Genomic DNA, 57,671 nt, shown 5'->3' with positions numbered 1-57,671 from the left:
GGAGGATGTACCAGCGGACATGCTATTATGGGGCTTTCCAATTTGCAGTGGCCTTCTTTGGTCGCAACAATTTGCTTTATGATAGGAGGTTTTTTAATGGCCAACTTTATTCTGCCTGTTATTCTTTCGCTGTAAGTTTAATGTTTAAAGAGAATTTGAAATCATGATAAAAGAAAATGAACAGGACATGCATGATCAGGATACTGTTTGTGTGAATGAAAGCAAATGGTATCACAACCTGAAGTACCTTGCTGCAGGGATTATATTTGGAATTATATTTGTGAAAGCAGAAGTGATCAGCTGGTTCAGAATACAGGAAATGTTCCGTCTGCAGTCTTTCCATATGTATGGAATTATTGGAAGTGCCGTGTTGGTGGGAATGATTTCAGTAGGGCTGATTAAAAAGTTCAAGATAAAAACAATATATGGTGAACCCATTACACTGACTCCTAAAAAGTTCAATAAAGGCCAGATTTATGGCGGATTGATATTTGGTTTTGGCTGGGCCATTACCGGAGCCTGTCCCGGGCCTCTCTTTGCGCAGATCGGAACAGGTGCTTTAGCAGTATCTGTTACCCTTCTAAGTGCAATCGCAGGAACTTGGGTATATGGATATTTTCGGGATCAATTACCACACTAAAGAATCGTAAATTTTTCCAAATATTCCATCAAAGGTACTTATATTCCTCTCCTTTGCAGGGGTGGTTTAAAATGATAAAAACGCATACAGAATTTTAAAAGCAAAAAGACTGTAGAAAAAAATCAGCAGTCTTTTTTAAAGTATAAAATTATGAGTAAATGAAGTTCTCTGCCCCTAAAGCCATATAAAGATTAATGCGCTCTATTCTGTACTGAAGTTCAAGATTGATGAGGTTCATTTCATTTTTCAATAGATCCCTTTGCTTACGGATCAATACAAAACTGTTGTTGATGCCTACCTTTATTTGCTTCTCGGTGAGAGTAATATTATTTTTCAGTTCATTGACGGCTTTAGTCGTATAAATAACCTGTTTTTCAATTGAATGGAGATTGGCTAAAGAAGATTCCACTTCGTTCAAAGCATTCAGAACTGCTTTTGAATACTCTTCAACGACCTGTTTCTGCTGGGAGGTTTTTATTTCTACATTCTTTTTTAGCTTTCCGCTGTTGAATATCTGAGAAACTAATCCACCACCCACTTTTAATAAAGGATTGGAAAACAAAGAATTGATAGACTCTGCATTACTTCCGGCAGAGCCCAGAGATGAACTGATGCTCAATGAAGGAAGCCTTGCGGCTTTTGCCTGCTGTACTTCATAAAAAGCCCTTTCAATCTGAAAATGACTAGCCTGTATATCCGATCTGTTCTCTAAAAGCTGAAGGGGAAAAGATTCAGGAATACTATTAGTGGCAGGATTAAAAAAATTCTGGGTCGCCAGCTTCCCTTCCGGATACTTTCCGGTAAGCAGTTCCAGTGATCTTCTGGATTGTACATTTGCATTTTTTACCTTTTCCAGATAGCCCTGCAGGGAAATAATCTCTGCTGTTATATTGGAGATATCCAACGCATTGGCCGTTCCTATTTTCTTTTGAATGACATACAGCTTTTCCAGATCTCTAGATTTCTGAATGTAACTTTCAATCTTATCTTCCTGAATATTTCCTGCGATATTCAGAAAGTAGGCTTTTGCAATCATCCCTGCAATAGATTGGTGCAGCAGGGTATTCTGATGTTTTGCAGAAAAATAATTGCTGGTGCTTGCCATCTGTGAAGATTTATTTTTGCCCCAAAGATCAATTTCCCAATTGGCTTTTAACGCAAGACGTCTGATTTGAGTATCACTCACTAAATTATTGGAAGTATTGGCTACTGCGCTTACACTCGGATAAAGATCACCTCCTGCAATTTCCATTGCCAGCTCAATCTGATTCAGCTTTTCCTTAGCAATAATAAGATCGACATTATAAAGCATTCCTTCATTGATCAGGGTTTCCAGTTGAGGTGTTTTAAGATCATCGATCCAGTCATAGGAAATTGATCTTGAATTTGCTTTTCTATCAAAGATCCATTCGTCCGGAATTTCTATATGAGAAGCTACTTCACTCTTTTTTTTAAGCTGATTCATATTTTCCTGCGTAGGTTCTTTATAACCGATACACGAGCTTAAACTTATGGAAAGTATACTCAGTAAAACTATTTTTTTGTACATGTTAATGAAGTTTAGGAATCAGATAGTTGATTTTACTGTTGACACGCACCATTACTTTTCGGATAAGATGGAGGGGTTTAATATGATCAGAATAGATAACTGCTGTTCCTCTTGCCCCAACGGTGAGCTGTTTCTGACTGTCTTCCAATACAAACTTGGCAATAAGTTTTCCATCAGTTTCGGGTAATTGTCTGGCGGTATCAGGCAGTCCGGCCGTAGAACCGTTCCCTCCCAGCATCCCTCCTGCATTATTCATGATTCCCTGACTGGTAGCGTCAATGACATATTCGAGTCGGGCTTTCACTACTTTTCCCGGTTCTGTTTTAAGAGCCAGCTCTACTTCATTTCCGTTTTTTACTGTCTCCAGTTCGTTCTGTGCAAAAAATCCAATCACAGACTGTTGCTTTTGAATCAGAACAAATGCAGATTTGAAAGGGGCCATGATCGCTCCTTCATTCAGCTGAACATTGGGAATTATTCCATCTGTAGGAGCCAGAACAACCGTTTGGGAAAGATTCCACTTTGCCTGGTCCAGCTTTGCCTGAATTTCAGATACTGATGAATTCTCTCCACCATAAGAAGCATTGGACTTGGTTTCCAAAGATTGCTGCTGTGATTGTGCAGCACTGATTCGGGATTGAAGATCCTGTACATTGGTGATCGCCTGCTCAAGATCAAATTTATTGGCCGCTCCTGCTTCCACCAGTTCTTTGTACTGAGCGGCTCTTTTGTTTGCAAGATCCAGCTGTGACTGTAAACCTGTAATGTTTTTTCTGGAAGCTGAGATGTCTGTATCATAAGCACTTACAGTAGCCTTTATATTACTTAGCTTGGCTTCCAGAGACTTTATTTCCTGTACATAAGGTTCTCTGTCCAGTACAAATAAGGTATCTCCTTTTTTTACTTCCTGATTGGTCGTTACATATACTTTTTTCACCTTTCCCAAAACCTGGGTAGTAATATCCACACTTCTGTTTCCTACCTTTACATCAGAGGTGATAGGGCAGTAGTAATTTAAGCTTAAGATTAAAGCAATAGATCCGAAGATGGGCAATGAATATACTACCACCTGTGTAGTAAATGTCCAGGGGATCAGTTTTAATTTTTTAATAAGAAGCCAGCATATTCCGGCATATATTGCGACGAGTAATTCCAGCATATTTTTTAATTTTCGAGAGTTTTAAATTCTTCTTCAGTAGGATCTGTGTTTTCCGCTATTGAAGGATCTTGAATTCCATATTCATAGTTGGCCCAGATCAAGGCAACCGGCCATAAAAGGCCTCCAAAAACAAGGGAAAGGAGGCACATACTTTTTATGGCTTTTAGCTGAGGATGGTTCTTTTTCTCAGCTACCTTTTCCGGATAAATGTGAACTTTCCAGAAAAGATAAATTCCTGCAAGAGGTAAAACAAGTAGAATTAACCATGAAGCAGCATTCGCTATATTGTCTTCTAAATTGCCTGTTGATGCCTGAACAAAATTGCATGATAACAGCAGACAAAGAAGTAGGGATGTTCTTTGCATAAAATAATTGTATAGGGTAATAATGAAATGTAAACAAGGGAGTAACCCGGCTGTCAGTATTTATCCGCCTGGTTACTATGAATCTTAAGAAAGATTAAAGGTGATTCAATAGATAAAGTGTTTTTTAGGTGATATTTTTCTCATTTTGCTTTTAATTATCTGTGTAATAGTATTTTGATTAAGCAAAAATAGAATGAATAAAGTGAGAAAAAGTATTCCTAAGTTATTTTTTTCTTTCGTTCCTTTTTTTATGGATACGGGCTGTCATCCTTGAAAGAGAGTTGGGAGTAATGCCCAGAAAATTGGCAATATACTTTCTGTTGGCGTTCTGAGAAGTAAAAGGGCGGGTCTCCAGAAACTCTTCATACCGGGAATGCGGAGAAGTAGAACAAAACTGTTCCGTACGTATTTTTAAGATACTGATGATCTGTTTTAATGATTTGAGATATACATTATAAATACCCCTGTGCTGAAATGCTGCCTCCTCAAATTCACTCTTGTTGAACAGGAAAATTTGGCTTTCTAATACGGCTTCTATCGTATATTTTCCCTCGTTCTCATTGGAATAAGACTCTGGGCTTTCCATAATAGCCGCTTCCTTTTCAGAAGGGAGAAAAAGATTGCTTTCAACCCCGTCTTCATCATCAAAGAAAAACCTTAATAACCCATGAGAAAGAATGAATAATTGATTGAAAGGCTTACCGGGTTCTACCAGCTTTTCCTTTTTTCGAAGCCGTTTTGGGGTACTGATATTGACCAAAATAGTAATTTCCTCATCAGAGAGTTCCTGAAAAAAAGAGATATTCCTGAAAGTTTTAAATGAGTCCATTACAGCAGTAAAGATAAATAAAAATAATACACGGATATTCGTTGATTTGCCATGAGGATTTCATAGAAGTTTTTTTTAGATTTGTGGGTATTATACAATTTGAGATACCATGAACAATAACCGAAGAAGTTTTATAAAAAAACTGGGAATTGCAACAGCCGCACTTGCCGTAAACCCGTTGGATCTAATGGCTGCCGAATTACCTGAACCTACTGTCACAGCTGTAAACAAACCGATTGTCCTCTCTACCTGGAATTTTGGATTAAAAGCCAACGAAGAAGCATGGACGATCCTTGGAAAAGGAGGAAAGGCTTTGGATGCGGTTGAAAAAGGAGTTCGTCTTGTAGAATTAGATCCTAAAGAAAGGAGTGTCGGGTATGGAGGCCGCCCGGACAGAGATGGGAGAGTAACGCTGGATGCCTGTATCATGGATGAAAATTATAATATTGGTTCAGTAGCATGTCTTGAGCATGTGAAGAACCCAATTTCCGTTGCCAGAGCTGTAATGGAAAAAACGCCTCACGTTATGCTGGTAGGAGACGGAGCTTTGCAATTTGCCCTTTCACAAGGATTTAAAAAAGAAAATCTTCTTACTTCGGAATCCGAAAAAGAATGGAAAGAATGGTTGAAAACCAGTCAGTATAAACCTATTGCCAATATTGAAAATCACGATACCATAGGAATGATTGCGTTGGATGCACAGGGAAATCTTTCCGGAGCCTGTACTACCAGTGGAATGGCTTTTAAAATGCATGGCAGAGTAGGAGATTCCCCGATCATCGGGGCAGGTCTGTTTGTAGATAACGAAGTAGGAGCGGCTACCGCAACAGGTCATGGTGAAGAAGTGATAAGAACAGTAGGAACTCATCTTGTCGTGGAGTTGATGAGACAAGGCAGAAACCCGCAGGAAGCGTGTAAAGAAGCTGTAGATAGGATTGTAAAGATCACTCAGCGCAGAAACAAAAATCTGAAGGATATTCAGGTTGGTTTTATCGCGATCAATAAAAAAGGAGAATATGGTTCTTACTGTATTCAGGACGGATTCAATTTTGCCGTGTATGATCAGAAAGGAAATCGCCTTGAAACACCGGAATTTGCTTTAAAGTAACTGCATGATAGGAGCCACATTACAAAGAATTACAAATATATTTTATCGAAAATAAAATCGTTGCACCTTAAAAATACTTTAGGGAAAATCTTTGTGCTTTTGTGTTATTCTAACAAAAAATAATTAAAAATTCAATAGGAATGGGCCTTAGCCCCATTTAATCAAATCGATGACAGCCTATGGGCTTTAGCCAAAACATAGAAAAATATGAAAAGAACGATTATCGCTTCCCTATTTCTGATTATTGCATGCAAGGAAGAAAAGAAGGAGACTAAAAATGTTGTAGAACCACAGCAGATAAAAGAAAAGGTAGTGTTGAACAATGACGCCAATGAAGGAGAAGAAGCCCAAAAATGGTTGAAGACAAGTATTGTAGACTACTTTAAAGCTGATCTCGGAAGTGAAGAAAAGAATAGGCAGAAGATGACAACGAAAGACTATTTCGAGTATAAAACGGATGCTGCAAATGTAGATATGGATGTCGATGGAAGCCTTACTGAAAAAGAATTTGAGGATAAATGGAAATCCAAGTTTGATACCCAAAAAGCAGGAATTGGAGTTGGTTTTTTAATCACAGCACAAGATTGGAACAAGATTGAAGTTGGAAGCTGTGAATTAAAATCCTCTTCAAAAGATGAATATATTTTCAATGTCGTGTTGAGAGATGATGGTTTTAAAGCCCAATACCCATCAGTAATAAAAGTAGTAAAAGAAAACGGTTCCTTTTTGATTGCAGATGTATTGCAGGATGAGCCGAAGTAGAATTAAACAGATACATACCATGTCAAAAATAGAAATAGCGTGTTTTAATCCTCAATCAGCGGTTATCGCTTTTGAAAATGGGGCAGATAGAATAGAATTATGTGATGGACTCAGTGAAGGAGGAACGACTCCAGATTTTGAAACCATGAAGCAGCTTCGCGAAAAAATTACAATCCCGATTTTTGTAATGATCCGTCCGAGAGGTGGAGATTTTACCTATTCCGATTCAGAATTTGAACAGATGAAAAATGACCTTGTTCACTTGAAATCTTTACATGCTGACGGTTTTGTATTCGGTATTCTGGATGAAAATGATGAGGTTAATATTGAACAGAATAAAGCTTTAGTAGAATTGGCATCACCACTTCCGTGTACATTTCACCGGGCGTTTGACCGCGCTGCAAGTCTGGAAGAATCTTTAGAAAAAGTAATAGAATGTGGCTTTACAACCATTCTTACTTCCGGCCAGAAACCCAATGTGTCTGAAGGAAAAGAAAATCTGAAAAAACTGGTTGAGCTTTCCAATGGAAGAATTGAAATTCTTGTAGGAGGCGGGTTACGTTCATCCAATATCGAAGAAACAAGAGCTGTTACAAAAGCTGGTTACTTCCACTCTTCGGCCATTACTGATGGTGGAGCTTTTGCCAGCTCGGATGAGGTGGCGGCACTGAAGAGTAAATAATATGAATCATATTTTTAAACGCAAAGTTTAAAATAGATCTACATTATATTAGAGGGGGCAAAGGATTGCAGCAATGCCGCTGATGAAGCGAAAGGATAGCCAGCATGCTTAGAAGAATCAATGAAATTGATTCCATCTTTGCTTACTTAGAATTAAAAAAAGAGATAGTAAAACTTTGCGTTTAAAAACCACGCAATTAGTATAAAAAATACACAAATGAATGACAGAAAACGAATTATCCTACAAAATAATAGGTGCTGCTATAGAAGTACATAAAAACTTAGGAGTTGGCCTTTTAGAAAATGCATATGAAATGGCTTTAGCTTATGAATTAAAGATGTTGGGACTGAATGTAAAGCAACAGCTATCTTTACCTTTAAAGTACAAAGAAGTATATATAGAAAATGCTTACAGAATTGACTTGATTGTAGAAGAGAAAGTCATTGTAGAAGTGAAATCTGTAGTGGAATTACATCCCATTTTTCATTCACAGGTATTGACGTATCTGAAACAGACTAATATAAAATTGGGGTTGCTTATTAATTTTAATAATGAACTTATTAAATATGGAATCCATAGAATTGTAAACAAAATTATTGATGAATAGAACGATCCTTTTTACTTTCCTTTTCATACAGAATATACTTTTTGGACAGTTTTCCCAAAGAAGCTTGTCTTCCGAAAACTGGCGGTTCAAAAACTCTAAAGATCAAAACTGGCTTCCTGCAAAAGTTCCGGGAACCGTTCATCTGGATTTAATGGATAACAAGATGATTCCGGATCCTTTTAAAGATGAAAATGAAAAGAAAGTACAGTGGGTAGAAAATGAAGACTGGGATTATCAGACTGCGTTTACGGTTTCATCTCAGGAATTGAAGAATGAAAATATTGATCTCGTTTTTAACGGACTGGATACGTTTTCAGAAATTTATCTTAATGGTAAGTTACTAAAGAAAACGGACAATATGTTCAGAAAATGGAATATTCCCGTAAAGCAATATCTGAAAGCAGGTAACAATACATTGCAGATTAACTTTAAATCTGCTGTAAATACCGGAAAGGAATTAGCCCAAAAAGTACCTTTTACCATGCCGGAATCCCCAAGAAGTTTTGTCAGAAAAGCTCAATATCAATTCGGTTGGGACTGGGGACCGAGACTGGTTACTGCAGGAATTTGGAAAGACATTCAGCTTGAATTCTGGAATAATGCCAAAATTATTACTGTTAAAAATATTCAGAACAAGTCTGCCGAAGATGTACGTTTTGAAGTAAAAATTGAAGTTCAAAATGCTGGAGATTATACATTGGATCTCAATAAAATCCGCAAAAAAATCTCTTTGAAAAAAGGGACCCATACAATAACGATTCCTTATAATACAAGCGGGATGGAACTTTGGCAGCCTAACGGACGTGGTAAAGCAAATCTCTATAATTTTGAAGTAAAACTTTCAAGAGATCAGAAAAATATTGATGCTAAAAATATCAGGATAGGAGTAAGAACTGTTGAGTTGGTACAGGAGAAAGACGAAAAAGGAAAATCATTCTATTTTAAAGTGAATGGACATCCTTTATACATCAAAGGAACCAATTGGATTCCTGGTGATAGTTTTTCACCTAGAATGGACAAAGAAAAATACCGGAAACTAATCAAAGATACCAAAGATGCGAATATGAATATGATCCGTATCTGGGGTGGAGGTATTTATGAAGATGATGAGTTCTACAAAGCCTGTGATGAAAACGGAATCTTAGTCTGGCAGGATTTTATGTTTGCGGGGAGTTTTTACCCTGCAGATGAAGCATTCTTAAACAATGTAAAAGAAGAAGTAAAAGATCAGGTGAACAGACTTCAGAATCACCCGTCTATTGCTATATGGTGTGGAAATAACGAAATTGATGAAGCCATTGTCAACTGGGGGTATCAAAAACAGTTCAAATATTCAAAAACCGATTCGCTGCAGGTTTGGAAAGACTATAAGAAGTTGTTCCATGATGTTATTCCAAATGCATTGGCAGAAAACCTGAAATCTGATAAAAATATATACTGGCCAAGTTCCCCGTCCATCGGCTGGGGACATAAAGAAAGTCTTACGGAAGGAGATTCCCATTATTGGGGAGTTTGGTGGGGTGAACAGCCATTTGAGATTTATAACGAAAAAGTGGGACGTTTCATGTCTGAATATGGTTTTCAGGGGACGCCCAGTCTTGAAACGACAAAATCAATGTTTTCCGGAACTCCGGATTTAAGTCTTCAGAATCCAACAATAAAAGCGCATGAAAAGCATGCCAGAGGCTGGGACATCATTAACGAATACCTAAAACGTGATTATAAAATTCCTACAGACTTTGTACAATACAACTATGTTTCACAACTGTTGCAGGCAAGAGGAATGCAGATCGCTATTGAAGCTCACCGCCGGGCAAAACCTTACAATAGGGGAACACTCTATTGGCAGCTTAATGACTGCTGGCCCGTGGTTTCATGGTCTTCTATTGATTATCTTGGAAACTGGAAAGCGTTTCATTATCAGGCAAGAAGAAGTTTTGAACCGGTACTTATATCAGTTGCTGAAACAGATAAAAATTATGATGTTTATCTGATAAGTGACTTATTGACTGAGCTGAAGCTCGATACAAAATTTGAACTCATTGATTTCAAAGGAAAAATACTCTGGAAAGCCAGTCAGTCAGACGATGTAAAAGCTGATGCCAGTAAGAAGGTACGAACTATCAGTAAGTCAGAGCTAGCTCAATTTGACTTGTCGAAAGCTGTTTTAAAGATCAGTTCCGGAAAGAATACAAAATTTGAAAAGCTTTTCTTTTTTAATAAACCTAAAGATATAAAGCTCCCAAAACCTGAGATTAAAATCAGAAAAATCTCACCTACTGAAATTGAAATATCAACAGATGTCCTGGCGAAAGATGTTTACCTGATTGGAGATACCCATTTCAGTGATAATTTCTTTGACTTGTTACCGGGAACTTCCAAAACAATTACCCTTTCAAAACCTTTGGACAAAGTTGAAGTAATGAGTCTATGGGATGTAATGGAAAACTAGAAAAAATACTTAACTGAATATTCAACTTAAAAGGATTGGCTAATAGCCAGTCCTTTTTTTGTGGCCAGATCGGAAAAGTGGATTACGGGAACCCGTAAAAATTCACAGTGGCTTTTTTATAACATTGTAAAAAATTACTAATATCTATCGTATGTATAACGAAAAATTGGAAAGGCTTATCGAGTTTGCTTTAGCCGACGGAGAATTAACCGAAAAAGAAAAACAGGTGCTTTTTAAAAATGCCGAAGCCGAAGGAATAGATCTGGATGAATTTGAAATTGTTTTGGAAGCAAGGCTTTTTGAAAAAACAAATGATAAAAACTCAGAATCGGCAGCTCCCCATTCTGATAAACTGGGAGACATTAGGAAATGTCCGGCCTGTGGGGCCATTGCTGAAAGTTTCGCTACTAAATGTTCAGATTGTGGAACAGAATTCAGAAACATAGAAGTTTCGAGCAGTGTTATCAGGTTTTTTGAAAAACTTGATGAAATAGAAGCCACCAGAGATGGTAATTTCTATACACAGAACGCTTCCCCTAATATTAATCTTGTTACTATTGTACTCTGGTTATTTTTCTGGCCCTTTCTTATATTCTTCAAAGGATTGCAGTTTATTATCAATAAATCTAAACCCGCCAAATGGTCTACTACTGATGCCAGAAAAGAAGAATTGGTTCTGAATTACCCTGTTCCGGTTTCTAAGGAGGGGATTCTTGAATTTCTGACATTATCAGCAAGTAAGATCAATACCGCTTCTTATTTCTCTTTGTTTTCTGAACAGACTAAGTATAAAAATACATGGAATAAAATATGGCTGAAGAAAATAGAGCAGATCAATTCCAAAGCTTCTATTTCAATGAAAAGCGATACTGAAACCTATGGTGAGGTGCTTAGTATTGTAGAAAATGCCAAGAATATTACTAAAGAGAACAACAGGAAAGTTTTCAAAGTGTTAGGGTCAATGGTTGCTCTATTCATTATCGTTTGTATAGGGGGTGGTATTTCCAGTAAAATGGATAGCTATAAAAGTAACAGTTATGTTTCCACTGTTAAATCTGCCGAAAAATTAATAGAAAACAAGAATTACGATGAAGCTGAAAAGCTTGCTGCCAATATTGATGATAAGCACAGCGTTGAGATCAGAAGTAAGATACAGCTGGCAAAACTTAGTGAAAAGCTTGATACGTTGGAACCTTTAATTCAGGAAAAACAATATTCCAAAATCAAATTAGAGTTGGAAAAACTCAGATGGACAAAAATCAGTGATACATATGATTACGACATTAAAGATATCGAAGAAGTTTCCTACAGAATTTTTTTAGCTAAGAAAGAAGCTATTAACAATCAGTTGCCGGAAAAGAAAAGAGCTGAAATTGAAAGCATATACCTATAAAATTTAAAGAAAAATAAATGAGACTATTTGGAAATAAAAAAGAGGGCGGTATGATGGATGTGATCCGTTGTGATGAACCGGAATATCTGGTTTGGAAATGGAGACCTTCCGGATCTTCCGACTCTACTCATAAAGAAAACAGTATCCGCTATGGAAGCAGTTTGAGGGTAAAGGAAGGCGAACTTGCTGTATTTTTTTACAAGCAAAATGACGGAACCATTCAGGATTTCATACAGGGACCTCATGATCAGACCATTCAGACTGCGAATTTTCCTGTTCTCACAAATATTGTGGGAACCGCATTTGGGGGAGGTTCGCCATTTCAGGCAGAGATCTATTTTATCAACCTTTCCGGAAATATACAGATCAAATTTGGAATTCCTTATTTCGATATGTATGATCCGAGGTTTATGGATCTGGGTGTTCCTTGTGCTGTACGCGGAACACTGACTTTTAACCTGACTGATTATAAGAACTTTATTAAATTAAACCGTTTAATCAATTTTAATCTGGATGATTTTAAGGCACAGATTAAAGATTTTTTTCAAAGAAAAATTAAGTCAGTACTCATCAGCGCTCCACAGGATTATAATATTCCTGTCATGCAGATTGAAAGAAAAATTGATGAGGTAAGTGATATCATAAAGAATAAGTTAAAAGCTGAATTGGAAGAATATTTTGGTGTTCATTTGAAACGCTTGGATATTGGAACTATAGAACTTGATAAAGAACACCCCCATTACAAACAGCTTAAAAGAGCAACAGCTGACCAGCAAACGAAATTTACAGAAGCCAAAACAAATATTGAAATTGAAAACCTTTCTGAAGTAACCAGAATCCAGCGAAAAGATGTAGAGCTGGGGGTAGAAGGGAAACATTTTGCGGTTCATCAGCTGAATCAGCACGCCGATGTCCTGAAAACAGCTGCTGCCAGCCTTGGAGGAATGGGCCACGTAGATCTAGGACATGGAGATGGATTAAATGCTGCAGGACTCATGGTAGGAATGGGCGTAGGCGCTTCTATGAGAACTCAGCTTGGAGGTCTCATGGATAATATGACAAATACACCACCACCTGTTCATCCTGATCCGATGTTTCATATTGCTATAAACGGACAGCAATCCGGTCCATACAATTCTGAATCTCTTAGACAGCTTGTACAGTCGGGACAGTTTTCAATGAATCATCATGTCTGGAAAGAAGGAATGCCAGGCTGGGAATTAGCGGGGAATGTCCCTGAAACTGCCAGATTATTTAATATAACACCACCACCGCCACCAATTATTTAGAACTGATGAAATTAGATTTTATAAAAACCACGATTGCCATTGCCGTCAGCTGTTTGATGGCTTATGGATTCTACTCATTCAACACGGCTCATAACAAAGAATTATTAGCTGCTGGCAGTTTGATTTTTCTAATCCCTACTTTAATTCTGGCAATTGGAGTTCGGTTTAATCTGCCCAGAACAACTTCGCTGGTCAAAACTGTTTCTGCCGTATTTTTCGGATTGGCCATTGTGAGTAACCTTGCTTTTTCATTGATAGGCTTCAGTGATCCGGCATTGTATATTATTATAAGTGGAATTCTGTTCTTAGTGTATATTTTGATTGCTTATTCGATCTCTAAAGCTAAACAATAGGATTGGAGTAGGTTATAAAAAAAATGAATCAACCTTATAGGTTTCAAAAGCCTATAAGGTTTGAAAATAAAAAAAGAAATTTCTTCATTCCAATACTTTGATATTTAGTAGCAATTCTACTCAAAAAAATATAAATTTTACCCTTCCAACTCAAAAATCAGCCGTAAATTTGCTGCATATTTCTTTATAGTTATGGTAAATTTTGTTCTGATTGCAGTGTGCATTATTGCAGGAATGATATTCAAAGCAACAAAATCTATCCACCCCGATGCCCACAAAGGTATCAATACATGGATTCTTTATCTTGCTCTTCCGGCAGTTTCGTTTAAATATCTGCCTAAAGTAAAATGGACAGCTGAAATGTTATTTCCAATTGTGGCCACATTTTTAGTGGCAGTGTTTTGCTTCTTTTTTATGATGTTTTACAGTAAAAGTAAGGGATATTCAAGGCGGTCCAGAAGTACCTTAGAATTGGCAAGCGGTTACAGCAACACTTCTTTCATCGGATTTCCCTTAGTCAGTGCCTTTTATGGAGAAGGGCTTCTAAGCATTGCCGTTATTTGTGATCAGACCATGTTTTTCTCTCTTTCTACACTAGGAATTATTGCCGCAGTGAAAGGAGGAAGTAAATCCGGAACAGTAAGTGCCTTATTTATTTTAAAAAGACTTGTCACATTTCCTCCATTAATTGGTTGTATTTCTGCTTTGGTATTGTCACAATTCATTGATTTTACTGCCGCAGAGCCATTCTTTGATAAATTAGCCTCAACAGTAAGTCCTTTGGCTCTATTTTCAGTAGGATTGCAATTGAAGTTTAACGGTTGGAAAAAACTGATCCCACAAATGTCTATGTCAATGCTTTATAAGCTTATTCTGGCACCGGCCATTGTTTTGGGAATGGCTTTATTATTAGGAATAAAAGGAGATGTTGCAAAGATTACCATATTTGAAGCCGCAATGCCAACATTAGTGACGTCAAGCATTATTGCAGAACAGTTCAAACTGAATACAAAACTGACGAATCTCATCATTGGAGTCAGTATTATTGTGGGATTTTTTACGTCCGCGTTTTGGTATCAGATCACGGAACTTCTTTTTTAAGGACAAATTAATACTATTCTTCTATACCGTTGAGGTTTGCAGTGATTTTACATCTGCCAAAGGGCAGGAAAGAATCTCTGCAAAGTTGCAATTCTCTAAAGAAAAATCTAATTTTACACTTTAAATATTTCCCTTGCAATACGCTCAAATTGTTTTACCCCTGAACCTGAAAGGATCTTTTACGTATAAAGTTCCTGAAGAAATGATGTCTGAAATCCAGCCTGGAATGAGAGTTTTGGTCCCATTTGGCGGAAAGAAGATCTATACGGGAATTGTATTTGAGCTTCATGATAATACACCGGAAAACTTTACAGCAAAGGAAGTCATCAGCATGCTGGATGACAAACCGATCATGCCCGAGGAACAGATCAATTTCTGGAACTGGCTTTCGGAGTATTATCTGTGCAGTCTCGGAGAAATTTACAGGTTTTCATTTCCTTCTTCACTAAAACTGGAAAGTGAAACCTATTTAAAACTAAAACCAGGTGCTGTTGTTGATTTTGAAAATCTGGACGTCAATGAAATGTACCTGATTCAGGCACTTGAAGTGCGACAGCTGATCAATCTGACAGATATTGAAGCATTTATTCCCAAAAAAGATATTATCAAAACCATCAACTCATTGATTGACCTTCAGTATATTGAGATTGATGAAAAAATTGCTGAAAAATATAAAGCTAAAGAAGTAGCCTATGTAAGAATTAATGATGAAATTTTAGTCAATCAGAATCTTACAGAAATTCTTTTAAAACTGAATAAAGCACCCAAGCAGAAAGAACTCTTCCTTCTTATTTTGGAAAAGCAGACAGAAAACCCTGATATCCCTATCAAAAAGGCTGAGCTGTTTGAAGATGGTTATTTCGGGAGCTCTCATTTCAAACCTTTGGCAGATAAAGGTCTTGTTGAAGAGTATTACATGCAGAAAGACAGGATTGAAAGTTATGAAGGCGAAATTGAAGAGCTTGAAGAACTTTCCGAACAGCAAAAATTGGCTAAAGCTGAGATTGATGAAGCTTTTGAAGAAGGGAAAAATGTTCTCCTTCACGGTGTTACATCGTCTGGGAAAACCCATATTTATTTGGAGAAAATTGATGAATGCATCAAAGAAGGAAAAAATGTATTGTTTTTGCTTCCTGAAATTTCTCTTACCAAGCAGATTACCCAGAGGTTAGAAAAAAAATATGGACGACAGCTAGGCTTCTATCATCAGAAACTCACAGATTTTGAAAGGGTAGAAGTATGGAGAAGAGTGAAGCAAAATGATATCCATATTTTGATAGGGACTCGTAATGCATTGTTTTTACCTTACCAGAACCTAGGGCTTATTATTGTAGACGAAGAGCATGATTCGGCATATAGGCCACGGGAAGTATCTCCTTATTTTAATGCTAAAGATGCATCTTTGGTATTGGGAGGTTTTTATAAAGCAGGGGTGATCTTAGGATCGGCAACCCCTTCCGTTGAAAGCTATTACCGGGCCAGAAAAGATAAAATGAAATATGTCTTTCTGACTGAAAGATTCGGGAATGTTAATCTGCCGGAATATGAGCTGATTAATTTCAAAGAAGCCCAGGAATCTAAAAAGGTTTCAGGAAACTTCTCGCTGAAACTCATTGAGGAGATCAAAAAGACCATAGATGAGAAGAATCAGGCAATTGTTCTTCACAACCGCAGAGGATATTCCAATGTGATAGAATGTGAGAGTTGCGGATATGTAAATTACTGCTCCAATTGCGATGTGGTCATGACGTATCACAAAGCAGCCAACGAAATGAAATGCCATTATTGCGGACAGAAAGCTTCAAAACCGAAAACGTGTCCGAAATGTCATTCCGAAAACCTGAACGAAAGAGGAGTAGGAGTAGAGCAGATTCATGAGGAAGTTTCCAAACTGTTCCCGGAAAATGAAGTTGATAGAATGGATGTAGATTCCATGCGTAAGAAATTCGCTTACGAAAAGCTGTATGAGAAGATTGAAGACGGAGAAACAGATATTGTGGTAGGAACACAAATGATTTCCAAAGGGCTTGATTTTGATCATATTGAGTTGGTGGCTATTCCAAAAGCCGATTCCTTATTATATGTACAGGATTTCAGAGCGGAAGAAAGGGCTTATCAGCTTATCACACAGGTCTCAGGAAGAGCAGGAAGGGTTTCAGGGAAAGGAAAAATCCTGATTCAGACCTATAATCCTGATCATTCTGTATTTCAGCTGATTAAGATGAACAATCCTGCGAAGATCTATAAATACATTCTTACGGAACGTCAGAAATTCCATTATCCTCCATTTACGAAGCTGATTATGATTGAGTTGAAGCATATCAGAGATGAAAAAGTGGATCGTGCTTCTCAGTTTTTGGGATCCATTTTAAGAAAATACCTTCCTGAAGATTGTGTTTTGGGACCGGAAAGAGCACAGATCGCCAGATTAAATAACTTATATCAGTTCCAGATTATGCTTAAGCTTCCCCGTGGTAAAAACTATGAGAAATTCAAGAACATGGTTTTGATAAGTTTGAAAGAATTTGACGAAATTACTGCTTATCAAAGTGTTAAAAAAGGGGTTTTTGTGGATTTTTAACAGTTTTTAACAAACTTTACACTCTTTTATAAGGCAATAGTGGTCTGTTATATGACAATAATTTCTACTTTTGGACGTTGATTAAGTGTTTGGCTTTTAAATTGAATGATGTAACCTATCATTTTTTATAGAGTCAAAACTATAAAACAAAAAGAAGATAGATGGTAAATTTCAGAAAATATATTTCAAGTGCGGCGGTGTTGGCTTCTGGTCTTTTCCTGGCTCAATCTACCGTTTCTACCGTTCTTTATTCTCAGAATTATGACAATCAGAAAAGCAGCTTAAATCTGCCTTCGCCCGTTAGTTCGGTAGTGGAGAAAACTGTTTTGTCAGCAAAAGAACTTGTAGACATTAATGTAAACACAATGATGGCGGATCCTGTGCTGAAAAATGCAACCTGGGGATTCGTAGTGTACGATCCGAAAACGAAGAAAGTAATCTCTTCGTACAATGAAAATACTCCTTTAGTACCTGCTTCTACAACAAAGCTACTGACAACGGAAACAGCACTAAACATGCTGGGTGAAAACTACCGCTGGATGACGCAACTGGAGTACTCAGGAACGATAGATGAAAATGGAGTTTTAAATGGAAATCTTTATGTCATAGGAAGCGGCGATCCTTCTTTGGGAACAAACAAAGCAGGTGCAGGATCTTATAGAGACATTATTTCAGATTTCGTAGGTGGAGTTTCAAGAGAGGGAATCAAAAAGGTAAATGGTGATATTATCATTCAGACAGCGCTTTTCAAAGGCAATATTTCAGTGCTTCCGGAAAATGTTGTATGGTTAGAAAACAATAATTACTACCTGCCTGTTGGGACAACTCAAGGAATCAATCCAGCCAACGAAAAACTGATCGTGAAAAAAGGAGGATTTTCTCCAGAAAAGAAATTTTTCTATGTTTCCCCTTACAATCATCAGATGGTATATGCTGAAAAGTATGAGGGCAGTGGGACTTTAACAACCAAACTTCCTGATGCTCCGGCTTATCTTGCCAATTCTTTCAGAACAACACTGGTGAAAAGCGGAATTCCTGTTACCGGAAAAGTAAGTCCGAAAATGACAGATGCAGCACCGGATAGCAGAAAAATGCTTTCAGCATACAAATCCCCGACTTTAGGTGATATTATTTATTATACCAATCAGCACAGTGATAATTCATTGGCAGAAGCTTTGCTAAGAACTGTGGGTTATCAGAAAATGGGTGATCAGACTTCAGAATCAGGAAGAATTGTGGTGACAGGACATTTAAGAGATGCCGGTTTTGATATGAATGGTCTTAACTATATTGATGGAAGCGGACTTTCAAGAAGCAATAACGTAACTCCAATTTCTCAGGTGAAGTTTCTGACTTCTCTGATGGAGCAGAAATATTACAGATCTTACCTTACTTCTCTGCCTATCGGAGGACAATCCGGAACTTTAAAAAGAATGTTCATCGGAGGAGGTAATGGACAGGTTTTTGCTAAAACAGGAACTTTGAATAAAGTAAAAACATTAGCAGGCTACCTGAAAACAAATTCCGGAAAAACATTGGTTTTCTCTTTAATGGTAAATAACTACTCCGGATCAGTAGATATGGTGAAAAAAAGAATGGAGAAAATTCTTGAACCGGCACTGGATCTTTAATTTTTTTTTATTTTATATATTATAACAGCCTTTTAATCATTGATTAAAAGGTTTTTTTTATATTTGATTAAATTTTTCTAAACATGACAAAATTGTACCTTTTGGTGCTGGGATTGCTATTATCTCAACAGTTCTATAGCCAAAAAAATGAGCAAAACACCGATATGAAGGGGTTAATTGAGAAGGAGAAAAAATCCTTTACTCAAAAAATGAATATTGGGAATACCAACCCCAATACCCTGAATTATGACTTACAATACCAGAGAATGGATGTCAGTCTGGATCCTGCGGTGTATAATATCTCCGGATCGGTGACCTCTCATTTTAAACCGACACAGAATATGGGAAGTATTTATTTTGATCTTTCCAATTCTTTAACGGTTTCTCAGGTGAAATATCACGGAACCAATATCACTAGTTTTCAGCAGCTTCCTTCAAAAGAACTGAAGATTGATTTTCCGGCTTCAATTCCTGCCAACACATTAGACTCTCTTACCATCTATTATGCAGGAGCACCGTCTACAAGTAATGATGCTTTCAAAACAGCTCTTCAGAGCGGAACTCCGGTTCTTTCTACATTGAATGAACCTTATGGGGCGCAGGACTGGTTTCCAACCAAACAAAGTTTGAATGATAAGATCGAAAGATTTGATTTTAAAATTACAACTCCATCCAATTACAGCGTTGCAGCCAACGGAAAACTGATGTCCGAAACTTTTCCTACGGGATCTACGAAGCTTACCTTCTGGAGAACAATGTATCCCACACCCGCTTATCTGATTGCACTTTCGATTACTAATTTTGTTAAGCTTACTGATACCATTGGAAACCCTCCATTTCCTTTTGTGAATTATATTTATCCGTCTACTAATTCAAACGCCACCAGTATGGCTAATATTAACTGGACGAAACAGATCATGAATACTTTTGAAACTTATTTTGGAACGTATCCTTTCCGCAATGAAAAATACGGTCATATGGAGTTTATGTATGGAGGAGGTATGGAGCACCAGACAATGTCTTCTATGGGAGGCTGGAATAAAATACTTATCGCTCATGAGCTTGCCCATCAATGGTTTGGGGATAAAGTAACCTGCGGTGCATGGAATGATATCTGGCTAAATGAAGGATTTGCTACTTTTGGAGAGCATGTTGCCAATGAAAAATTACTGATGACCAACACGGAATTTATGAATTTCCTGCAAGGCCAGGCCAATTATATTATGGGAAGCTCGGCAGGAAGTGTTTATGTACCGGATACAGGACTTTCCAGTATCAATAGAATATTCGACAGCAGGCTGACGTATTCTAAAGGGGGCTATATTTTGAGAATGTTGAAATGGGCTTTAGGCGATGCTGCTTTTTACCAGGCACTTAAAGATTATCATGCAAGACCGAATCTGGCGTACAGCTATGCACGTACCAGTGATTTTAATGCTTCTTTGCTTCAGTCAACAGGAACAGACTTTACAGAGTTTTTCAATGACTGGGTATATGGAGAAGGATATCCTACGTATACTATAAAATGGATGCAAGGCGGGAATCAGGCTTTGTTTAAGGTTTCTCAGACACAGAGTAGTCCTACTGTAAGCTTTTTTGAAATGCCCTTACCTATTAAGGTGACAGGAACTGCTGGACAAACCGCTTATTTTGTGCTTAACAACACTTCAAATAACCAAAGCTTCCTGCAGTCGGTAACTTTCCCTATTGCAAATGTTCAGTTTAATTACGAATACCAGATTCTGGAGAAAAATTCTACCGTTACTCAGGACAACACTTTAAGCGTTTCTTCTGTTGAAAAGGAAAACTTTGGATTATATCCGAATCCTGCAAAGAATGAAATTAATCTGAAAGGAATTAACAGAGCTGCAGATTTTGTGATCCATGCTATTGACGGAAAACTGGTAGGAAAAGGGACCTATCAGCCGGGTAAGGCAATCGGAATTTCAGAATTAGTTCCTGGAGCGTATATTATTACTGTGGATGAGAAAAATATCAAATTTATCAAACATTAAATACCAGTAATGAGTAAATGATTGCTCTGCTGGATACATTCATCATAAAAAGAAGCTTTCAAATTTGAAAGCTTCTTTGTTTTCTTGCAGCTCGGGCCCCTCTAGCCCGAGCTACTTTTACCTTATACTTAAACCATCTTTCTTTAAATACTTTGCGCATAAAATTATCAAAGTGTCGGGTGATGACTAAGTTTTTAAAGCCGCGCCATTTTTCTATCGGACTTGATGGAAGGGCTCTCAGGGACACAGAATATCCTTCAGTATCATATTGTATGTAATGCCACCATCCGGACGGAATATAAAGGGTTTCGCCGGGATGAAGGATGGCTTCATAGCCGTTTAAATAGAGTAGAGCCGGGTATTTTCTGTAATCAGGTTTTTTTATCTGGGTGAGACTGTGGAAATTAAAAGGGAGTTTGTACATGAAATCTGATTGTTCCCAGGGAAACAGCCAGATCCTTTTAATGCCCTGAAATTGGGTAATAAAAACATGAGACATGTCAATATCAATATGATTTCTGGTAACAGAACCCTCACCTCCAAAAAACATAAATGGAAGCCATTTTAGTATTTTGCCATCCGTAATGTCATTGTATATAATATCGTTTTTAAGTTCAGGCTTTATTTTCAATAGGTTAAATAAGAAAAGCCTGTGCTCGGTGGGAGTAGATTGTATCAGGTCAAGATATTCTGAAAATGTAGATTGTGCTATGGGATCACTTGCCACTCTGTCCAGGGAATCCAGTTCGCTGCCGTATATATTCACGATATGATCTCCTGCAATTTCCTTGAAATAATTATAATTCCACTTTTTGAAGGCAGGGCTCTCCGGGTGTACAAAATCTTTAAGAATAATGGGGATTCTAGGCTTCATATGGCTGCTAATAAAGGTTGCAGAGTCAATTGTCTTTATTTTTTGTACCGGCTTTAACTTCATACTCTCAAATTTTAAGCAAATATAAATATTATCCTACTAATTTTGTAGACTAATAGTGTTAAAAGTGAAAGTGATATCAAATTTTTAGAATTAAGCTTATAAAAGGTTTTATTTTACTGCCTTTTTAGTAAATTAGCACATCTAAAAAATTACTAAAAATGATCTCTGAAAAATACCTTCAACATTTACAGAATGAACTTCAGAATATTGAGAATGACGGACTTTACAAAAGAGAAAGAATCATCACTTCTCAGCAGAGTGCAGAAATAGAAGCGAACGGAAAAAAGCTTTTGAACTTTTGTGCCAATAATTATCTGGGATTATCCAACAATCCGGAAGTGATGAAAGCTTCTCAGGAAATGATTCAGTCTCATGGATATGGAATGTCATCGGTACGTTTTATCTGCGGAACACAGGATATTCACAAGGATTTGGAGAAAAAAATTGCTGATTTCTTGGGTCTTGAAGATACAATCCTTTATGCAGCTGCATTTGATGCTAATGGTGGTGTTTTTGAACCATTATTTACAGAAGAAGATGCTATTATTTCAGATGAACTGAACCACGCATCAATCATTGATGGTGTTCGTCTTTGTAAAGCAGCAAGATATAGATATAAGAATAATAATATGGCGGATCTGGAAGCTCAATTGATTGCAGCTTCTGAAAAGAATCACCGTTTCAAAATTATTGTTACGGACGGAGTATTTTCAATGGATGGTATCGTTGCTGACTTAAAAGGAGTTTGTGACCTTGCTGACAAGTATGATGCTTTGGTAATGGTAGATGATTCTCACGCAACAGGTTTCATCGGGAAAACTGGTCGTGGAACTCACGAAGCTAATGAAGTAATGGGGAGAGTAGATATTATTACGTCTACATTAGGAAAAGCTTTAGGGGGTGCTTTAGGAGGATTTACTTCCGGTAAAAAAGAGATCATTGATATGTTGAGACAGCGTTCAAGACCTTATTTATTCTCTAACTCTCTTGCGCCTGGAATTGTAGGAGCTGCTTTAAAAGTATTGGATATGATTTCTGACAATACTTCCCTTCGTGATCAGGTAATGGAAAATGCAGATTACTTCAGAACAGAAATGAAAGCAAAAGGCTTTGATATTCCAGATGGAGATGCTGCAATTGTTCCGGTAATGCTTTATGATGCTCCACTTTCTCAGAAAATGGCTGAAAAGCTTATGGATGAAGGAATCTATGTAATCGGATTCTTCTATCCTGTAGTACCGAAAGGAAAAGCGAGAATCAGAGTACAGTTATCTGCTGCTCATACCAGAGAACATTTGGATAAAGCGATTGCTGCTTTTGAAAAAGTTGGAAAAGAATTAGGAGTGATCTCTTAATCGTTGAATTGGTTACAACAATGAAAATATAATGTTCGGCTCGGGCAGCTTTGCTGCCCCGAGCCGAACTATTTTTTATATAAACCCATTTTGATTGGATTTTCCTGATCAAAAGAAATTTATTTTTAACAATTATATAATAAGCTTATCTTTGCTGTTAATTTTTTCTGAATGCTTTATACAATAATCAAAGCGCTGCACATTATTTTTATGGTAAGCTACTTTGCGGGAATTTTTTATCTCGTAAGGCTTTTCGTGTACTATAAGGATACCGATGAATTTCCGGAAGAAAAAAAGAAAATTCTGAGAGAGCAGTATACCTTTATGGCCAGAAGGCTGTGGAATATTATTACCGTTCCGGCGGGAGTAATTATGACAATATGCGGATTGGTTATGATCTTCCGAAATCCAGGATTGATGCAAATGGGATGGTTTCATTTGAAACTGACATTCCTTATAGGGCTTGCGATTTACCATTACTGGTGCTGGAAAAAAGTGCTTCATTTAAAAGCATTGAATGGAAATACACTGCCCACTGCCAATATCAAACTGAGACAGGCGAATGAAATTGCTACATTCATTTTGTTTCTGGTCGTATTTACGGTCATTTTAAAATCAATGGCAATTGAATACTGGTGGCAATTAATTACAGGATTTTTCGTTCTTGTATTTCTGATCATGATGACCGTGAAACTGGTTAATAAAAATAAAAAAAACAAATAATTGTAGAGGAGGGTACATGTCCTTTTTACATCTTACAAAAAAACTATGATTGCAATTTTAAAGAAAGAACTTTGGAGTTACTTTGGAAACTGGAGCGCATGGGTGATCATTGCCGCTTTCAGTTTGATAGCGACTCTTTTCCTGTTCTTTTTCGACAACGATTCTAATATTTTTGAGATCGGGATGGCCTCTTTGCAGAGCTATTTCGTATTGGTTCCATGGCTGTTGATGTTTATCATTCCGGCCCTTTCTATGAAAACTTTTGCAGAAGAACAGCAAACAGGAACATTAAACTGGCTTTTTTCACAGCCACTAAGAGTTTCAGAATTGGTCATCGGAAAATTTCTTTCCGTATGGGTTGTTGGTATTTTATGCCTTATTCCATCATTAATTTATCTTTATACGGTATATGTGTTGGGAGTTCCTGCAGGAAATATTGACCTTGGAATGACTTTCGGAAGCTATCTTGGGCTGATTATTTTAATTGCAGGATTTGCCGCTGTAGGTATTTTGGCTTCTTCATTATCACAGAACCAGATTATGGCTTATCTGTTGGGCGTTTTCATGTGCTTTATTATGTATTTTGGAATCGAACAGCTGGCGAGCTATAAACTATTGGGAGGAGCAGATTTTATCCTTCAGAATATAGGTTTCTACCAGCACTTCTTAGGCTTTACAAGAGGGCTTATTGATTTTAAAGATGTGGCTTATTTTATTCTTGTCATCGGAGCATCATTAGTATTGTCTAATCATTTTATTAACAAAAAGAAGTAAAAACATGAAGAAGATCAATGCTAAATCTCCACTGGGAATTTTCTTATTTGCGATTGTTCCCTTGGTTATTATCCTGACGTATTCGGGAATCAGATTAGACTTAACAAAAGAAAAAAGATATACCCTTTCCGATAACACGATCAAAGTACTGGAGTCTGTAAAGAAACCTCTGACTGTTGAAGTGTATCTGGAAGGAGACTTTCCGGCAAGCTTTAAACAGCTTCAGAGCGAAACGAAATTTATGCTGGAGGAATTCAGAAAAATTAATCCGAAGATTGATTTTAAATTCATCGATCCTATTAAAACAAAAATGTCTCAGGATAGCCTGATGGCAATGGGCATGCAGCCCTCTATTCTTCCGGATGTAAAAGATGGAAAGATCTCACAGATCACCCTTTTCCCATACGCAGTCATCAAATATGGAAGTGACGGGGTTTCTATTCCGTTGGTTGTTCAGCAGGCAGGAATTGATGCAGATCAGCAGCTTACAAGATCTATTGAAGGACTGGAGTACAATCTTGTTTCCAACATCAAAAATATTGCTGCCGCTAAGAAAAAGAAAGTCGGAATTCTGGTTAATCATGATGAATTGAACCCAGATGAATTTCAGGGATTCGTACATCTGGCCATGGAAAACTATGATGCAGGACCCATTATTCCTAGAAACCAAACCGAACTTTCTTTAGAAGATATTCCATTATTGAAGCAAATGAGCGCTTTGGTGATTGCAAAACCAAGAAAAGCTTTTACAGATAACGAAAAAGTGATCCTTGATCAGTATATCATGAACGGTGGGAAAACACTTTGGATGATTGATGCCGTAAATGCTGAAATGGATACGCTAACAAGATCCAAAAAAGTAATGCCTTTCCCGGTAGACATCAATATGACAGACTTCTTTTTTAATTACGGGATAAGAATCAATCCTGCTTTGGTAAAAGACGTTAAAAAGTTTGCTTTATTAAGACTTGTAACAGGTGAAGTAGGAGGGAACCCTCAATACACAAGCCTGCCTTGGCCTTATTTTCCATTGGGAATTGCAGAAAATAACAATCCGATCACCAAAAATATCAATCCTGTAAAATTTGAATTCCCAACTTCTATCGATACTTTAGGAGGAAGAAAGAATATCAAAACAAAAGTTCTTTTTGAATCCAGTGAAAGAACATTGCTGAAACAGGTTCCAAACTATGTAGATCTAAAAGAAATTGCAAGCGTAGACAGTCTTGGACAAATGGAAAAACCGAGTACACCTAAAATCTTTGCTGTAGCTTTGGAAGGAAAGTTTAATTCTGCGTATGCTTCCAGAATTGAAAGGAAATCTTACCCTGGATTCAAAACTTCAAGTCCTGAAAATAAAATGATCATTATTGCAGACGGAGATGTAGGAAGAAATAAAGTGATCAAAGGAAAACCGCTTCCGCTGGGAGTAGATCTGCTGACGAACGAACAGTTCGGAAACGAGCAGTTCCTTAGAAATGCTTTAGACTATTTGCTGGATGACAGCAATCTGATGGAACTGAGAAACAGAAACATCGAAGAAAGACTTCTGGACAGACAAAGAATTACTGAAGAAAAAGCCAACTGGCAGTGGCTGAACTTACTGCTTCCACTGGTAATTATTGGTCTTATTGGAGGATTGTTCTTCTGGTTGAGAAAAAAGAAATTTGGATAACATAAATAAAATCCCGAAAGAGAGCTCTTTCGGGATTTTTGTTACAAAAGGATCATTAATACCCACTTCGGTTCTTGTGATTTCAATTGTTTCCATTTTGTTTTTTTTGGTTGTTGATTAGTTTTTACCCTCTTTATAATGAGTAGGTAATTCCCAGGATGAATTCTCAATCAGTTATTCGGAGATAATAACGCTCTTCTGATCTTCCTGATTGAGGAACTCAAAGTAACAACAACAAAAAGAGCAATGTTAGAGTATAAACAACCAAATATTATCTTGCGTGAAAATACTTAATAATCTGCTTAATAAGTGGTTGGTGTGTTTGTGTGGTATCCCGATGAAATAACGATTCTAAAGGATGAAGACTTTTATTTTGATTAAGCAGAACCTAAAAAGGATGAAAAAACCTCACATAATGGTTTTTTCATCCTTTTTTAAGAATACTATTATACTGAGTACGGATATTATTTATTAATTACTCTATTAAATTCCTCTTCACCGGATAATCCTGTAGAAGAAGACAATACCTTCATATTATTGTCAATTAGAATCGTATAAGGAATCGTATTATTAAATTTAAACAAGATTTGGAGATCATTATAAGCAGGGTTTTCATTGTTTATTATAAATTGTTTCCAGGACATTTTCTCCTCTGAAAGTGCTTTTTTCCATGCATTATTTTCCTCATCTATAGATATTGAAATAAATTCTACATCTTTATTGTACTTTTCATACTCTTTTTTAAGCATCGGAATTTCCATTCTACAAGGACCACACCAACTAGCCCAAAAAACTAAAAGATGTTTTTTATAATTTTTGTCCAGTACTGAAACTTTCTTTCCATTCAAATTTTCCAGTTCAGGAATTTTAATATCTCCAATTTCTTTTGCTTTATTATTATACTTTAGGAGTTTTTTGTAAGGTTTACTTTGTTTTACCTCATTATCAAATAACTGTAAAAATTCTTCAGTTTGACTTGTGTTAAATACTGTTTTATTTCCTATAATACTGTATAAAATATGATAGGAATAAGGATGTTTTCTAATTTTTTCTCTAATCATATCTATATTACCAGGACTATTATTTGTAAAAATAGCATCACCCGTATCGTATAGCGCTTCGGTTTGTTTTCCTGCCTTTATTCGGGGACTATTCACAAAAATTACACTTGGAGATGGTGTAAAGTTTACTGGAGTATATTCTTCCATGTTTCCTTTTATTGTAATTAAAGGATCAGACATAAAAGTTGGAGATCCCCATTTAGGAACGTTAGTAATAAATCCGAAAACTCTTTGAATATTTTTTTTATCTCTGTGAAATATCCCAATATAGACAGGTGATTTTTCTTTAAAATCATGGTTGATTTCAAAGTGTCCTTTTATTGTTTGTACGCTGTCTATTTTATCAAGCATTGTTCCTGTCCATAGATAGATAATACCGTCAGGAAGGTTGGGGATATCCCCAACAATCTTAACACTTTGCTTTTTATTGCATGAATAAATACATGTCAATAAAATTATAAAATACAATAGAATATTTTTCCTTATTTTCATACTAATTTAGCTTAAATCTGTACTTGCACCTATGCCGGCTTTACCAGTACAACGGCTCACACCACTGTTAGAAGTAATTGCATGACTATTTCCTGTACCTGTTTCACAATAATAACTTCCACTCCAGGTTACTCCATTAGAAGAAGAGGTATTCATAACATAAGCACATTTTCCAGGGTAAGTTATCCATGATCCGTTAGCTTGCTGAACAGATAAAGAACAGGGATCACCTACATTCCCTCCAAATACATCTTTCAATTCGTTTCTTGATAGTTTTTTAAATTTTTCATGTTTTTTTGTGTTTTTAAGATTGAATATCAAATGTATAAATATAAATCAAATCAAAGAGAGATATTTTATTATGTTAAATTTATAATAGAAGTCCTTTTAATTCCACCGTTAATTTATTATAAGTCAAAGTACAGGCTTTAATATTTGTAATAAAGTGCATGAATCTTTCATTTGGACTCATCTTTCTTGAATTATGTATGAATACAAATTCATTAACATAGGCTTTTAAATGCTTTTTTGAAATAACTCTATAAACACCAATTATTTTTCTTTTTAAATTACCCTCTCAAAAAAAAATTTTAATACAATTTGTATCACCATTTACATTTTCTTTCCATGATTAAGAATCGAATGATTAAAATGTTTATGTAAATCATTATATGCTGTCCATTTATCTATATAAGCACTATCAAGAAAATTAACAGCTTCTAAAATCATAGGTTTTAGTTCTTCATTGTCTACATATTTTACAAGATTTGTTAAGACTTTTCCTTTATGCTGTATTAGTCCAAAAACAGAGCAGGTCTATAACAAAAAAGAAACCCGAAGGTTTCTTTATTTTATTTTTTCAGTGGAGTTGTTTTACAGCTTTTGATTGTATTTTATCCACTCAATACAGATGTAATTTTTTCTACAATGATTTCTCTGAGTGATAGTAAAAAGCCTGTCACTGAGATCTTATAAAGGAATCTCTACATAGCCAATCCATCTGGATCTATCTAAAGATATTAGATAAACCGAACAGGTTGGAAGTGAGGCTATTCCTAAAAAAAAAATGATATTTATTTCATGTACTAGTTTACTAGTTTTGATGTTGTTGGTATAAAAATAATATAAATTATTGTTGATAGGCTTCTGTTGGGAGCAAAGCTGCTGTTTTGTAATAGCTGATGTCAGTAGAAATCTGTGCCTGAAGATCCTGGAAAGTATCATAATCATAATGGGCCCAGCTTTCATCATCATCGGGATCAGAGGTCTTTTTTACAGCCAGCTCCAGTTTACCGTCTTCCTGATAGCTGCATTCTATAGCTGCATATTTTTCACCATTTTCGTCAGTGGTATACCAGCATTTTATGGTTCTTTCAAGTTGGGGTTGATGAGTTTCATTATCAATAACCTGGGAACAGATAAAGTTTTCAGGATCATCTGTTTTGAAAGCCGTTTTAGAAATTAAAGGCAGATCGTCGACGGATAAGGAATATAATTTATTGGTGGAAATAATAAATCCGTCAGTAGTTTCTTTTTTTTCAATATCAAAAAAGTCTGACTTTTCTTTGAGATAATCTACTACCTGTGCCTCGTCTTCATCGCTACTTAGAAAGTAATTGATATTGTAAACACTGTCTTCGTTGATAAATTCAATTTCTTTCAGGAAATCGGAACCTTCCTCATAATAATACAGATGATATTCGTTTAGCTTCACAGCATTATTTTTGGAAATAATCTCTCCAAAAATGTTTTTGTACACTTTTTTCATTTTTAATCATGTTAGTTAGTTTCATCTATTAGTTTAAGTGGTGGTCGCAAAGATAAGTTTTCTTTTTTATCTTAGCTTGAAGCGTAAAATAGTATTTATTTCGTAGGTATATTATATATCCTTTATAAAATCCTCATATTCGTAGTAAAACCTCTCAAAACCGTCCATTTTGTCGATAAAAAATTCAAAAATTTCTTGCCAGGTATTTTTATTAAAAATAGAAACATTGTGTTTTTCTATCCATATTCTGCTGATAATCTTGCCGTTTTCAAGGATGAAGTGTTCATCTTTCTGAAAATCTCCGACAAAATCTTTTAAAATATCTTCCAGTGACCAGATCTTTTCATAGTAAGCGTTTCTGAAGATTTCGTCTTTCATTTCGATATCAAGAGAAACCTCTGCTTTTTTATTGTCGGCAGAAAATTTAAATGCCATGTCCTTGATTTTGGTATCATAAAGAATCCATTTTCTGGGAAATGATCTTCCAAAAGCGGTCCAAAATTCCTTTTTTAATTGCTGTGCCTCTTGTTTACTGAACATATGGCAAACATAATGATTTAATAGGAGAAAGGCAAAAATGTGGTATTGAAACCGTAAAATTACGGATGCACAAATTTCCACTTTTACTCTTTTAGAATTTCATTCTTCCACCTTTTTTCAAATATTAAACAATTTTCTTACTTTTGCTGTAATGCTTTCAAAAAAATCTCAATATGCGTTTAAGGCACTTTCATATCTTGTAGAAAAAAGAAATGAAGGTCCAATTCTTATTTCTGAAATTGCGGAACACAAAAGAATTCCTTTAAAGTTTTTGGAAAATATTCTGCTTGAATTGAAAAAGGCAGACATTCTTGACAGTAAAAAAGGAAAGGGTGGTGGATATTTTTTAAAAGAAAATCCTGAAAATGTGAAACTGGCAAAAATTATTCGTCTTGTAAACGGGCCTATTGCCATGCTTCCTTGTGTAAGTCTGAATTTCTATGAAAAGTGTGAAGACTGTAATGAAGATCACTGCGGGCTTCACGATGTTTTGATAGAGGTTCGGGATGCTTCACTGAATATTCTGGAAAGTAAAACTTTAATGGATCTGGTCGACTGACCTGATCCTTTTTTTTTGAATTAATAGTCTACTTATTTTGTAGGATAAATATTTTTATCAGATATTTGCATGACTTCAAATGAATAAATTATGATTTCAAAAGAAGAAGCAAACCAAATACAAAAGTTTACAGATTCTATAATAACAGCAAATTCAGCTGTTGCATCCACTTTATACGGAAAGAAAACCATTTACAGTTCGGAGAAAGATACGCAGTCAGCTGTTTTTATAGTTGAAGCGCTTGTTAATGAAGAAAAAGATTCTGTGATATGGTGATTTCAAGAAAAATTCAAGTAAGGCTTAATGTCCTTTTTGTGACAGCTGCCGTTATATTCATTTCAGTTTTTTCAATGTATGAACTGGGATATCTGGATGAGCTCCTGAACATTTTAGCAAAAGATAATTATATTTTTTACTGGATGCTTCTGGTAGGAGTTTTTGCAGAAATCGTGGCAGGGTCAATGGGCATGGGATACGGAGTCATCTGTACAACCACCCTTCTGCTTCTGAATATTCCGCCGCATATTGTGAGTGCAAGTATTCATTCTGCAGAAAGCTTTACGACAGCTGCGGGAAGTATCAGCCATATCAGGTTGAAAAATGTCAGTAAGAGCTTGGTGAAGAAACTGGCTATTCCAGCTGTTATTGGGGCTATTATTGGGGCAGTAAGTCTCACTTACCTTGGAGAATATTATGCAAAGATCACCAAAACATTGATTGCTTTTTATACTTTATACCTCGGGATTCAGATTCTTTCGAATGCTTTTAAAGAAAAACAAAGTAAGGCATTGAAAAGGAAAACCAATCTGACAAGGCTGGGAGTGATAGGAGGATTTATAGATTCTTTTGCCGGTGGCGGATGGGGACCTTTGGTAACCGGAACCTTGATTAAAAATGCTTTTACTCCTAGATTTGCTGTAGGAAGTTCTACCATAGCCAAATTCATCCTTACCATCACAGCTGCTGTTACCTTTTTCTTTACTCTGGGAATCCAGCACTGGAACATTATTCTTGGTCTTTTAATAGGTGGAATTATTACCGCTCCTTTTTCTGCAATGCTTACGGCTAAACTTCCTGTAAAGAAAATGTTTGTGATTATAGGAACGCTGGTGATTGTAATGAGCTCTATAACTATTTATAAATCAGTTTTAAATTAAAAATTATGCATGGTGTGGAAAAATAAAAGCCTTAAAAAGATATTCGGTTTTGAAAATATTTTACTTTTACATCACTAAATATTAGAACATGAATTTACATATCATTGCACTTTTTAAGTTTAATGAAAATTATCTGATGGATGCCGTAGAGCTGTTTCAGAAGCTTGTGAAAGAAACAAGAAAAGAAGAAGGCTGTCTGCAGTATGACCTTATTGAGGATAAAGATAATAAAGGAACTTTCTTCCTGATCGAGCTTTGGGAAAGCGTTGAACACCACAACAGACATAACGGTGAGGACCACCTTTTAGATTTCCGTAAAGATGCTTCCAAAATGTTGGAAAGCGCAGCAGAAGTGTATAAAGGATTTAAAATATATTAATGTAATTGAAAGATTTACGAGTGCTGCATAGCTATTTGTTGTATGGGTAACTCCAAAGTCTTTTTATTTTTTAGTCTTTAATTATTAAAAAATAAAGGGCGGTTTCATACTATTGAAACCGCCCTTTTATTAGAAAAAATAGAAAGTATTAAAATAAAAATATCTTATTTTACGATCAGCTTTTTCGTCTCCGATTGGCCGCCGTAAGTAATTTTTACAAGGTAATTTCCTGATGTAAGCGTAGAAAGATTCAAATCCTGTTTGTAGAATCCTGCCTGGTTGCTAAGTTCCGCAGAGTATACTTTTTTTCCGGTAAGGTCATATACCTCTACACTTCCTTTATTACCTGCTTTTTCTTTAACATCAAAAAGAACAGTTACTTTTTTGTCAGCTGTAGTTGGGTTAGGATAGATCCCGAAAGATGCTTTTTTCCCTACTTCAGTAATTCCTAAAGTCTCCGTTATTTTTTTGTATTTGAAATGCATATCTCCGGTAGTCGCTCCACCGTTTGTTGTGAAGTACATTCTGTAATAATCGCTTCCTTTTTTAACATAGTATACAACATCATTTTTTACTGTCCCGATTCCTTTCCATGAGTGACCGACAGTAGTGATTGCGGATGCAAAGCTTGCACTTGCAGGGATTGTATAGGCCGCTGTTTGCTGGGTTTCAGGCTGTACCATTGCTACTTTAACATTAGGACTTTGGATTGCTCCAGAAAGCGGATACATCTGCACGCCCATATAGAAAGTATAATATTTGGTGAATACAAAATCCCATGCAGTTTTGGAAGGTTCTAAATTGGGAACTTTAGCCCCGGTATCAAAAGAGAAATAGTTGAAGTAAGAATCATCCGTTCCATTAGCGATTGTTCTTGTTTCTGTGGCACCCCATGAAGTACCGTTCCATTTTGAATATCTGAAAGTATACCCTGAAAAGGCATCTTCGATAGCAAATTTAATGTATACCCCTGAAGCATATTTTAATACAAAAATAGCTTTTCCTTCAATATGGTGATTGATTGGGTTATACACTCCCCATCCTGTAGAAGGTATATTGGGGTTGGCTCCTGTTACAGGTCCCTGTTCAAAAGCCCCCTGGCTCCAATCAGTAGTCTGATCCGGGTTATAAAGAGGGGCACCCCACGAAGCTTCATTGCTGATGTTGATATTATCCCAGTCTGCTAAGTTGGTTGAAGCAGTGTATACCAGAATATCTTTTGCATCATTTACTCTTGATCCGAAAGCATAGTTTGAATTTCTATAAAAAGCCACATCCCATGTATTGGCAGGTTGAGAAACCATATTACCATCTGCCAGATTCACAAACACTCGGTTTTGATATCCGCCTCCCATTGTCATATTTACCTGTGAGTATCCCAATGCATCAGTCTGTGCCAAAACAGTCTGCTGAACAGACAATGCCAATACTGAAGCCAATAATAGTTTTGTTTTCATAACTTATTTTTTAAATCCTTATTTAGAATGATTCCACAAAAGTATATAATTATTTTTAATCATTCTAAATAAAAACATGATTTTTATCGTGTTTTTATTTGAATAAAGAGAGCATATAAGAAATGTAAGAGCATAGAAAAGCCGGCAGGACTAGTCCTGCCGGCTTTATAAAGGTAAATAATAGTCTAATAAACCTTATTTTTTGATGAATTTTGACTGGATCAATTTTCCTTCCGCAGTTTCAATATTCATATAATAAACTCCTGTCTGAAGGGTATTGATGTCGAATCTTTGTCCGTTTAGCTTTCCTTCCGCTACTTTATTACCTGCAGCAGAATAGATTTGGATGTTCTTAGGATCTTTTTTTACGATAAATTCCAAGGCAGTCTGATCAGCATTTAATGCAAATCTAAAGTTTTCTGTTGCTTTATTGTGATCAGATACTCCTAAAGAAGCAGTAGTATTATACACAACATTGTCTATTTGAATCGCCGTGTGAGAAGCTGTTGGTGTAAATTTGAATACAATATAAGATCCTGTAGAAGCAGGAATATTTACACTTATATTCTGAATCGTACCAATAGTAAGTACACTAATAGGACTTCCAACAGCAACAAATGTTGACATATCTGTTGGATTGGAAGCTACCCCTACCTGGATCGTTCCGGTGCCGGGAGACTGAACAACCAGTGTTGTATCAAAAGTTAATGTTTTATTTCCTGTAGGTACTTCAATTTGTGGAGTGATCAGGTAAGATGTTCCTGTTGCATTATTACCTGCATATGACTGAACGGCTCTGTTAGGATCTCCTGCTACAAGCATTCTTGGAGGTACAGGAGGAAACTCACCCGTGATAGGAGCAACAATGGCAGACCATCCAAACTGTGGGAAAGTAGTATTTCCAAGTGTGAAATTGTTAAAATTTTCATTAAGAGTTGACACCTGAGCATTGGCTGTGAAGGCAGTAAGCATCAGAGTCCCTAAAAGTAATTTTAATCTCATGACTTTATTTTTATTTAGAATTATTCCACAAAAATATACATTTATTTTTAATGAGTCTAAATAAAGTTTTATATTTGTCGAAAATTTGTACCCTTATGAAGAAGAAAGTGCTTTCCGTTCTATCATTATCCATGGCTTTGTGGATGAATGCACAAGAAAAGGATTCTCTTAATCAAAAGAAAATTGATGAAGTTGTTATTACAGGACAGTATATGCAACAGTCTGTCAACAAATCTATCTATAAGGTTGATGTTATTGATGCCGAGCAGATCAAAAATATGGCCGCAACAAATGTTGCTGAAGTGTTAAATCAAAGTCTTAATATACAGATTAAACCCGATACCCGTTCCGGAAATTCCACGGCCAATATTATGGGACTTGACGGCGATTATGTAAAAATTCTGATTGATAATATTCCGGTAGTAGGAGACACAGGGCTGGGAAGTAATATAGACCTTACAAAGATTACATTGAGTAATATCGAGAGAATCGAAATTGTAAAGGGAAGTATGGGCGTTGAATACGGAAACGGAGCTGTAGCAGGGGTGATCAACATCATTACAAAGAAAACCAGCACAAAGAAAATCAGTGTAAGAGGTTCTCTTCAGGAAGAAACAGTAAGAGATCAGTACGATATTAAGAAAAGGGGAAATGGCCGCCATATTCAGAACCTGAATGTAGATTATAACATCGATAATGAGTGGTTTGCAAGTATCAATTTCAACCATAACCAGTTTATGGGATATACAGGGGAAAGCAAAGGATACAAATATTTCGGACAGGATGGGCAGAGAGGTTACGAATGGAATCCGAAAGACCAGTACGATGCTTCTGCATTATTAAGATATACAAAAAATAAAACGACATTTTTCTATAAACTGTCTTACCTTAACGAGAAATTCAATTTCTATAACCCTGAAGTAAGCAGAAATCCACTTAATGATGGTATGGGCGGAGTCTCTTATGAAAGTAGGGACAGAAAGTACAATACCGACCGCTGGGTTCACCAGTTCAATATTCAAACCAATTTGGGACATATTCGATATATGGGAGATTTCTCCTATCAGAATCAGGATAGAAAATATTTCGACTACAATTACGATATTCCGAACAGAGTTGTAAAGAACCAGCAGGAAGAAAAATCTTATTATAAAACAGATGTTATCTACTCAAGAGGAATGTTCAGCAATTTCCTGGACAGTAAAGTCTTTGATTTCCAGTTGGGATATGAATTAGATTATACCAATGGTTATGCGGCACTAATTGCAGGAGATTTCTTTGGAGAAGCGGTCAAAAGAAAAATATTTACCTATTCCAATTTCCTCTCTGCAGAATGGAATGTTTCAGATAAATTCTCCTTAAGACCTGGAGTAAGGCTTTCATTGAGTGAAAACTTTAATAATCAGTATAACTATTCTTTGTCTGCAAGATATAAAACGTCAGAAAATTCAAACCTGAGAGCCGTTTTGGGATCTGCCAACCGTTTTCCTAAATATGATGAGCTGTATACTTATTTCGTGAATCTTAATCATGATGTACAGGGAAATCCGGATCTGAATCCTGAAAAAGGATTTTCTGCGGGACTTTTCTGGAACCAGAATTTTATGGTTGATAATGGATGGAAAATTGCTTACGGCCTGGATGCTTTGTATCTAGATGTCCGTGACAGAATTGAAATGGTGATGGTAAAAGAACCTTCTACTTATAAGTATATGAACCTCAATACGTATAAGAATTTCTTATTCTCAGCCAATGTAGATTTCAGAAAAGACCAGTTTGCCCTGTCATTAAGAGGATCTCTAAACGGAACTTCAGTATCCATGAATGAACTTAAGTCCACTTCTCCTACAGATTTTCAGTATCTTATACAGGCAGGAGCTTCGGCAACCTACAAACTGAAAAACACCGATACCAACTTTTCCCTTTACTATAAATACACCGGCCCGGACAGAATTTATGTGTCTGATGGAGCCAGCGGCTTCCGTCTGGGAAAAACGGATGCATTTCATATGATGGACTTCATTGTAAGCCAGCCTTTTTGGAATAAACATTTTGAAATTTCTGCCGGGATAAAAAATATATTTGACGTCACGCGTCTGAACTCAACTGCTATTGCTGGTTCTGCTCACAATGCAGCCAATGGAGTAGTTAATTTATACTATGGCAGAAGTTATTTTGCCCGATTAATGTTTCAATTTTAAATAATAAGTTACTGTTATGAAGTATTTAAAAATATTTTCCCTTCTTTCTGTCATGGTAGCTACACAGTCTTGTCTTTCTGCAGACGAAGATCCGGTAGCCGTTGCCCCTATGACGGGATCAGAAGTCAACGTTAAAGTTGGAGGTCCTACAGAACCTAATCAGGTATGGATTGACTTAAGTGATTATACCAACCCGGCGACTAATAAAAGAACAGATTGGGATCTTGGTTTTTATACAGGAGATGAGTTTCGTGTGATTATGAACGGTTCTATTGCGATGACGGTTATTAAAATTCCCAATGCTACAGATATCAGCAAGGTAAAAGAATCTGATGTATCCGGTTTGAAGGATATTGCTCAGGTAGGAACTTTTGATGCTGCAAACATGCAATATGTTGACAATCCCAATGGAAATTTCTTAACTCAAACTTCCGGAATTGCCGCTATCAAAGAAAATGATGCTGAAAATCCTGTGTATTTGATCAATTTAGGTAGAGAAATACCTTCTTCCACCAATATAGGAGCCGGATCTGTTTCGTTATCAGGTGATTCCAGAGGGTGGAAAAAAGTACAGATTCTAAAAGCTCCAAGCGGATACAAAATCCGTTATGCTGATGTGAATGCTACCGGGACAGATATTAAAGAATACATCATTACAAAAGATACAGAATATAGCTTTTCATTCTTCAACCTGAAAACGGGAACTCCTGTAAAGATTCAGCCGAAGAAGAAAAAATGGGACTTAGTATTTACTACGTTTACCAATGAAGTATTCATGGGGCCTACTACCAGTGCGGGAAGCTACTTCTATGCAGATTTTGTAACGACCAATACCGAGAACGGGGTAGGTGCTTATCAGGTAACTGTAACCGGAAGTCTGGATCAGGCTTATACTGCATTTAAGCTGAAAGATGTTGAACCTGCCAAATTTATATTTAATGATCACAGAGCGATCGGAGATAAGTGGAGAACAACTACTGGTAACGCGGCCAATCCGGTTCCTTTCGTTTATTCAGATCGTTTCTTTGTATTGAAAGATGCTGAAGGTTTCTACTTTAAGCTGAGATTCAATAAAATGAAAGACGATAACGGAAACCGTGGTAATTCAAATTTTGAATTCGAACCTTTATAAATAATCAAATAATAGTATATCATGAAAAAATTCATCCTTGCAGCGTCTGTTCTTGTAGCAGTATATTCTTGCAAAAAAGCAGAAGGAGCCGCAAAAGAAAATACAACAGAAGCTACTTCTGAAGCACCAAAAACCAACAATAAAATTGTAACATTAAACGGCGGAATTACTGAAATCGTAAGTGCTCTAGGCCACGAAAAGGAAATCGTTGCAACAGATGTTACCAGTACTTATCCTGCAAGCTTAAAGGCTACAGCAAAAGATTTGGGGCACATGAGATCAATGACCATTGAGCCAATCATGGCTGTTTCTCCAACATTAATTTTAGCTTCAGATAAAGATATCAACCCTGAATTGATGGGGAAAATCAAATCTTCCGGAATCAAAACTGAGGTTTTCAAACAGGAATACACAGTTGAAGGAACTAAAAAACTCATAGAACAAGTTGCAAAAGCGATCGGAAATACAGATTACCAGAAATTAAATGATAAAATTGATGCTGACTTGAAACAGGTACAGCCCATTGCTAAAAAACCAAAAGTATTGTTCATCTACGCAAGAGGAAATATGTTAATGGTTAGCGGTAAGAACACACCAATGGCTTCATTGATCACCCTTGCAGGTGGAGAAAATGCTGTTACCGATTTTGAAGATTTCAAACCATTGACCCCTGAAGCGGTTGTAAAAGCTAATCCTGATGTATTGTTCTTCTTCGAAACTGGTCTGCAGGGAGCAGGAGGAAATGAAGGAGCGCTAAAAATGCCGGGCGTATCTCAAACCAACGCAGGTAAGAATAAGAAAATCATCGCAATGGATGGAGGTTTAGTTTCAGGTTTTGGACCGAGAGTAGGAGAAGCAGCAGTAGGATTAAACAAACTTTTAATTGAAAGCACAAAGTAAACTATACTTTTATCTTATTATAAGTGCGGTACTGCTTGCCATTATAGCAGTACTGTCACTTAATACAGGAGTTTATGATTTTGGAGAAAAATCTCCATTCATGGCACTGTGGCAATTTATAAAAGGAGATTCCGGTTTATCACTCAGTGATAAATATGTGATTTGGGACGTAAGAGCAGCCAGAATTATTATGGCCATCTTAGTAGGAAGTATGTTGTCGGTTTCAGGAACAAGCCTTCAGGGGCTTTTCAAGAATCCTTTGGCGACGGGAGATTTAATAGGACTTACATCAGGAGCAACCCTGCTGGCAGCAATTGCAATTGTTTTAGGAGGGCATTTTAAAGAATATCTTCCTGAAGCAGTACAGTTTTCACTGGTGGGAATCTCGGCTTTTATAGGTTCTTTTTTATCAATGATGCTGGTGTATAAAATTTCAACAAACGGAGGAAAGACAAACGTAGTTATGATGCTGCTTACCGGAGTGGCAATAACCGCGATTGGCTTTTCAATCACCGGGTTTTTGATCTATATCTCAAAAGATGAGCAGCTTAGGGATCTTACTTTCTGGAATTTAGGAAGTCTGGCAGCGGCGACATGGACGAAGAATATCATTCTGGCCATTGTTATGATCATTGCTTTCATTATTTTAATGCCTAAAGGAAAAGCATTGAATGCGATGATGCTGGGAGAAAAAGATGCACAACACCTGGGAATCAATGTGGAAACACTGAAAAAGCAGATTATTATTATTGTAGCTTTAATGGTGGGAAGCTGTGTGGCATTTTCAGGAACAATTGGCTTTGTAGGTCTTATTGTACCTTATATTTTAAGACTTTTATTCAAATCCAATTATGCTTTTATATTGCCATTATCAGCAATGTGCGGAAGCATTTTGTTACTGACAGCAGATACCTTCAGCAGAAGTATTGTAGCACCGTCAGAACTGCCGATCGGAATCTTGACAGCCTTAATGGGAGGTCCTATTTTTATCGCTATTTTGGTAAAATTTAAAAAATCATTGTAATGATCAAGGCACACCAGATAAATTATAAACATAAAGAATTCCGTATTCTGGATGGGGTAGATGTCTCTTTGGAATATGGTGAATTTTTGGCCATTGTAGGTCCTAACGGAGCTGGGAAGTCAAGCCTTCTGAGCGTTTTGGCAGATGAGGTGAAATCCGGTAATAACAAAGTCTTGTTTAAAGATAAGCCCATTAGAGAATGGAATATAAAAGAACTTTCAAAACACAAAGCAAAGTTCTCACAGCATAACAGCAATGATATTCCACTTGAGGTAAAAGATGTGATTATGATGGGAAGATATCCGTATTTTGATGCCCAACCCGGAAAAGAAGATCTTGAAGCCATGAACAATATGATGTACGAAACAGATATTTTTCATCTTAAAGAAAGAGAATACAACACCCTTTCAGGAGGAGAAAAGCAACGTGTACATCTTTCAAGAGTAATGGCGCAGCTTGAAAATGAGATTGCTCATAAGCTGGTTTTTCTGGATGAACCTTTGAATAATTTGGATATAAGACATCAGTATAAGGCGTTGGAAATTATAAAAAACTTTACCAAAAAGGCCAACAGTGCTATTGTTGTTTTGCATGATCTGAACCTTGCTGCACAATTTGCAGATAAGATTTTATTAATGAAATCAGGGCAGGTTTCCGCCTATGGAACCCCACAGGAAGTTTTTACAGCAGAGAATATCAGCAATGCCTATAACTTTCCCTGTACCATCTGCGACCACCCTATTACGAATAACCCAATGATCATTTTTGGATAACCATGGAAAAAGAAGAACTCAAAATCCTCGCACAGAATCTCGCCAACCCAGAAGGGGAAAAAGGCATTGAGATCGGTGAAATGATGAATGCCACTAACATCAGCATGACGTTAGAAAGTATCAGAACACTTGTGATAGATGACGATCAGCAAATTCTTGAAATAGGACACGGAAATGCCGGACATGTGAAAAGCATCATGAGTCTCGCAAAAAACCTGAAATATACAGGAATTGATATTTCTGAAACCATGCATAATGAAGCCAAAAGACTGAATAAAGAATTCAGAAATCAGGCAGAATTCGTATTGTATGAAGGAAAAAAACTTCCTTTTCAGGATAGGGTTTTTGATAAAATATTTACAGTGAATACTGTGTATTTTTGGGAAAACCCAGTGGAATTCTTAAATGAGATCTACAGAGTTCTGAAAGATGACGGAACCTTCGTTCTTACATTCGGGCAGAGGGATTTCATGGAAAAACTACCCTTTACAGAATTTGATTTCACCTTGTACAGCAACAGTGAAATGGAAGAACTGATTTCCAAAAGCCATTTTCAAAGAATGAAAACTTCTGAAAAAGAAGAAGAAATAAAAAGTAAAACAGGAAACGAAACAATACAAAGAATTTATACAATTTTAACCATAAAAAAGTAAAATAATGAGCACATTAGTTAATGATTTAAAGGAAAAATGGGAGGCTCTGAAAGCAGAAAATCCACATATAAGAATAAGAAATGCAGCAGCACAATTAGAAGTAAGTGAAGCAGAATTATTGGCAACAAGCATTGGAGAAGGAGTAACTTCCCTGAACCCAGATTTCCCGGGAATCCTTACTGAAGCTGAAAAGTTAGGAAAAGTAATGGCCCTTACCCGTAATGAAGAATGTGTTCATGAAAGAAAAGGAACGTATCTGAATGGAGATTTCAGCAGTCCTCATGCACAGCTTTTTGTAGGTGAAGATATTGATCTTAGAATTTTCCTTAACCACTGGAAATTTGCTTTTGCAGTAGCGGAAGGAGATAAAAAAAGCCTTCAGTTTTTCGGAAAAGACGGTTTGGCACTTCATAAGATTTATTTGACTAAAGATAGTAATGAAGCAGCTTTCGATGCCATTGTAGAAAAATTCAAAGCAGAAGATCAGAATCAGGCACTTACTTTTGAAGCAGTAGCTCCAAAACAGGCTGAAAAAGCAGATTCAGAAATTGATGTGGAAGGTTTCAAAAAAGCATGGACAGAATTAAAAGATACGCATGATTTCTTCATGATGACCAGAAAATATGGCGTGAGTAGAACACAGGCATTAAGATTGGCACCGGAAGGATTTGCTAAGAAAATTGATAATGCTAAAGTGGTCAACATCCTTGAAGATGCTTCTGAAAAGAATACTCCAATCATGGTTTTCGTAGGAAACAGAGGAATTATCCAGATCCATACAGGAAATGTAAAGAAAACACTTTGGCATCAGCAGTGGTTCAACGTAATGGACCCGGATTTCAACCTACACCTGGATGTAACGAAAATTGCAGAAGCTTGGATCGTAAAAAAACCAACAGAAGACGGAGAAGTAACAGCGATCGAAGTATTCAATAATGAAGGAGACTTTATCGTTCAGTTCTTCGGAAAAAGAAAACCTGGAATTCCTGAGCTTCAGGAATGGAAGGATCTTGTAGCATCATTAGAAAAGTAATAATTAGATAATTTGAATGAGACCGTTTTGTTTGTAAAATTCAAAGCGGTCTTTTTTTATTTCAGATTTTGGCGGATAGTGGATAAAGAAAGTGAAAATGCAGATTTGTAAATGAACGAATTCGCTATTATTATACAGAGAAAGCCAAATATTTGTGTAATTTGTGTTTAAATATAAAATAAAATGAAAAATATTTTCATCGCGATACTGCTGGCAGGTTTCTGCTCATTAAAGGCACAGGACTTTAAAGCGTATCAATTTTATGATAAAAAAGGAAAGGAGGTAAAGACGGATAAGCTGGTGAAAGAACTGGCAGATTATGATGTGGTTTTTTTTGGTGAAAATCATAACAGTTCTATCAACCACTGGCTTCAGCTTAAAATAACAGAAGCTCTCTTTGCAAAAAAGAACGGACAGCTTATTCTGGGAGCAGAAATGTTTGAAAGAGACAACCAGGCTCAGCTGGACCAATATTTGAACGGAAAGTTTGATGCTAAAACATTGAAAGACTCTGCCCGTTTATGGAACAATTATGCAACAGATTACAAACCTTTGGTAGATTTTGCTAAAGATAAAAAACTGAACTTTATTGCAACCAATATCCCAAGAAGATATGCATCTCAAACTGCTAAAGAAGGTCTTGAATCTTTAAATAAATTAAGCGAAAAAGAGAAAACATACATTGCTCAGCTGCCTATCAAAGTTACTTTAGACACTCCAGGATATCAGGAGATGAAAAAAATGATGGGCGACCATGCTGAAGGAACAAAAGTGATGAATTTTATTTCAGCCCAGGCAACAAAAGATGCCACGATGGCTGAATCTATCCTGAAAAACTATCAGGCAGGAAAAATGTTCATTCATTACAATGGAAACTACCACAGCAAAGAATTTGGGGGAATTTACTGGTATATCAAACAGAAAAATCCTAACCTGAAAATGGCCGTAATCTCAGTTTTCGAATCAGACGGTTCTGACTTGAAAGTACCCGCCAAAGATTATATCCCAACAGATTTTAATCTGATTATTCCGGGAGATATGACAAAAACTTTTTAATTATATTCTTGCAAATGATGCTGATTGAGCAGATTTTTGTGATGACTCAAATAATTTGAATTATCGATATTCAATAAGAACGGGCTAAAGCCCGTTCATTTTTTATAATAAAACTCCAAAGGCTTTAGCCAAAACTTAAAATTCACGGATACATAATCATTTTTATTCTACAATATTTACCTTTGTACTACATTCAAAAAACATGAAGAAATTACCCATCCTGCTGATCCTTTTTATAGGCTTGATGAATGCTCAAAAGCTCACTTCTAATGAGCTTTCAATTATTAATCAGGGAGATGCAAATACTGCGCTGCCAATCTATCAGACGACAGATAGCAATCAGCACAAAACATTGCTGAGTATTTCTTCGGAAGCAGATCCTCTTGACCCCAATACCGCTGTTTTGGTCAAAAGAATGAAAGAATCTCTTCTTTCAACAGATGGTGGAGTAGGAATTGCAGCCCCTCAGGTAGGAATCAATAGAAAAATTATTTGGGTGCAGCGTTTTGACAAAGAAGGAACTCCATTGGAATATTTTATCAATCCGGTAATTGTCTGGCGTTCTGATTTGCAGAACCTTGGTCCTGAAGGAGATTTATCTATTCCTGAGTTCAGAGATCAGTTCTATAGAAGTAAAGTGATCCAGCTGGAATATGTGGATTTGAAGGGACAGAAATATTCAGAAATAGTGGAAGGTTTTACAGCCGTTATTTTCCAGCATGAGATCGACCACCTTTCCGGAATCCTGATTTCCGATAAAAAGGAAAAAGAGAAAAACGACTCTTACAAAAAGGTAGATGCCTATCAGAAAAGCGATGTGAACAGGAGATAGATTTTCAGATAATACTATAATAAGTTTCTAGAAAAAAGATAAGTTAAATAAAAAGCCACGGTATGGTGTTAATTACCAAATGGTTTTTGAGTACTGCAGGTGATGTTTTTTCCGGGATTCACTCCAAAATATTTACAAAAGTAGCGGTAGTATTCATAACGGTATTCTGTTTTGGGTTGTGTGTTAGATTGTCCGCATTCCATACCGCCATTAATGATATTTACAGTAGTGCCAAAACCAGCGGTTCTTCCACTTTCTTTATCCTTTTCAGTGGGCTGCCATTTTCCGGTCATCACATCATGGCAAGAAGGTTTAGGTAGTTGAGGTGTCATCCAGAACCAGATGGCAGAAGCAAAAGATAAAACATTGTTGTTGGCTAGAAGTCCGGGACTTTTTAAAAGTATATTTTTATCACCAAACCAGGCTTCACTAAATTGTCCGTAGTTGTAATTCCAGCTGAGCTGTTTAGGACCACGACCATAATAAGTTTGTCCTGCTACCGGAGGGTAGTTAACCTTAGAAGCATCAGAATAATTATTCTCATTCCCCTTATTATTTTCTTCGATAAAATAAAGCCCCCATTTATAATAACCTCCTGGAGCATTATCCCAGCCACCGCTCGTTTCCTGAGCAATATTGGCCAAAAATGCAGCGAGCTCTCTTTTCTGATCTTCCTGTGTTCCTTCATTCAGAAAAAAGGGGAAGTGGGCTGTCGCTTTTATAAATGCCCGATAAGAATAAAAGTCCTTGTGGCTGCTGTCTTTTCCCTGTATATTAGTCCTGTTGGGAAATAGCAAATTCCAGGTTTTAGCATCTATAAGTCGGGTAATATGCTCAGCTATTTTAGAATCACTAATCTGTTGTAAAGGATTATTTCCTTGGTTTTTTTGTGCATAAGACTGGTTGTAAGAAGCCAAAATAAGTCCTAAATAAACTGTCACTGTTGGTAGTGTTCTCATCATTTATATATTATATATTGGATTCCTTCCTTTGTTAAACAATTAAATAGATGGGCTGTTGTGAATAACCTGCCGATTTCTCATATAAGCTTTGACGAGGAGGTAGGACTTTTATTATTCTTTTATAGCTTTTGACAAATCTGCACAGTACAAATATATAAAATTCATATCTCTTTATTTATCAGCTGCTTCAAAAATAAAAAGGAGCTGTTTCCATAGAAACAGCTCCTTTCGTTATAACTATGCTTAAAAAAATTGGATTAGTCGTTGTTAGTTACTGATAACTTTACTTCTATATTATTTCTGGTAGCATTAGAATAAGGACAGATCTGGTGCGCCTTTTCTGTCAACTCCTGTGCCTCTTCAATAGAAACCCCAGGGATGTTCACATCAAGCTCTGCAGCCAGTCCAAAACCACCATTTTCAAGTTGGCCAATGCTTACCTGTGCGGTTACTGTAGTTTCTCCCGTCTTTACTTTAGAAAGACTGATTACTCTGTTCAGGGCACTATCGAAGCATGCAGAATATCCGGCTGCAAAAAGCATTTCAGGATTGGCAAAATCATCATTTGCTCCTCCAAGACCTTTAGGCATTCTTACCTCAAGATCCAATATTCCGTTTTCACTTTTCACATGTCCGTTTCTGCCACCTTGAGCAGTAACTTGGGTTGTATATAATGTTTTCATTTATTTTTCTATTTTGTTTAAGATTTTTAAAACTGTTTCTTTAAGCTGTAAAAGCTCTTCAGGCTGTATATCAATTTTTTTCTGGATTTTTCCAGGAATTTCACAAGCCCTTTCACGAAGTTTTTTGCCAGCTTCATCTAAAAATACTTCAACCACTCTTTCGTCTTCTTTTTTACGTTTTCTGGTGATGAATCCTTTTGTTTCCAGTCTTTTGAGAAGAGGAGTTAAAGTACCACTATCCAGAAATAGCCTTTCTCCAATATGAGATACCGTAAGGCCGTCACCATCCCATAATATCATCATTACAAGGTACTGCGGATACGTAATATCGAGCTCATCAAGAAAAGGACGATAAAGCCCTGTAATCTCTTTGGCAATTACATACAACGGGAAGCAGATCTGGTTTTCTAATTTGGGTGTTTTCGGATTTTCCATAAGTTTGAGTACGAAAGATTCGATGAAGGTATTACTTTTTTATGATAAATTCATCCATTGGAATTCTGACTTTTTTCATAGAAGATAGCCAGTCATTAGCTTCGTCACGGTATCCAAGGTATAAAAGACTTACACTTTTTAGTCCTAATTCTTTTAATCCCAATACTTCATCCACTACAGCGTTGCTGAAACCTTCTGCCGGAGTACTGTCGATTTTAAGCTCTGCAGCCTGTGCAAGAGCAATACCCAAAGCAATATACGTCTGGCGGGCAGTGTGTGCAAAATGCTCTTCTGCAGACTGGGCGCTGTACATTTCTTTGATTTTATCGGTATAGCTTCCGAAACGTCCTCTTGGAAGATCTCTTACGTCAGTATGATAATCGTAAACTTTGTCAATTTTTTCATTAGAATAGCTGTCCCACGCTGCAAAAACCAAAACGTGAGAAGAATCTCTCATCACTTCAGGGTTCAAAGCTCCGGCTACCATTTTATCTTTCAGCTCCTGGTTTTCTACTACGATAATTCTGAATGGTTGTAAACCTGATGAAGTAGGAGCCAGCCTTGCTGATTCTAAAATAGTATGTAAGTCTTCCTGTGAAATTTTTTTGTTGGGATCATAAGCTTTTACAGCGTGTCTCCAGTTTAGATTTTCTATTAATGACATTTCTCTTTTGTTTTTAATTAAACTACTTGGTGTTTGCTGAACTTCAATTTTAATTTTTTGAAGTAAAATAACTATGCAAATATACGATAATTTAAATTGTGTGCAATTTAATTTTGAAAAATTTTATTTCACGCAGTGTGAATTCAATAAAACAACTTTTTTGTTGTTTTATTATTTTTGTTTATATCTTTGCAGATAAATACAGTATATATGATCAATAATCAATGGAAAAAAAGAATCAGTCTTCTATGGATGGGGCAGTTTTTTTCTCTGATAAGCAGTTCAGCAGTTGGCTTTGCAATTATTATATGGTTGAGTTTAAAGACGGGTTCTGCTGAAATTTTAGTCTTTGCTGCCATTGCGGGTTTACTTCCTCAGGCTATCATCGGTCCTTTTGCAGGCGTATATGTAGACAGATGGGATCGGAAAAAAACAATGATGTTTGCCGATGGATTTGTGGCTGTTTGTACATTGGTAATGTCCATTAGTTTCTATTTAGGGTACGAAAATATTGAATTGATCTATATCATACTTGGATTGCGTTCTGCAGGGTCAGCATTCCATATGCCGGCAATGCAGGCTGCTATACCGTTATTGGTTCCTAAGGAGGAATTGCTTCGTATTGCGGGGATAAGCCAGATTATAAAATCAGTATCCAATATTGCGGGCCCGGCGCTGGGAGCTTTGGCTATAGGAATGCTGTCTATTGGAAATGTATTGTTGCTGGATATTGGAGGGGCTATATTGGCGATCGTTTCCCTATTTTTTATATCAATTCCTTCACCACGAGCGGAAAAGAAAGTTAAATCTAATATACAGATGGTATGGCAAGATATGAAAAGCGGGTCCCAGGTAGTTGTTAGAAATAAAGGACTCAGCTTTCTTTTTCTTTATTCTATTATCGCAGGGTTTTGCATTATGCCTATCTCAGTATTATTTCCTTTGATGACGATTGAGAATTTTCATGGAGGAAAGTTTGAAATGAGTGTGATAGAAAGTACCTGGGGAATTGGAGCATTGATTGGCGGCGGGATACTCGGCATTTGGAAACCTGCAGTTCATAAAGTAATTATTGTGAATGTCTCACATATTTTAATCGGGCTTGCATTCTTGTGGTCAGGCTTATTGTCATCGGAAAGTTTTCTGTTTTTTGTTGCATTAACAGGATTAGGAGGAGTTGCAGCGTCATTTTACAGCTCCGGATTTACTGCGATAGTGCAGGAAGAAGTACATTCGGGGATGTTGGGGCGTGTATTTTCAATGTACTTTAGTATTGAAGTATTACCCACTATGCTGGGGCTTGTGTGTACGGGTTTCATTGCAGACTTAATTGGTATTGGTTCTGTTTTCGTCATATTGGGTTTCATTATTTTTTTAATAGGTATTGCATCTTTTTGTACCCCTTCTCTGATGAATTTAAACAAAATAAAAGAATAGCATATATAAAACTCACACGATTCGGATTTTTTAAAAGCACTGCTATTCCAATCTTTGTCATAGAATTTTAAACTAAAAACAATGCAGAGATTTAAAAACAAAACCGCTTTAATTACGGGAGGAACCAATGGAATGGGTTTGGCAACCGCTCAAAAGTTCATTGAAGAGGGAGGATCAGTGATTATCACAGGAAGAAGTGAAGAAACTGTGAATCTGGCTTTGGGAAAGCTAGGGGAGAAGGCTTCTGGAATTGTATCCAATGCCGGAAATATGAAGGACCTGCTCAAGCTGCAGCAGGAAGTCAGAAAATATACGGAACATATTGATCTGGTCTTTGCCAATGCAGGATACGGAAAATTTGTACCCGTAGAATATGTGGATGAAAACCAGTTTGATGAACTTTTCAATGTGTTGGTAAAAGGACCCTTTTTCACTGTTCAGCAGATGCTGCCATTGATGAAAAGAGGAAGTTCCGTTATTTTCAATACTTCAGTGGCAACAGATATTGCAATGCATAATTTTTCAGTGTATTCTGCAGCTAAATCTGCGGTGCAGTCATTGATTAAAACCTTTGCGGTAGAGCTTACAGAACGTGGTATCCGCGTGAATGGAGTGAGTCCCGGACATATTAAAACCAATATTTTTAATAATACAGGTTTAACCGGTGAGCAGATCGAAAGTGCCATTGAAGGTATCATCCCTACAATCCCTTTTAAAAGGCAGGGTGAGCCATCTGAAATAGCCAGTGTGGTTCTTTTCCTTGCTTCAGAAGAAGCATCCTATATTCATGGAGCTGAGATAAAAGTAGATGCCGGGATTTCTGTGATCAGATAATGCCGGATCATTTAAAGTTTGGGGAGGATCAAAGATTATTTGACCTCCTTAATCTCTTTGATGATATTGGTTTTATTTTCAATGCCTATATCATATGTTTTACTTTTCTTAAAGCTTTGGGTCGCTTTTTCCAGAAGAGTTTTGTAGTCAGTTGATTTTTTTGAAAGATAAAAAACCTGAGCACTTATGCCGATAGAAACACGTACAACCTCGTTTGGTTTGTCCGGATCTTCGGTAATATTGGTTATAGTGGAATTGTTATACCAGGTTAAATTCTGTGAACTGGAGTTACCGGAACAAGATGTGATCATAATAAAAAGTAATAATAGATAGGACCAGGGTTTCATAATGAAAAGTATTAAGTGAAAAAGCTCCTGCAATATATTACAATAAATACAGGAGCTCTATAAATTAGTTAAAATCCACAGCTAGCAACACTAGGTGCAGGAGAAGGTGAACATCCTGATAGGGATGAGAATATATTCAATACACAGTTGGTATTTACATAATTGTTATCATACAGTAAAGATCCTGATGGACTTCTGTAGTAAACATTACCCGCAGTATTGGCGAAAGAAGATACAGAAGCAGATCCACAGCTGGTATTGGTACATGCAGCTCTCCATGCAGTATCAGTTACAGGTCCGCTTGAGAATAATGATGGATCTATGATTCTTTTCTCAACAACTCCTGAAGCATTCTTAAAGCTTACCAATATTGCTACGTGATATACCCAAGATACACAGCAAGTTCCTGTAGAAGCTCTCAGATTACCATATACGAATTGTTTTTCACAGTCGTAACCCGCATTCAGTAATATTTGTCTCATTTTGTGAGCTCTTGCATAGCAGCCATCAACAGGATATCTGAATGTGATACATGGTGAAGATGCTGTAGAAGTTCCGCAAGCCTGATTTTTGATTTGGGCAAACAGGCTGTTTAAAGTGGCCACGTTAGGAATAACACTTACTGCTTTCCTGTTTTCTTCTTTTACTTCTTTTGTGAAGACAGATTTGAAGTAACGGATGTCATCATCTGTTGCTTTGTCTACTTTTGCAATTTCGTTAGTATTGGCCTTCAGGAAAACATGAATAGGTGATTCGTTCTCAACAGCCGTTTTGATCATGGAAATATAAGCTGCATTTTCTTTACTGTCCTTAATTTCATAAGGCTGGGCAGTAACCATAAATGAGATTTTAAATTTTCCATCTTCTTTCTCGATCCCTACCGGGACGGTTTTGCCGAAATCTTTCATAGCAGTTTCGTTAGACTCTTTTGCTACAAGATTCGGATCCTGGTTGGCGCTTGAATCTGAGCAGGCATTGAATGACATCACGGTCACAAATACCATCATGGATAGCAGAAATTTTTTCATAGTTTTTATATTTTGGTGGTTAGTTTTTAGTGAACTTTCTAATTGTAATAGTTCACTATTTTGTGACATTAAAAGTAATAAAAATTAAAATACACGCAAGAGTTTTTTAGAAAAAAATACATTATTCTGTCTTATTTTTGATTTTATGATATTGGAAAAGGTGTAAAAACGATGATTTTTATAGAGATATTCATGAATAATAGGATATTTTAAAATAACTAAGTTTTTGTTTTGGATTCCTACAGAATGAACAAGTGGATAAGAGGTCTTATTAAATGTTCATATTCTACTTAATGTATACTTTATTGTATTCTGCCCATTCCGTAGGAATCTAAACAATTCAAAACTATATTTAAACTAAAAACCCAGTTTCAACTGATGAAACTGGGTTTATTATTATATCTTAATCTGTCTCGATTATTTGTAAAGCAATTCTGCCTGGAAAACGTCTGCAAAATGTTTTCTGATCTTTGCCTTCAATTCTTCCATTTCTTCCGGTGTCAGCTCTCTTTCAAGCTCTCTTTTTAAAGAAGTCACCTGCTTATCTTTGATACCGCATGGAATAATGTATTCAAAATAGCGCATATCCGTATTCACATTCAATGCGAAGCCATGCAGGGTTACCCATCGGGAAGCTTTCACTCCCATAGCACACATTTTTCTGGCATAAGGTTTACCAACGTCCAGCCAAACTCCAGTTTCTCCAGGAGAACGTTCTCCTTTAAGACCATATTCGGCAATGGTTCTGATGATCACTTCTTCCAGGTTTCTCATATATAAATGAATATCCGTAAAAAAGTTTTCAAGGTCCAGGATAGGATAGCCTACAACCTGCCCGTAGCCATGATATGTAATATCTCCGCCACGGTTTACCTTTACGAAAGTGGCATCAATCTTTTTCAGTTGATCCATACCGGCAAGCATATTTTCTTCATGTCCGCTTTTTCCCAAAGTATAGACATGGGGATGTTCTACAAAAAGAAGGTGGTTCGGAGTCGTAATATGCTGTTCTTCGGGAAGATCCCTGTTTTTTATTTTGGTATCAATGATATTTTTCATCAGTTGTTCCTGGTAATCCCAGGCAGGCTGATATTCTTTGATCCCTAAATCTTCAAATTCTACTGCTTTATTCTGATTTGTATTCATTTCAATTTTTGATATACAAATTTAGTGAATTTTACCCTTTGATGGAATGGATAAAATCTATGGTACTTTTCTTCCAGTCTTTATCCTGAAGTAAAATATTCACAAAGGCTGTCCCGATGATCCCGCCATCTGCTTTTTCCGTTACATTTTCAAAATCTTCTTTCGACTTAATTCCAAATCCTATCATCACTGGATTTTTGAGTGGAAGGGAAGCTACCCTGGAAAGGTAGTTTTCATTTTTTAAGACTGCATTTTCATTTCCTGTTGTAGAAGAGGAGCTTACTGCATACAGAAAACCTGAACTTAAAGAATCCAGATATATCATTCTTTCATCGGAAGTTTCCGGGGTTACCAGAAAGGTAAAGTTGAGATTATATTGCTTTAATATAGACTGATAATTTTTCTCAAACTCGATAGGAGGGAGGTCAGGAAGAATTAATCCTGAAACACCACTTTCGGAACATGCCGCACAGAACTTTTCAAATCCGAAACTCAATACAGGGTTAATATATCCCATCAGGATAATCGGAATTCTGATTTCGTTTTTGATGGCTTTCAGCTGAGATAATAGTTTTTCAATCGTCATTCCGTTCTGTAAAGCCAGCTCATGAGCTTTCTGAATCACCGGTCCGTCTGCCACGGGATCAGAATAAGGCATTCCGATTTCGATCATATCAGCTCCGGAATCCTGAATCAGTTTTATAATATCAGCGGTGTCTTCCAGTTGTGGAATTCCTGCAGTGAAGTATATATTTAGTTTTTTCATTTTTTATTGTATTAAAGTATAATGTAATGAATGGTGGCCGGGGAAATACATTGTACATTTTACATCCGACATTTTACAGATTTTTCAAATACGTTTCCATATCCTTATCTCCGCGGCCACTCAGGCAAATGACAACAACATCATTTTCATTGAATTTCTTCTTATCCAAAACAGCAAGGGCATGAGAGCTTTCCAGTGCAGGAATAATTCCTTCCAGTTTGGTCAGTTCAAAAGCACATTTCAAGGCTTCATCATCATTAATGCTAAAGAATTCTGCTCTTTTTTCTTTAAATAAATGCGCATGGAAAGGCCCGATTCCCGGATAATCCAGTCCTGCAGAAATAGAGTGAGGTTCAATAACCTGTCCATCTTCGGTCTGCATCACAAGACTTTTACTTCCATGAAGGACTCCAAGAGTTCCTAAAAATGTAGTCGCAGCAGATTTTCCTGAATCTACTCCCAGACCGCCGGCTTCGGCAGCAATGATTTTCACTTCTTTTTCTTCTACAAAATGATAGAAAGTTCCGGCAGCATTGCTTCCTCCACCTACACAGGCAATCACATAATCAGGGTTTTCTCTTCCGATTTTCTCCTTAAGCTGTTCTTTGATCTCCTTTGAAATAATGCTCTGGAATCTTGCTACAAGATCCGGGAAAGGGTGAGGGCCTACGACACTTCCAATCACATAATGCGTCGTCACTGGATTGTTGATCCAGTCTCTTAATGCTTCATTTACTGCATCTTTAAGGGTCTTTGAGCCTGAGGTAGCTGCTATAACTTCTGCACCCAGCATTTTCATTCTTGCAACATTCGGGGCTTGTCTCTGGATATCAATTTCACCCATATAGACGATACATTCCAAACCAAGCAAAGCACAGGCTGTAGCAGTGGCAACACCGTGTTGTCCAGCTCCGGTTTCTGCAATGATCCTTGTTTTTCCGAGGCGTTTTGCCAGTAGAACCTGTCCCAGTGCATTATTGATTTTATGAGCTCCGGTATGGTTGAGGTCTTCACGTTTTAAGTAAATCTGAGTCTTATATTTATTACTTAGATTTTTAGCAAAATATAAAGGGGTAGCACGGCCTACATAGTTTTTCAGTAAATCCTGATATTCAGCCTGAAATTCTTCAGACTCTATAATTTCAAGATAATTTTTTTGTAATTCTTCTACATTGGGATAGAGCATTTCGGGGATAAAGGCTCCTCCAAATTCTCCATAATATCCGTTTTCATCGGGGTTTTTATAATTCATCTTTTTATTCTTTAGTAATTAAATAAGCATTGTTTTGTAAGCTTAGCTGATTGAGCAGTTCTTTTCTTTCCTGTGAAGCATTAAAAATCAAAATATCATCATCTTCATCAGAAGCAACCCATTCCGAATCGATATTTTCTTTGATCATTTTGGCTTTGTCATGAAGAATTTCAATAGAACATTTTTTATAAAAAGGGCGTAGATCAGAATGACAAAAGCCAATAGTTTCCAATGCTCTCTGACTAACATTCTCTTTGAAGCTGCGGACCAAAGATGCTCCATACCCCTTCTTTTCATGGGCGGAAACAAGTCCTACAACTTCTGCAAATGAATAATTATGATCTGATATTTTTAAGGTAAAATCAAAATTCAACCGTATAACCGCCAGTATATTTTCATCAGTATCCAGCAGGAAATGAAATTCCGAATCTTTGAAAAAAGCACGGAAATAGTTTGGTTTCATAGTACTCCAGGCAGAAACCTCCCAAAGCTGCAAGATATGTTCTATCTCCCGTTCTAATAAATCCTTGCTTTCTTTTATCTGATATTTCATGGGTTCAAACTATTAATAAATGTGAGATTGTAATCGTACTGTTGCTTGGTAATCAGTTTTTTATAATATAACAATTCTATTTTATGCATTAAATCAATTAAGGTTGCTTTATCTATTTTTGACTGATACATGGTGATTGCAATCTCCAGGTTGTCAATCAGATAATAAGGGTCGGAATCTTCATACAGCAGAAATATTTTAGCATAAATCAGTCCTAAATCATATTTTACCACTGATCTTACATGATTTTCTAAAAATTTATCAGAAATAATAACCAGATAATAACTGTTCCAGAGGCTGATTCTCTCAAAAAAATACTGGATGTCACTTTCTTCAAAATCTTTAATAGTGCAAATGAATTTAGACAATAATCCACCGACTTCCCAATGTTCTATATTACTGTCATTTTGAGAAACAAAGTGATACAGATTCTGGATTTTTTCATTTCCGAATTTGGGTGGAAATAATGTTTTGTAAAATGTCTTCTTTAGCAAATGTATGTTCATCATTGTGTGTTTTTTATTTGTTATCTATTTTGCTGGTATAAAGTTTTAAACTTTTTTATCCTGTCAATATTTTTGTTTCCTGGTTCCGTTTCAAATTTTGAATTGATATCTAAAGCAAAAGGCTTCTGTTTCAATGTTTCAATATTCCCGATATTGTCTTCTGAAATTCCACCGCTTAAAAAATAGGGGAGAGGGATTTCAAATTCATTCAATAAGGTCCAGTCAAACTGTTTTCCCGTTCCACCAAACGCTTTACTGTCGGTATCAAACAGGTAATAGGAAATAGCCTGTAGATCGTAGGCTGCAGGTTGCAGAGTGAAAGTTTGTGTTATTTTATTTTTGTTTTCAGAGGTATCATTTCCTATTCTTATGACTTTGATAATCCCGGTTTCAGGATTCAGTTTTTGTCTTAATTCAAGAATAAAATCATTACTTTCATCACCATGAAGCTGAACAAAATTCAACCCTGCTTTCTGAACAATTCTTGTAATGATATCGGTTTCTTCATTCACAAAAACACCTACTTTTCCATGATGGTCAATACTTGCAATGTCTTCCAGACTTAGATGGTTCAAAACATATCTGAGCGATTTTTCATAGAAAATAAAGCCAAGAAAATCTACCTTCATCGCGATCAGCTCTTGAATCTGGTCTTGTTTTGTAAGGCCGCAGACTTTGAGGTGAGGGGAAAGAACATTAGTAAGTTGAAGGTTCATTGTAGTTGATCGTTATAAGTTAATTTGTAATGAAAAATCTTCAAATGCTTTGGCTGGATCTGTATTTTTCATGAAATATTCTCCCATCAGAAAACCATCAAATCCTTTTTCTTTTAAAAATTTAAAATCTTCAAGGTTGTAAATGCCACTTTCTGCAATAGATAATACGTCTTTTGGAAGCAGATTTTTCAGTTGGACAGAATGCTGAAGATCAACTTTGAAATCCTTCAGATTTCTGTTATTGATCCCCACAAGGTCAATTTTTGAATTAAAATGCTTCAGTTCTTCTTCCGTATGAATTTCCAGTAAGACTTCCATCTTCAGTTCATGAGCAAGTGCTGTGAATTCCTCTACCTGAGCAGGGGAAAGACAGGAAGCGATCAGTAAAACAACGTCAGCTCCTATACTTTTGGCTTCATAAAACTGGTACTCATCAATCATGAAATCTTTTCGGAGTATCGGAATTTTAATATCATTCCTAACTTTTAAAATATCATCGAAATTTCCCCCGAAGAAATCACTGTCAGTTAGGATAGAAATTCCACTGGCACCAAAATTTTCGTAAGCAGAAACCACTTCTAAGGGCTGAACATTATTATTAATAATCCCTTTTGAAGGAGATTGTCTTTTAAATTCAGCGATAATCCCGCTTTTATTTTTGATAGACTCTTTCAGAGAATAGGTTTTTCTTCCAAAAAAATCAGAGTCTTTTAATTGGTTGACAGAAACGATTGATTTTGCAACAGCAATTTCTTCTTTTTTTCGTTCAATAATCTTATCTAGTATAGTCATTTGATACAGAATTTAATAAGATGATAAAAATTATAAACCATTAAGGGATATTAAGATGATACGATAAATTAAGTTCCATCAAAGATGGAGAATAAAGGATGTGGCTAAATAAATAGCTTAGCTATGGTCTTACCGATTCTTCATCACTTAACAATTCTTAACGGTTAAAAAAATAATAAAACTAATTAATCAAAAGATTAAAGCTATTCAAGGCTTTTCCACTTTGCAGACTTTCCTGAGCCAAGAAAAGACAGTCGTCATAGGTGCCAAATTGATGAGTATTGTAAAGGGCTACTGAAGCATTGGCAAGGATCACAGAATTTTGCTGTTCTGTCCCTTTTCCTTCCAATATATTCATAAATATTTTTGCGGTTTCCTGAATGGAGTTTCCTGCCTTAATATCTTCCAGCGTTACCGGATTGAAGCCTAAATCTTCTGCAGAATAGATTTCTTCACCGTTTTTTGTAATGATTTTGCTGTCATCGGTAAGGCTTATCTCATCATATCCATCCAGGCCATGCACCAAAATAAACTCACGTTCCTCTTTTTGAAGAAGATACTGGTAAATTCTTGCAATTTCCAGATTGTAGACTCCAATCATAGAATATTTAGGTTTTGCAGGATTCACTAATGGTCCCAAAAGATTAAAAAATGTTCTTAATCCCAGAGATTTCCTCAATAGCCCAACCGATTGCAGAGCAGGGTGAAAATAAGGAGCATGCAAAAAGCAGATATTAGCTCTTTCAAGATCTTCATTCAGTTGTTCCGAACTGTTTTTGAACTGATATCCCAGTTCTTCCAGTACATTGGATGAGCCTGTAATGGTAGAAGCTCCGTAATTTCCATGTTTTGTTACCTTCTGCCCGGCTCCGGCTACCACAAAGCTGGCCAATGTTGATATATTAATGGTATCTTTTCCGTCACCTCCGGTTCCCACAATATCAATAGCATCACTGGTATCAATATCTACAGGAACAGCCATCTGTAACAAAGCTTCTCTGAAGCCTTCTACCTCTTTCAGGGTAATATTCCGCATCAGGAAAACACTGATGAAAGCAGTAACCTCTGCGGTATTGAACTTATTCTGTGCAATCTCAATCATAGTCGCTTTGGCTTCTGATTTTGAAAGCGTATTGTGGTTGAACAGATATTGCAGTATTTCTTTCATTTGGGGAGTTTTTATTGTTGTTGATGGGATTTCTAATGTTTTCATCCTAAAAGAAAGTTTTTAATGATTACTTCTCCTTCAGGTGTTAAAATGCTTTCAGGGTGAAATTGTACTCCGTGCACATCATAGGTTTTGTGCTGTAAAGCCATGATCATTCCGTCTTTGTCTACAGCTGTGATCTCCAGTTCTTCCGGAAAACCTTCCGTATTGACTGCCCAGCTGTGGTATCTTCCGACTTCTAATCCTGAACTTAAGTTTTTGAAAAGTTGAGTATCTTCTTTCACGAGCTCGGTAGTGGTAGCGACTCCGTGGAAAATTTCAGACAAGTTGATAAGACTTCCTCCAAAAGCTTCAGCGATAGCCTGTTGTCCCAGACATACACC

Annotated in this window: 60 protein-coding genes and 1 pseudogene (2 of these 61 only partly in view); 33 read left to right on the top strand and 28 right to left on the bottom strand. The window is 36.6% G+C overall.

Going from position 1 to position 57,671, the window contains the following annotated elements; all coding sequences use genetic code 11:
• Both AC07UM_RS04140 and AC07UM_RS04135 read left to right on the top strand, forming a co-directional pair.
• Positions 1–135, top strand: the end of a protein-coding gene (locus tag AC07UM_RS04140) for a YeeE/YedE family protein (RefSeq protein WP_494682354.1). The gene continues 429 nt to the left of window position 1, outside the view; only the last 135 of its 564 coding nucleotides appear in the window; its start codon lies beyond the left edge, outside the window; the stop codon is at positions 133–135.
• 28 nt (positions 136–163) lie between these two features.
• Entirely contained in the window at positions 164–640 is a 477-nt protein-coding gene (locus AC07UM_RS04135) for a DUF6691 family protein (RefSeq protein ID WP_494682355.1), read from the top strand.
• Positions 641–788: 148 nt separating this feature from the next.
• Here the strand turns inward: AC07UM_RS04135 and AC07UM_RS04130 are convergent, their stop codons facing one another.
• The 4 genes from AC07UM_RS04130 to AC07UM_RS04115 form a co-directional block, all read right to left on the bottom strand.
• On the bottom strand, positions 789–2,189 hold the full coding sequence (locus tag AC07UM_RS04130; protein WP_494682356.1) for a TolC family protein: 1,401 nt from the start codon (positions 2,187–2,189) through the stop codon (positions 789–791).
• Position 2,190: 1 nt separating this feature from the next.
• Entirely contained in the window at positions 2,191–3,348 is a 1,158-nt protein-coding gene (locus tag AC07UM_RS04125) for an HlyD family secretion protein (RefSeq protein ID WP_494682357.1), read from the bottom strand.
• A gap of 5 nt (positions 3,349–3,353) precedes the next feature.
• Complete coding sequence (locus tag AC07UM_RS04120) at positions 3,354–3,713, bottom strand: DUF3302 domain-containing protein (protein WP_494682358.1); 360 nt, start codon at positions 3,711–3,713, stop codon at positions 3,354–3,356.
• A 223-nt stretch (positions 3,714–3,936) separates the two neighbouring features.
• Positions 3,937–4,542: a Crp/Fnr family transcriptional regulator gene (locus AC07UM_RS04115; protein ID WP_494682359.1), complete on the bottom strand. Its 606-nt coding sequence runs from the start codon at positions 4,540–4,542 to the stop codon at positions 3,937–3,939.
• 109 nt (positions 4,543–4,651) lie between these two features.
• Between AC07UM_RS04115 and AC07UM_RS04110 the strand changes: the two genes are divergently transcribed.
• The 12 genes from AC07UM_RS04110 (at position 4,652) to AC07UM_RS04055 (ending at position 20,516) form a co-directional block, all read left to right on the top strand.
• Positions 4,652–5,650, top strand: a complete 999-nt coding sequence (locus AC07UM_RS04110) for an isoaspartyl peptidase/L-asparaginase family protein (RefSeq protein ID WP_494682360.1) — start codon at positions 4,652–4,654, stop codon at positions 5,648–5,650.
• Between the two features lie 207 nt (positions 5,651–5,857).
• Positions 5,858–6,412 carry a hypothetical protein gene (locus AC07UM_RS04105; RefSeq protein WP_494682361.1) on the top strand — a complete coding sequence of 185 codons (555 nt, stop codon included), beginning with the start codon at positions 5,858–5,860 and terminating at the stop codon, positions 6,410–6,412.
• Positions 6,413–6,431: 19 nt separating this feature from the next.
• A complete protein-coding gene (locus tag AC07UM_RS04100; protein ID WP_494682362.1) occupies positions 6,432–7,094 on the top strand; it encodes a copper homeostasis protein CutC in 663 nt (220 codons plus the stop codon).
• Positions 7,095–7,314: 220 nt separating this feature from the next.
• Positions 7,315–7,701, top strand: a complete 387-nt coding sequence (locus AC07UM_RS04095) for a GxxExxY protein (protein ID WP_494682363.1) — start codon at positions 7,315–7,317, stop codon at positions 7,699–7,701.
• Positions 7,694–10,153, top strand: coding sequence for a beta-mannosidase (locus AC07UM_RS04090; RefSeq protein WP_494682364.1), 2,460 nt, complete (start codon positions 7,694–7,696; stop codon positions 10,151–10,153). The genes AC07UM_RS04095 and AC07UM_RS04090 overlap by 8 nt, the downstream gene beginning before the upstream one ends.
• Before the next feature lie 151 nt (positions 10,154–10,304).
• A complete protein-coding gene (locus tag AC07UM_RS04085; protein ID WP_494682365.1) occupies positions 10,305–11,546 on the top strand; it encodes a hypothetical protein in 1,242 nt (413 codons plus the stop codon).
• 17 nt (positions 11,547–11,563) lie between these two features.
• The gene (locus AC07UM_RS04080; protein WP_494682366.1) at positions 11,564–12,835 is read left to right on the top strand and encodes an SPFH domain-containing protein; all 1,272 of its coding nucleotides are present in this window, start codon (positions 11,564–11,566) and stop codon (positions 12,833–12,835) included.
• 5 nt (positions 12,836–12,840) lie between these two features.
• The gene (locus AC07UM_RS04075) at positions 12,841–13,188 is read left to right on the top strand and encodes a hypothetical protein (protein ID WP_494682367.1); all 348 of its coding nucleotides are present in this window, start codon (positions 12,841–12,843) and stop codon (positions 13,186–13,188) included.
• 192 nt (positions 13,189–13,380) lie between these two features.
• On the top strand, positions 13,381–14,289 hold the full coding sequence (locus tag AC07UM_RS04070; protein ID WP_494682368.1) for an AEC family transporter: 909 nt from the start codon (positions 13,381–13,383) through the stop codon (positions 14,287–14,289).
• A 133-nt stretch (positions 14,290–14,422) separates the two neighbouring features.
• Positions 14,423–16,870, top strand: coding sequence for a replication restart helicase PriA (priA, locus tag AC07UM_RS04065; RefSeq protein WP_494682369.1), 2,448 nt, complete (start codon positions 14,423–14,425; stop codon positions 16,868–16,870).
• A 161-nt stretch (positions 16,871–17,031) separates the two neighbouring features.
• Positions 17,032–18,501 (top strand): D-alanyl-D-alanine carboxypeptidase/D-alanyl-D-alanine endopeptidase, encoded by a 1,470-nt coding sequence (gene dacB / locus AC07UM_RS04060; protein WP_494682370.1) that lies wholly within the window; start codon positions 17,032–17,034, stop codon positions 18,499–18,501.
• Positions 18,502–18,584: 83 nt separating this feature from the next.
• Positions 18,585–20,516 carry a M1 family metallopeptidase gene (locus AC07UM_RS04055; protein ID WP_494682371.1) on the top strand — a complete coding sequence of 644 codons (1,932 nt, stop codon included), beginning with the start codon at positions 18,585–18,587 and terminating at the stop codon, positions 20,514–20,516.
• A 58-nt stretch (positions 20,517–20,574) separates the two neighbouring features.
• Here AC07UM_RS04055 and AC07UM_RS04050 read toward each other — a convergent pair whose 3' ends face one another.
• Positions 20,575–21,453, bottom strand: coding sequence for a cupin-like domain-containing protein (locus AC07UM_RS04050; RefSeq protein WP_236850779.1), 879 nt, complete (start codon positions 21,451–21,453; stop codon positions 20,575–20,577).
• A 158-nt stretch (positions 21,454–21,611) separates the two neighbouring features.
• Between AC07UM_RS04050 and kbl the strand changes: the two genes are divergently transcribed.
• The 4 genes from kbl (at position 21,612) to gldG (ending at position 25,980) form a co-directional block, all read left to right on the top strand.
• Positions 21,612–22,808 carry a glycine C-acetyltransferase gene (gene kbl, locus AC07UM_RS04045; RefSeq protein ID WP_236850778.1) on the top strand — a complete coding sequence of 399 codons (1,197 nt, stop codon included), beginning with the start codon at positions 21,612–21,614 and terminating at the stop codon, positions 22,806–22,808.
• Positions 22,809–22,979: 171 nt separating this feature from the next.
• The gene (locus tag AC07UM_RS04040) at positions 22,980–23,531 is read left to right on the top strand and encodes a CopD family protein (RefSeq protein WP_494682372.1); all 552 of its coding nucleotides are present in this window, start codon (positions 22,980–22,982) and stop codon (positions 23,529–23,531) included.
• Between the two features lie 45 nt (positions 23,532–23,576).
• Complete coding sequence (locus AC07UM_RS04035) at positions 23,577–24,305, top strand: ABC transporter permease (protein WP_124536393.1); 729 nt, start codon at positions 23,577–23,579, stop codon at positions 24,303–24,305.
• Between the two features lie 4 nt (positions 24,306–24,309).
• Entirely contained in the window at positions 24,310–25,980 is a 1,671-nt protein-coding gene (gldG, locus tag AC07UM_RS04030; protein WP_494682373.1) for a gliding motility-associated ABC transporter substrate-binding protein GldG, read from the top strand.
• 464 nt (positions 25,981–26,444) lie between these two features.
• Here the strand turns inward: gldG and AC07UM_RS04025 are convergent, their stop codons facing one another.
• From AC07UM_RS04025 to AC07UM_RS04000, 6 genes and pseudogenes are all read right to left on the bottom strand, one after another.
• On the bottom strand, positions 26,445–27,533 hold the full coding sequence (locus tag AC07UM_RS04025) for a TlpA family protein disulfide reductase (protein ID WP_494682374.1): 1,089 nt from the start codon (positions 27,531–27,533) through the stop codon (positions 26,445–26,447).
• Positions 27,534–27,539: 6 nt separating this feature from the next.
• On the bottom strand, positions 27,540–27,791 hold the full coding sequence (locus AC07UM_RS04020) for a hypothetical protein (protein WP_494682375.1): 252 nt from the start codon (positions 27,789–27,791) through the stop codon (positions 27,540–27,542).
• A gap of 112 nt (positions 27,792–27,903) precedes the next feature.
• Positions 27,904–28,095, bottom strand: a pseudogene (locus tag AC07UM_RS04015) (hypothetical protein); the annotation flags it as partial.
• A gap of 50 nt (positions 28,096–28,145) precedes the next feature.
• Positions 28,146–28,328 (bottom strand): hypothetical protein, encoded by a 183-nt coding sequence (locus AC07UM_RS04010; RefSeq protein WP_494683056.1) that lies wholly within the window; start codon positions 28,326–28,328, stop codon positions 28,146–28,148.
• A gap of 334 nt (positions 28,329–28,662) precedes the next feature.
• Positions 28,663–29,301 (bottom strand): hypothetical protein, encoded by a 639-nt coding sequence (locus AC07UM_RS04005; protein WP_494682376.1) that lies wholly within the window; start codon positions 29,299–29,301, stop codon positions 28,663–28,665.
• 111 nt (positions 29,302–29,412) lie between these two features.
• The gene (locus AC07UM_RS04000; protein ID WP_109738115.1) at positions 29,413–29,841 is read right to left on the bottom strand and encodes a DUF4268 domain-containing protein; all 429 of its coding nucleotides are present in this window, start codon (positions 29,839–29,841) and stop codon (positions 29,413–29,415) included.
• Between the two features lie 151 nt (positions 29,842–29,992).
• Between AC07UM_RS04000 and AC07UM_RS03995 the strand changes: the two genes are divergently transcribed.
• The 4 genes from AC07UM_RS03995 (at position 29,993) to AC07UM_RS03980 (ending at position 31,936) form a co-directional block, all read left to right on the top strand.
• Positions 29,993–30,400, top strand: a complete 408-nt coding sequence (locus tag AC07UM_RS03995) for an RrF2 family transcriptional regulator (RefSeq protein ID WP_103235005.1) — start codon at positions 29,993–29,995, stop codon at positions 30,398–30,400.
• 90 nt (positions 30,401–30,490) lie between these two features.
• Positions 30,491–30,676 carry a hypothetical protein gene (locus AC07UM_RS03990; protein ID WP_105703122.1) on the top strand — a complete coding sequence of 62 codons (186 nt, stop codon included), beginning with the start codon at positions 30,491–30,493 and terminating at the stop codon, positions 30,674–30,676.
• Positions 30,670–31,557, top strand: coding sequence for a sulfite exporter TauE/SafE family protein (locus tag AC07UM_RS03985; protein ID WP_494682377.1), 888 nt, complete (start codon positions 30,670–30,672; stop codon positions 31,555–31,557). Before AC07UM_RS03990 ends, AC07UM_RS03985 begins: the two co-directional genes overlap by 7 nt.
• Positions 31,558–31,645: 88 nt before the next feature.
• On the top strand, positions 31,646–31,936 hold the full coding sequence (locus AC07UM_RS03980) for a putative quinol monooxygenase (protein ID WP_494682378.1): 291 nt from the start codon (positions 31,646–31,648) through the stop codon (positions 31,934–31,936).
• Between the two features lie 164 nt (positions 31,937–32,100).
• Here the strand turns inward: AC07UM_RS03980 and AC07UM_RS03975 are convergent, their stop codons facing one another.
• Together AC07UM_RS03975 and AC07UM_RS03970 are read right to left on the bottom strand one after the other, a co-directional pair.
• A complete protein-coding gene (locus AC07UM_RS03975; protein ID WP_494682379.1) occupies positions 32,101–33,393 on the bottom strand; it encodes a T9SS type A sorting domain-containing protein in 1,293 nt (430 codons plus the stop codon).
• Positions 33,394–33,588: 195 nt separating this feature from the next.
• Positions 33,589–34,395 (bottom strand): choice-of-anchor J domain-containing protein, encoded by an 807-nt coding sequence (locus AC07UM_RS03970; RefSeq protein ID WP_494682380.1) that lies wholly within the window; start codon positions 34,393–34,395, stop codon positions 33,589–33,591.
• Between the two features lie 95 nt (positions 34,396–34,490).
• Between AC07UM_RS03970 and AC07UM_RS03965 the strand changes: the two genes are divergently transcribed.
• The 9 genes from AC07UM_RS03965 (at position 34,491) to AC07UM_RS03925 (ending at position 43,999) form a co-directional block, all read left to right on the top strand.
• Positions 34,491–36,596, top strand: coding sequence for a TonB-dependent receptor plug domain-containing protein (locus tag AC07UM_RS03965; protein ID WP_494682381.1), 2,106 nt, complete (start codon positions 34,491–34,493; stop codon positions 36,594–36,596).
• Positions 36,597–36,612: 16 nt separating this feature from the next.
• Complete coding sequence (locus tag AC07UM_RS03960; RefSeq protein ID WP_494682382.1) at positions 36,613–37,728, top strand: HmuY family protein; 1,116 nt, start codon at positions 36,613–36,615, stop codon at positions 37,726–37,728.
• A 21-nt stretch (positions 37,729–37,749) separates the two neighbouring features.
• Positions 37,750–38,628: a heme/hemin ABC transporter substrate-binding protein gene (locus tag AC07UM_RS03955; RefSeq protein ID WP_494682383.1), complete on the top strand. Its 879-nt coding sequence runs from the start codon at positions 37,750–37,752 to the stop codon at positions 38,626–38,628.
• Positions 38,612–39,652 (top strand): FecCD family ABC transporter permease, encoded by a 1,041-nt coding sequence (locus tag AC07UM_RS03950; protein ID WP_494682384.1) that lies wholly within the window; start codon positions 38,612–38,614, stop codon positions 39,650–39,652. The genes AC07UM_RS03955 and AC07UM_RS03950 overlap by 17 nt, the downstream gene beginning before the upstream one ends.
• The gene (locus AC07UM_RS03945) at positions 39,652–40,425 is read left to right on the top strand and encodes a heme ABC transporter ATP-binding protein (RefSeq protein ID WP_494682385.1); all 774 of its coding nucleotides are present in this window, start codon (positions 39,652–39,654) and stop codon (positions 40,423–40,425) included. Before AC07UM_RS03950 ends, AC07UM_RS03945 begins: the two co-directional genes overlap by 1 nt.
• A gap of 2 nt (positions 40,426–40,427) precedes the next feature.
• Positions 40,428–41,078 carry a class I SAM-dependent methyltransferase gene (locus tag AC07UM_RS03940; RefSeq protein WP_494682386.1) on the top strand — a complete coding sequence of 217 codons (651 nt, stop codon included), beginning with the start codon at positions 40,428–40,430 and terminating at the stop codon, positions 41,076–41,078.
• A 4-nt stretch (positions 41,079–41,082) separates the two neighbouring features.
• A complete protein-coding gene (locus AC07UM_RS03935) occupies positions 41,083–42,111 on the top strand; it encodes a hemin-degrading factor (protein WP_109738119.1) in 1,029 nt (342 codons plus the stop codon).
• 183 nt (positions 42,112–42,294) lie between these two features.
• On the top strand, positions 42,295–43,167 hold the full coding sequence (locus AC07UM_RS03930) for a ChaN family lipoprotein (protein WP_494682387.1): 873 nt from the start codon (positions 42,295–42,297) through the stop codon (positions 43,165–43,167).
• 202 nt (positions 43,168–43,369) lie between these two features.
• The gene (locus AC07UM_RS03925; RefSeq protein ID WP_494682388.1) at positions 43,370–43,999 is read left to right on the top strand and encodes a peptide deformylase; all 630 of its coding nucleotides are present in this window, start codon (positions 43,370–43,372) and stop codon (positions 43,997–43,999) included.
• Positions 44,000–44,067: 68 nt separating this feature from the next.
• Here AC07UM_RS03925 and AC07UM_RS03920 read toward each other — a convergent pair whose 3' ends face one another.
• The 4 genes from AC07UM_RS03920 to AC07UM_RS03905 form a co-directional block, all read right to left on the bottom strand.
• On the bottom strand, positions 44,068–44,961 hold the full coding sequence (locus tag AC07UM_RS03920) for a chitinase (RefSeq protein ID WP_494682389.1): 894 nt from the start codon (positions 44,959–44,961) through the stop codon (positions 44,068–44,070).
• A 257-nt stretch (positions 44,962–45,218) separates the two neighbouring features.
• Positions 45,219–45,644 (bottom strand): organic hydroperoxide resistance protein, encoded by a 426-nt coding sequence (locus AC07UM_RS03915; RefSeq protein WP_494682390.1) that lies wholly within the window; start codon positions 45,642–45,644, stop codon positions 45,219–45,221.
• A complete protein-coding gene (locus tag AC07UM_RS03910) occupies positions 45,645–46,079 on the bottom strand; it encodes a MarR family winged helix-turn-helix transcriptional regulator (protein WP_494682391.1) in 435 nt (144 codons plus the stop codon).
• Positions 46,080–46,110: 31 nt separating this feature from the next.
• Positions 46,111–46,743 carry an NAD(P)H-dependent oxidoreductase gene (locus tag AC07UM_RS03905; protein WP_494682392.1) on the bottom strand — a complete coding sequence of 211 codons (633 nt, stop codon included), beginning with the start codon at positions 46,741–46,743 and terminating at the stop codon, positions 46,111–46,113.
• Positions 46,744–46,953: 210 nt separating this feature from the next.
• On the opposite strand from AC07UM_RS03905, the gene AC07UM_RS03900 reads away from it, so the two are divergent.
• Positions 46,954–48,180 (top strand): MFS transporter, encoded by a 1,227-nt coding sequence (locus tag AC07UM_RS03900; protein ID WP_494682393.1) that lies wholly within the window; start codon positions 46,954–46,956, stop codon positions 48,178–48,180.
• An 81-nt stretch (positions 48,181–48,261) separates the two neighbouring features.
• Positions 48,262–49,014 (top strand): SDR family oxidoreductase, encoded by a 753-nt coding sequence (locus AC07UM_RS03895; RefSeq protein ID WP_494682394.1) that lies wholly within the window; start codon positions 48,262–48,264, stop codon positions 49,012–49,014.
• Positions 49,015–49,049: 35 nt separating this feature from the next.
• Here the strand turns inward: AC07UM_RS03895 and AC07UM_RS03890 are convergent, their stop codons facing one another.
• From AC07UM_RS03890 to AC07UM_RS03840, 11 genes are all read right to left on the bottom strand, one after another.
• A complete protein-coding gene (locus AC07UM_RS03890) occupies positions 49,050–49,361 on the bottom strand; it encodes a hypothetical protein (RefSeq protein ID WP_494682395.1) in 312 nt (103 codons plus the stop codon).
• Positions 49,362–49,429: 68 nt separating this feature from the next.
• Positions 49,430–50,389, bottom strand: a complete 960-nt coding sequence (locus AC07UM_RS03885) for a protein-glutamine glutaminase (protein ID WP_494682396.1) — start codon at positions 50,387–50,389, stop codon at positions 49,430–49,432.
• A gap of 417 nt (positions 50,390–50,806) precedes the next feature.
• Positions 50,807–51,535: a lipoyl(octanoyl) transferase LipB gene (gene lipB / locus AC07UM_RS03880; RefSeq protein WP_494682397.1), complete on the bottom strand. Its 729-nt coding sequence runs from the start codon at positions 51,533–51,535 to the stop codon at positions 50,807–50,809.
• Positions 51,536–51,566: 31 nt separating this feature from the next.
• Positions 51,567–52,301, bottom strand: a complete 735-nt coding sequence (trpA, locus tag AC07UM_RS03875; RefSeq protein ID WP_494682398.1) for a tryptophan synthase subunit alpha — start codon at positions 52,299–52,301, stop codon at positions 51,567–51,569.
• Between the two features lie 73 nt (positions 52,302–52,374).
• Positions 52,375–53,553, bottom strand: coding sequence for a tryptophan synthase subunit beta (gene trpB, locus AC07UM_RS03870; RefSeq protein WP_494682399.1), 1,179 nt, complete (start codon positions 53,551–53,553; stop codon positions 52,375–52,377).
• 4 nt (positions 53,554–53,557) lie between these two features.
• Positions 53,558–54,106: a GNAT family N-acetyltransferase gene (locus AC07UM_RS03865; protein WP_494682400.1), complete on the bottom strand. Its 549-nt coding sequence runs from the start codon at positions 54,104–54,106 to the stop codon at positions 53,558–53,560.
• Positions 54,103–54,615, bottom strand: coding sequence for a hypothetical protein (locus AC07UM_RS03860; RefSeq protein ID WP_494682401.1), 513 nt, complete (start codon positions 54,613–54,615; stop codon positions 54,103–54,105). The genes AC07UM_RS03865 and AC07UM_RS03860 overlap by 4 nt, the downstream gene beginning before the upstream one ends.
• A 17-nt stretch (positions 54,616–54,632) precedes the next feature.
• Positions 54,633–55,328, bottom strand: coding sequence for a phosphoribosylanthranilate isomerase (locus tag AC07UM_RS03855; protein ID WP_494682402.1), 696 nt, complete (start codon positions 55,326–55,328; stop codon positions 54,633–54,635).
• 12 nt (positions 55,329–55,340) lie between these two features.
• Positions 55,341–56,120 (bottom strand): indole-3-glycerol phosphate synthase TrpC, encoded by a 780-nt coding sequence (gene trpC / locus AC07UM_RS03850; RefSeq protein WP_494682403.1) that lies wholly within the window; start codon positions 56,118–56,120, stop codon positions 55,341–55,343.
• 181 nt (positions 56,121–56,301) lie between these two features.
• Positions 56,302–57,288: an anthranilate phosphoribosyltransferase gene (trpD, locus tag AC07UM_RS03845; protein ID WP_494682404.1), complete on the bottom strand. Its 987-nt coding sequence runs from the start codon at positions 57,286–57,288 to the stop codon at positions 56,302–56,304.
• Between the two features lie 41 nt (positions 57,289–57,329).
• Positions 57,330–57,671 carry the 3' portion of an anthranilate synthase component II gene (locus tag AC07UM_RS03840; protein WP_494682405.1) on the bottom strand. The gene runs 261 nt beyond the window's last position, so the window shows 342 of its 603 coding nt (coding positions 262–603); its start codon lies beyond the right edge, outside the window; its stop codon occupies positions 57,330–57,332.

It is taken from the genome of Chryseobacterium sp. GW821-FHT04C04, from assembly GCF_059420365.1.
Note: the sequence above shows the minus strand (reverse complement) of the source record. Positions and strands in the feature narration are given on the sequence as shown.

Bases quoted from the DNA above. Each gene is read 5' to 3' on its own strand.
- AC07UM_RS04135 (WP_494682355.1), top strand. From the start codon at position 164: ATGATAAAAGAAAATGAACAGGACATGCATGATCAGGATACTGTTTGT.
- AC07UM_RS04130 (WP_494682356.1), bottom strand. From the start codon at position 2,189: ATGTACAAAAAAATAGTTTTACTGAGTATACTTTCCATAAGTTTAAGC.
- AC07UM_RS04125 (WP_494682357.1), bottom strand. From the start codon at position 3,348: ATGCTGGAATTACTCGTCGCAATATATGCCGGAATATGCTGGCTTCTT.
- AC07UM_RS04120 (WP_494682358.1), bottom strand. From the start codon at position 3,713: ATGCAAAGAACATCCCTACTTCTTTGTCTGCTGTTATCATGCAATTTT.
- AC07UM_RS04115 (WP_494682359.1), bottom strand. From the start codon at position 4,542: ATGGACTCATTTAAAACTTTCAGGAATATCTCTTTTTTTCAGGAACTC.
- AC07UM_RS04110 (WP_494682360.1), top strand. From the start codon at position 4,652: ATGAACAATAACCGAAGAAGTTTTATAAAAAAACTGGGAATTGCAACA.
- AC07UM_RS04105 (WP_494682361.1), top strand. From the start codon at position 5,858: ATGAAAAGAACGATTATCGCTTCCCTATTTCTGATTATTGCATGCAAG.
- AC07UM_RS04100 (WP_494682362.1), top strand. From the start codon at position 6,432: ATGTCAAAAATAGAAATAGCGTGTTTTAATCCTCAATCAGCGGTTATC.
- AC07UM_RS04095 (WP_494682363.1), top strand. From the start codon at position 7,315: ATGACAGAAAACGAATTATCCTACAAAATAATAGGTGCTGCTATAGAA.
- AC07UM_RS04090 (WP_494682364.1), top strand. From the start codon at position 7,694: ATGAATAGAACGATCCTTTTTACTTTCCTTTTCATACAGAATATACTT.
- AC07UM_RS04085 (WP_494682365.1), top strand. From the start codon at position 10,305: ATGTATAACGAAAAATTGGAAAGGCTTATCGAGTTTGCTTTAGCCGAC.
- AC07UM_RS04080 (WP_494682366.1), top strand. From the start codon at position 11,564: ATGAGACTATTTGGAAATAAAAAAGAGGGCGGTATGATGGATGTGATC.
- AC07UM_RS04075 (WP_494682367.1), top strand. From the start codon at position 12,841: ATGAAATTAGATTTTATAAAAACCACGATTGCCATTGCCGTCAGCTGT.
- AC07UM_RS04070 (WP_494682368.1), top strand. From the start codon at position 13,381: ATGGTAAATTTTGTTCTGATTGCAGTGTGCATTATTGCAGGAATGATA.
- dacB (WP_494682370.1), top strand. From the start codon at position 17,032: ATGGTAAATTTCAGAAAATATATTTCAAGTGCGGCGGTGTTGGCTTCT.
- AC07UM_RS04055 (WP_494682371.1), top strand. From the start codon at position 18,585: ATGACAAAATTGTACCTTTTGGTGCTGGGATTGCTATTATCTCAACAG.
- AC07UM_RS04050 (WP_236850779.1), bottom strand. From the start codon at position 21,453: ATGAAGTTAAAGCCGGTACAAAAAATAAAGACAATTGACTCTGCAACC.
- kbl (WP_236850778.1), top strand. From the start codon at position 21,612: ATGATCTCTGAAAAATACCTTCAACATTTACAGAATGAACTTCAGAAT.
- AC07UM_RS04040 (WP_494682372.1), top strand. From the start codon at position 22,980: ATGCTTTATACAATAATCAAAGCGCTGCACATTATTTTTATGGTAAGC.
- AC07UM_RS04035 (WP_124536393.1), top strand. From the start codon at position 23,577: ATGATTGCAATTTTAAAGAAAGAACTTTGGAGTTACTTTGGAAACTGG.
- gldG (WP_494682373.1), top strand. From the start codon at position 24,310: ATGAAGAAGATCAATGCTAAATCTCCACTGGGAATTTTCTTATTTGCG.
- AC07UM_RS04025 (WP_494682374.1), bottom strand. From the start codon at position 27,533: ATGAAAATAAGGAAAAATATTCTATTGTATTTTATAATTTTATTGACA.
- AC07UM_RS04005 (WP_494682376.1), bottom strand. From the start codon at position 29,301: ATGAAAAAAGTGTACAAAAACATTTTTGGAGAGATTATTTCCAAAAAT.
- AC07UM_RS04000 (WP_109738115.1), bottom strand. From the start codon at position 29,841: ATGTTCAGTAAACAAGAGGCACAGCAATTAAAAAAGGAATTTTGGACC.
- AC07UM_RS03995 (WP_103235005.1), top strand. From the start codon at position 29,993: ATGCTTTCAAAAAAATCTCAATATGCGTTTAAGGCACTTTCATATCTT.
- AC07UM_RS03990 (WP_105703122.1), top strand. From the start codon at position 30,491: ATGATTTCAAAAGAAGAAGCAAACCAAATACAAAAGTTTACAGATTCT.
- AC07UM_RS03985 (WP_494682377.1), top strand. From the start codon at position 30,670: ATGGTGATTTCAAGAAAAATTCAAGTAAGGCTTAATGTCCTTTTTGTG.
- AC07UM_RS03980 (WP_494682378.1), top strand. From the start codon at position 31,646: ATGAATTTACATATCATTGCACTTTTTAAGTTTAATGAAAATTATCTG.
- AC07UM_RS03975 (WP_494682379.1), bottom strand. From the start codon at position 33,393: ATGAAAACAAAACTATTATTGGCTTCAGTATTGGCATTGTCTGTTCAG.
- AC07UM_RS03970 (WP_494682380.1), bottom strand. From the start codon at position 34,395: ATGAGATTAAAATTACTTTTAGGGACTCTGATGCTTACTGCCTTCACA.
- AC07UM_RS03965 (WP_494682381.1), top strand. From the start codon at position 34,491: ATGAAGAAGAAAGTGCTTTCCGTTCTATCATTATCCATGGCTTTGTGG.
- AC07UM_RS03960 (WP_494682382.1), top strand. From the start codon at position 36,613: ATGAAGTATTTAAAAATATTTTCCCTTCTTTCTGTCATGGTAGCTACA.
- AC07UM_RS03955 (WP_494682383.1), top strand. From the start codon at position 37,750: ATGAAAAAATTCATCCTTGCAGCGTCTGTTCTTGTAGCAGTATATTCT.
- AC07UM_RS03945 (WP_494682385.1), top strand. From the start codon at position 39,652: ATGATCAAGGCACACCAGATAAATTATAAACATAAAGAATTCCGTATT.
- AC07UM_RS03940 (WP_494682386.1), top strand. From the start codon at position 40,428: ATGGAAAAAGAAGAACTCAAAATCCTCGCACAGAATCTCGCCAACCCA.
- AC07UM_RS03935 (WP_109738119.1), top strand. From the start codon at position 41,083: ATGAGCACATTAGTTAATGATTTAAAGGAAAAATGGGAGGCTCTGAAA.
- AC07UM_RS03930 (WP_494682387.1), top strand. From the start codon at position 42,295: ATGAAAAATATTTTCATCGCGATACTGCTGGCAGGTTTCTGCTCATTA.
- AC07UM_RS03925 (WP_494682388.1), top strand. From the start codon at position 43,370: ATGAAGAAATTACCCATCCTGCTGATCCTTTTTATAGGCTTGATGAAT.
- AC07UM_RS03920 (WP_494682389.1), bottom strand. From the start codon at position 44,961: ATGATGAGAACACTACCAACAGTGACAGTTTATTTAGGACTTATTTTG.
- AC07UM_RS03915 (WP_494682390.1), bottom strand. From the start codon at position 45,644: ATGAAAACATTATATACAACCCAAGTTACTGCTCAAGGTGGCAGAAAC.
- AC07UM_RS03910 (WP_494682391.1), bottom strand. From the start codon at position 46,079: ATGGAAAATCCGAAAACACCCAAATTAGAAAACCAGATCTGCTTCCCG.
- AC07UM_RS03905 (WP_494682392.1), bottom strand. From the start codon at position 46,743: ATGTCATTAATAGAAAATCTAAACTGGAGACACGCTGTAAAAGCTTAT.
- AC07UM_RS03900 (WP_494682393.1), top strand. From the start codon at position 46,954: ATGATCAATAATCAATGGAAAAAAAGAATCAGTCTTCTATGGATGGGG.
- AC07UM_RS03895 (WP_494682394.1), top strand. From the start codon at position 48,262: ATGCAGAGATTTAAAAACAAAACCGCTTTAATTACGGGAGGAACCAAT.
- AC07UM_RS03890 (WP_494682395.1), bottom strand. From the start codon at position 49,361: ATGAAACCCTGGTCCTATCTATTATTACTTTTTATTATGATCACATCT.
- AC07UM_RS03885 (WP_494682396.1), bottom strand. From the start codon at position 50,389: ATGAAAAAATTTCTGCTATCCATGATGGTATTTGTGACCGTGATGTCA.
- lipB (WP_494682397.1), bottom strand. From the start codon at position 51,535: ATGAATACAAATCAGAATAAAGCAGTAGAATTTGAAGATTTAGGGATC.
- trpA (WP_494682398.1), bottom strand. From the start codon at position 52,301: ATGAAAAAACTAAATATATACTTCACTGCAGGAATTCCACAACTGGAA.
- trpB (WP_494682399.1), bottom strand. From the start codon at position 53,553: ATGAATTATAAAAACCCCGATGAAAACGGATATTATGGAGAATTTGGA.
- AC07UM_RS03865 (WP_494682400.1), bottom strand. From the start codon at position 54,106: ATGAAATATCAGATAAAAGAAAGCAAGGATTTATTAGAACGGGAGATA.
- AC07UM_RS03860 (WP_494682401.1), bottom strand. From the start codon at position 54,615: ATGATGAACATACATTTGCTAAAGAAGACATTTTACAAAACATTATTT.
- AC07UM_RS03855 (WP_494682402.1), bottom strand. From the start codon at position 55,328: ATGAACCTTCAACTTACTAATGTTCTTTCCCCTCACCTCAAAGTCTGC.
- trpC (WP_494682403.1), bottom strand. From the start codon at position 56,120: ATGACTATACTAGATAAGATTATTGAACGAAAAAAAGAAGAAATTGCT.
- trpD (WP_494682404.1), bottom strand. From the start codon at position 57,288: ATGAAAGAAATACTGCAATATCTGTTCAACCACAATACGCTTTCAAAA.